This is a genomic window from Spiroplasma endosymbiont of Ammophila pubescens (genome assembly GCF_964020965.1).
Lineage (GTDB): Bacteria > Bacillota_I > Bacilli_A > Mycoplasmatales > Mycoplasmataceae > Spiroplasma.
In genome coordinates, this window is the sequence record NZ_OZ026611.1 from 173,015 (window position 1) to 230,685 (window position 57,671).

The following is a 57,671-nucleotide window of genomic DNA, read 5'->3' on the forward strand; positions in this document are numbered from 1 at the left end:
GCACCAAGTGTTATTGTTAATAATGAAAAAAGGATGCTACAAGAAGCTGTTGATGCTTTATTAGATAATGAACGTAAGGCACGACCAGTAACGGGAAAAGATAAGCGACCATTAAAATCATTAACAAGTATTTTAAAAGGAAAACAAGGTCGTTTCCGTCAAAACTTATTAGGAAAACGAGTTGACTATTCAGGACGGTCAGTTATTGCAATTGGACCTGACTTAAAAATGTATCAATGTGGGTTGCCACGTGATATGGCCATTACATTATTTAAACCGTTTGTTATTAGCAAATTAGTTAAAGATGGTTTAGCAGCAAATATTAAAGTTGCGGAAAAATTAATTTTAAATCAAGATGATAAAGTATGAGAAGTTTTAGAAGAAGTTATTAAGACTCGTCCAGTGTTATTAAACCGTGCGCCAACGTTACATCGATTAGGAATTCAAGCATTTGAACCAAAATTAGTCAAAGGAAAAGCAATTAGATTACATCCATTAGTAACAACTGCTTTTAATGCTGACTTTGATGGTGACCAAATGGCGGTTCATGTTCCAATTACAGAAGAAGCAGTTGCTGAAGCACGAAGTTTAATGTTAGGAAGTCAAAATATTTTAGGACCAAAAGATGGTAAACCAATTGTTACACCAACCCAAGATATGGTGTTAGGGAATTATTATTTAACATATGAAGAAAAAGGACAATTAGGGGAAGGAACAATCTTTAAAGATTTAAATGAAGCTGTTATTGCATATGAAACTGGAGCTGTTGTTTTACATGCTTTAGTTGCTATTCCTGTTGTTGGTTTTGTAAATAAAAAATTCAAGCCAGAACAAATGAAAGATTATATTATTACAACCCCAGGAAAAATTATTTTTAATCAGATTTTTAAAGAAGAGTTTCCATACTTAAATGAACCGAATGTTGAAAATTTAACAGCATTACCTGCTCGCTCATTAATTAAAGACAATGTTAATTTAGTCGAATATTTAGCGAGTTGAAAAGTTAATCCACCATTTAAGAAAAAAGATTTATCAAATATTATTGACCGCTACTTTAAACAATATGGAGCTAATAAGACTGCTGAAATGTTAGATAACATGAAAAATCTTGGTTTCAAATATTCAGGGAAATCAGGAGTAACAGTATCAGCAGGCGATGTTAAAGTTTACGATAAAAAACAAGAAAAATTTAAAGCGGCAGATCAAAAGGTAAAAGAAATTAATGATTACTTTAAAATGGGAATGTTGACCAGCCCTGAAAAACAACACCGCATTATTAGTGTATGATCAAAAGTTAAAGATAACATTCAAACTGAATTAGAACATGTTTTACGTGAAGACCCAAAAAATCCAATCTTTATGATGGCGGATTCAGGAGCACGGGGAAATGTTTCAAACTTTACCCAATTAGTTGGGATGCGGGGGTTAATGAATAATCCAAAAGGAGACATTATTGAATTACCAATTAAGTCTTCGTTCCGTGAAGGTTTAACAGTGTCAGAATTCTTTATTTCAACCCATGGGGCACGAAAAGGGATGGCTGATGTTGCTTTAAAAACAGCCGACTCGGGATATTTAACAAGACGATTAGTTGATGTTTCACAAGAAATTATTATTACAATGAAAGATTGTAATGCTCGTCGTGGTTTTGTTGTATCAGATATTATTGAGCAAAAACATGCTAACATTATTGTGCCATTATTTGACCGTTTAGTTGGTCGCTATAATTTAAAAGATATTAAATTAAAAAATGGTGAAGTTATTACTGCTAATACATTATTGACTGAAGAAGATAGTCGAAAAATTGTTGATAATGATATTAAGGAAGTTATTATCCGTTCTGTTTTAACTTGTGAAGCAGAAAAAGGTGTTTGCCAACGTTGTTATGGGAAAAACCTTGCTACAGGAATGGAAGTTGAAATTGGTGAGGCAGTTGGAACAATTGCTGCGCAATCAATTGGAGAACCAGGAACACAGTTAACAATGCGAACATTCCATACTGGTGGTGTTGCTGGGGGAGCTGATATTACCCAAGGGCTACCACGGATTAAAGAATTATTAGATGTAACCACACCAAAAGGATCAATTGCAGTTATTTCTGAAATTGATGGAAAAATTATTGATATTCGTGATGAAAGTGGAATTCATACAATTTATGTTAAATCAGATAGTGATGAACGAAAATATAAAACGCAATATAATGCTGTTTTAAGAGTTAAAATTGGTGACAAAGTTGCTCGTGGTCAAAAATTAACGGAAGGTTCAATTAATATTAAAGAATTATTAGAAGTTGCCAAAATTGAAGATGTTCATAATTATATTTTAAAAGAAGTACAACGAGTTTATCGTTTACAAGGAATTGAAATTTCTGATAAATATATTGAAATTATTATTAAACAAATGTTAAATAAAGTTAAAATTATTGATGCTGGTGATACTGAATTATTACCAGGAGAAATTGTAACAATTAAACGCTATCGTAATGAAACAATTAACGCTGTTCGTTCAATGAAAAAACCGCCAACAGCAAAACATGTTATTTTTGGAATTAAAAAAGCACCATTAGAATCTGAGTCATTCTTATCATCAGCGTCATTCCAAGATACAACACGAGTATTGGTTAAAGCGATTATTAAAGGTAAAGTTGATTGTTTAGAAGGTTTAAAAGAAAACATTATGTTAGGACATTTAATTCCGGCGGGAACAGGATTAAAAAATCCCAAAGATATTATTACGGCTGGAATTGCAGCAAAAGCTGAAGAATACTAAAAAGACCATTAGGTCTTTTTTCTTAGGAATATTTAGAATAAATCTTGACTTAATTTTTTGTTTTATGTAATATTATGTATGGATTGTATTCTTTGATACACTCGGATATGTGAAACAGAAAGGAGAAAGCTTAATGCCAACAATTAATCAATTAGTGCGTAAACCACGTAAAGATAAAGTGTGAAAAACAAAAGCTCCTGCTTTAAATAGAGGGCTAAACTCTTTACAAAAAAAACCTACTAATGTTACAGCACCACAAAAAAGAGGTGTTTGTACAAGGGTTGCAACAATGACACCAAAAAAACCGAACTCAGCGTTACGAAAATATGCTCGTGTTCGTTTAACAAACGGAATGGAAGTAACAGCATATATTCCTGGTGAAGGACATAACTTACAAGAACATAGTGTTGTATTAATCCGTGGTGGAAGGGTTAAAGACTTACCAGGGGTTCGTTACCATATTATTCGTGGTACTTTAGATACTGCTGGAGTTAATAACCGCCAACAAGGAAGATCACTATATGGAACAAAAAGACCAAAAGCTGCAAAAGCTTAATTAAACAAAAAGGAGGATTATTACGATGCGTAAACGCCAAGCAGAGAAAAGAGATGTTTTACCAGATCCAATTTATAGTTCAAAATTAGTAACACGTGCAATTAATAAAATTATGATTGATGGGAAAAGAGGAGTTGCTCAAACAATTTTATATGGAGCATTTAAGATTGTTAAAGAAAAAACAAAGACTGAACCGTTAGAAGTTTTTAATAAAGCAATTGAAAACATTACGCCACATTTAGAATTAAAAGTTCGCCGAATTGGGGGAGCTAATTACCAAGTTCCAATTGAAGTAAATGAAGATCGTAAAGTTACGTTAGAATTAAGATGATTAATTAATTATGCAAGATTACGTAATGAAAAAAGTATGATTGATCGTTTAGCAAATGAAATTATTGATGCTTCAAATGGAATTGGGGGAGCAGTTAAGAAAAAAGATGATACTCATAAAATGGCGGAAGCTAATAAGGTTTTTGCTCATTATCGTTGATAAAAAATAGAAAGGAAAAGAAAAATGGCAAGAGAATATTCTCTAGAAAATACGAGAAATATTGGAATTATGGCACATATTGATGCTGGAAAAACTACAACAACAGAACGCATTTTATTCCATACTGGGAAAATTCATAAAATTGGTGAAACCCATGATGGAGCTAGCCAAATGGATTGAATGGCTCAAGAACAAGAACGTGGAATTACAATTACTTCTGCGGCAACAACGGCGTTTTGAAAAAATATGCGCTTAAATATTATTGATACTCCAGGACACGTTGATTTTACTGTTGAAGTAGAAAGATCATTACGTGTGTTAGATGGAGCAGTAGCTGTTCTTGATGGACAATCAGGAGTTGAACCCCAAACAGAAACGGTTTGACGTCAAGCAACCACATATGGTGTACCACGGATTGTCTTTGTTAATAAAATGGATAAAATTGGAGCTGACTTTTTATACTCAGTAAAAACAATTCATGACCGTTTACAAGCAAATGCTCATCCAGTTCAAATTTCAATTGGAGCTGAAGACCAGTTTACAGGAATTATTGATATCGTTGAACGAAAAGCTTATCATTATGATGGAGCAGCAAACGAAGAAGCAAAAGAAATTCCAATCCCAGATGATTTAAAAGACTTAGTTGAAGAATACCGAATGAAATTAATTGAAGCAGCGGTTAACTTTGATGAAGAGTTAATGATGAAATACTTGGATGGTAATGATATTTCAATTCCAGAAATTAAAAGTGCAATTCGTACTGCAACATTAACTGGTGATTTTTTCCCAGTCTTTTGTGGAAGTGCTTTTAAAAACAAAGGAGTTAAATTAATGTTGGATGGGGTAATTGATTATTTACCTTCACCACTTGATATTCCATCAATTAAAGGTGTTCTAGAAGATGGGACTGAAGTTGAACGTCATGCTGATGATAGTGAACCATTTTCAGCATTAGCATTTAAAATTATGACAGACCCATTTGTTGGGAAATTAACATTCTTCCGGGTTTACTCTGGAGTGTTAAAAAAAGGAAATTCTGTATTAAACTCAACAAAAGATAAAACAGAACGTATTGGTCGTTTGTTAAAAATGCATGCTAATAATCGTGAAGAAACTGAAGTAGTGTATGCTGGTGATATTGCAGCAGCAGTTGGTTTGAAATTAACAACAACAGGAGATACGCTTTGTGATAAAAAAAATGAAGTAATCTTAGAATCAATGGTTTTTCCAGAACCAGTTATTAATTTAGCTTTAGAACCAAAAACAAAAGCTGACCAAGAAAAAATGAGTTTAGCATTACAAAAATTAGCAGAAGAAGATCCAACTTTCCGAACATGAACAGATGAAGAAACAGGACAAACAATTATTGCTGGAATGGGAGAACTCCACTTGGATATTTTAGTTGATCGAATGAAACGTGAATTTAAAGTGGAAACTAATGTTGGAGCACCACAAGTTTCATATCGTGAAACATTTAAAGATAGTGCTGAAGTAGAAGGAAAATACATTAAACAATCAGGAGGACGTGGACAATATGGACACGTATGAATTAAGTTTGAACCAAATCATGATAAAGGATTTGAGTTTGTTGACGCAATTGTTGGTGGAAAAATTCCAAAAGAATTCATTGGTTCAGTTAAAAAAGGTTTAGAAGAATCAATGCAAACAGGAAAATTAGCAGGATATCCAATGATTGATATTAAAGCAACATTATATGATGGGTCATACCATGATGTCGATTCATCACAAATGGCTTATGAGTTTGCCGCTAGTTTAGCTTTAAAAGAAGCCACTAAAAAATGTAAACCAGTTATTTTAGAACCAATTATGGCTGTTGAAGTTACTGTTCCAGAAGAATACTATGGGGATGTAATGGGAAACTTATCTTCACGTCGTGGTCAAATTGAAGGAAATGATCAACGTGGAAATGCCCAAGTTGTAAAGGTAAAAGTTCCATTATCAGAAATGTTTGGATATGCAACTGACTTACGAAGCTTTACCCAAGGACGGGGAACTTATACAATGTTGTTTTCACATTACCAAGAAGCACCAAAGTCAATTACCGAAGAAATTATTAAAAAAGCAGGAAAATCAACAGATTAATTATTACACAATGGTTTAATCTACCATTACTAAAAAAAGATTGCAAAGTAAAAAGAATTAATTTACAATAGTTATGGCATTTGTCTATTAATTAAAAATATAGGAGGAAAAGATTAAAATGGCAAAACAAAAATTTGATAGAAGTTTACCACACGTAAATGTTGGAACAATTGGCCACGTTGACCATGGTAAAACTACTTTAACAGCAGCTATTACAACTGTATTAGCTAAAAAAGGATTTGCAGAAGCCCAAAAATATGACAATATTGATAAAGCTCCTGAAGAAAAAGAACGTGGGATTACAATTAATACTTCACACGTTGAATATCGTACTGATAAAAGACACTATGCGCACGTAGACTGTCCTGGACATGCCGATTATGTTAAAAACATGATTACAGGTGCTGCACAAATGGATGGTGCGATTTTAGTTGTTGCAGCAACAGATGGGCCAATGCCTCAAACAAGAGAACATATCTTATTATCAAGACAAGTTGGTGTACCAAAAATGGTTGTTTTCTTAAACAAATGTGATATGATGGATGGCGATACTGAAATGATGGATTTAATCGAAATGGAAGTTAGAGATCTATTAAGCGAATATGGTTTTGATGGTGAAAAAACACCAGTTATTAGAGGATCAGCTTTAAAAGCTCTTGAAGGTGATGCTCAATGAGAAGAAAAAATTATGGAATTAATGAACGCAATTGATGAATGAATTCCAGAACCAGAAAGAGATACTGCTAAACCATTTATGATGCCAGTTGAAGATGTTTTCACAATTACAGGTCGTGGAACAGTGGCAACAGGTCGTGTTGAACGTGGAATTGTTAAAGTTAATGAAGAAGTTGAAATCGTTGGATTAAAAAATGAAACTAAAAAAGTTGTTGCAACAGGTTTAGAAATGTTTAGAAAATTATTAGATGATGCTAAAGCTGGAGATAATGTTGGGGTTTTATTACGTGGAGTTGATCGTAGTGATGTTGAACGTGGGCAAGTTATTGCTAAACCAGGTTCAGTTAAACCACATAAAGAATTTAAAGCACAAGTTTATGTTTTAACAAAAGAAGAAGGTGGACGTCATACACCATTCTTCGGAAACTACCGTCCACAATTTTACTTCCGTACAACGGATGTTACAGGTTCAATTAAATTACCAAGTGGTGTTGAAATGGTTATGCCAGGGGATAATGTTGAAATGACAGTTGAATTAATTGCCCCAGTTGCGATTGAAGAAGGAACAAAATTCTCAATTCGTGAAGGTGGACGTACAATTGGTGCCGGAACAGTTGTTTCAATTAGTAAATAATAACATTAAAAAATAACTCTCTTTGAGTTATTTTTTTATTAATTATAATTAATCTTGTTTTTATATTTTTTTTCTTATATAATATTAGATAAGTTCTGAAATGAGTAGTAACAATGGGATATAATCCAACAGTTAATAATGCGGAAGTTCCAGCAACAAGTAGTTTTTGAGGAAAATTCTTTGTATAATTAGTCCATCACAGTTTTTATATGAATCACCAGCCAAGGCTAATGTCTTAACTGGAGTTATTAATAAATTACAGCAAATTAGTGATACAGTCTCTGGAACATTAGATCAAATTGTTGAGTTTGTTAAAAATGCCAAAACAGTGACAGAGGCTGTTGCAAAAAAAGTTGCTACATCATTACAAACTTTTGTAAAAGGTGGTACAAAGCATTACAATCATAATGGTAAAACATTTACGAAAGAAGAAGTTTTAAAAACATTAACACCAAGTATTTTTCAAAATTCATCATTATTTACGATTAATGCTGATGGTTCAAAAATTACAGCTAATGTGTCAGAACATGAATAAACGGATAAAATGTTTGCAGCACCAATTGCACCAATTTTGGCAATAATTGGAAAAATTGCAAATGGAATTCAAGTTGTAAAAGCAATTTGAGATATGGGAAATTTGTTATCGCCATTAAAATATGTTACATTTTAAAATTTAAAATATGATGGCAAAATTTTGCATCCCATGTTTAAATTGTTCCATTTTTTTCAAATAATAATATTTCAAATGACCCAAAGCAAAAAGAATTGTTTTTAGTGTTAGGTAATTTGTTTACTGAACGTGAAAAGGCAATTAAATATTTAAAAGAATATATTATTAAAAATCCAAGCATTTTTATTAATACAAGATATTTTTATATTAATGTAATGGGTAAAAATGAAACTGATATTTTTGCCGTTAATATTGATGACCCATCTGATGGACAAAAAAATTTAGATAAATTTGTTAAAAAAGTTTTTGATAAATATTTTGCAACATTTGGTCTTGATTTATATTTTGATGAAATTGATGGATGATTTAATAATTCAATTGATGCTGTGAAAAGTATGCAAGAAAAAATTACAAATGATCAATTTATTATTAAATATAAATTTCGTGATATCAAAGGAATTGAGTGATAATATGATACTGTTGTAGAGTTGTTAGATGAACAACGAAGTTATATTCAAAATACATTATTAGAAAGAAAAACGATTTTATCAACTGATTTAATTAAAACAATTAATTATCATCAATTAAACGAACAATTAGATATAACTAATAATGTGTATGGGGTTTTATTTAATGGGAAATATTATTATTTTTATACTTTGAATGATGCGCTAACTTATTTTTACAACAATATTGATATTACCTTCCATTCTGATGTTGTAGCTAACTATTATGTCTATTTTGATGAACAAAAATTTAGTAATAAGTCAGATTTTTATAAATGAATTAATGATAATACCCAATTAGTAAAAGGAAATGGGGAGGTATATCAAAATGAGACCTAATATCTTAAAATTTATTTTACTAACAACAGTTGTAACATCAACATTTGTTAGTAGTATGGCACCAATGTTTGATAATGAAACAGAGCAAGTTATTTCGCCACGTGATGCATTATTTAAAACGATTAAAGCAACATCAACTATGGCAAGAACAAAAACAAAATATAGTTATGATAACCATACCTTTTATTCACAAAATGATTTAAATAATTATATTTTTCAGACTAATAAAATTGAAACAATTGAAACGGCATCTAATCCGGGCAAAATAATCCAAGATTATCAATATCGTACATTAGATGCAAGTAAAATTTATGATACTAATTTTGACAATTTTCAATTAGTATATCGTGATGCATTTGGTAATGTGGCATTAACACAACAAGTAGCCTTAAATACATATACACATGCTGGTTTAGTTAAACCACGTTATAGTTATGATGGCAAAGATTGATTTGATTCACCAGAAGAAGTAAAGAATGGTTTTGTTTATAAAGGTGGCTTACGAAAGTCATTATATTATGATATTGATGGGTATTATTATAATGTTTTTAATAAGGATGATCAGAATAAATTGTTAAATTCATTAACAACTGGATATCATTTAAAAGCATCAAAATTTACCAATTATTTAGATGTTTATGGAACAAAAGAAAGTTTAAAAAATATTATTCAAAATAGTTTTGAAACAACTTGAACAAGTTTTTCTGAAATATTTCCTATTAATTATAAAAATTATTTAGAAACAGTAGTATCACATAAGAATTATTTATCACCGGGAAGCAGAGACATGATATCTGTTACACATAATGGTAAAACAAACAATTATTATCATGGTGATACTTTTGTTCTTGATGATATTAAAAATGAAAAGTTGGTCGCATGTAAAAAAGAAGGATTTTAACAAATACATAGAAATTGAATAAGAATAATAATTAAACCATTTACTAAAATGGTTTTTTTATTTGTAAAACCAAAATTATTAATTGATTCAGAGAAAGGACAGCATTTTAAAATCTTAAAATAGAAAATTTTATTACAACTTTTTGATACCCTCTTTAAGTTGTTTACACATTTATTAAATATATTAGAAATCTTTACAAAGTGTACCTGTTTTTTCTCTAATTTTAAGGTGTTGTCCTTTCTCTGTTTCAGTTAATTAATTTGCTAATAAAAAAACTTAATAAAAGAAAGGAGTAAGTAATGAAAAATAAGCAACAACAAATTTGTGATATTGATAACTGCTATAAAACAATATCATTTATTACTGAAGAGTTTTCATCAAATAAGGTTTTATGAACTTGTGAAAAACATAAAGATTTATTAAATCGGACAAAAAATAAAAAACAAAAACGATTTTATAAACGCTTAGAAAATTCAAAAATTATTTTTGATTGAGAAACGGGTTTTTTAAAACTTAAATTTTATAAAACAATTTAATGCAGTGTGGTACTGTTATTTTAAATAACTAAGTGCTTTCATAAGAACATGAGTTTAAACTCATTCCCACCAGAGGCGGTCTAGCCCAACGGTAATCAGTCTGGAAATAATAGACGCTTTAACAAGCGATAGTCGTGATAAGTGCGAGGTCAACATCGAACGACAATAAAATAAAGAGGTGATCACATTATAAATAAATTTGCGATTAGCATTAGGCTCTTCAAGGTGCGAGTAGATTTATTTTAAAAACTAAACGCTTTGACCTGAAATGGTGCGGATGAAGAGGTGTATATACACGGCCTAACAAATTTACAAACAACTACAAAATGTAGAACATTGTAGTACTTTGTAGTTAATTGTCAACCTATTAATTGTCGTATTTCACATCATAAAAAGCATTATGATTTGCAATGTTTAGAATGAGCTAAAATGTACTTAAATTTATTTAAAGACAAGTGAGATGTTATTGCTTCTTATATGCAATATTAAAAAATTAACGATATTTTAGATTTAGCATCAGATGGTTGAAAAATATTACAAATCGACCAAAAAATAAAAGGAATAATTTAGGAGGTAAATATGAAAAAGTTAAATAAAATTTGTCTTAAACAAAAATATTGAGGTTATTGTTTTAAATGCGATCAAAAAAATAAATTACAAGAATTAATGCTTAAAAGTTATTCAGTATCATTTGAAGATATGACTGATGAACATTGAACATTAGGTAAACAACATTAGGAGGAATAATTATGGAAAAAAATACTTATTAGTAATGAAATATGAAAATGAAGTTCTAACTAAATCGTTTTATACATTAAAAGAAGCAAAACTTACTGCTAGTGTTGAAAATGAAAATGAATGATTAACAACAATTATTGATTTAGAAAATGAAAATATTAAATGACAAGGATGTGAATAATATGTATAAAGATGAAGATGGAAAAGTTTATACCGAAGAAGACTTATTTAATGAAGCATTAGAAGAATGTCATTCAGAAGAAAGTGCTTATTACTATATTGATAGTTTAATTGAAGAAAAGAATTTGGAGGAAATTTAATAATGAATAAATTTATTGGAATTGGTAGAACAACAAAAGATATTGAAATTAAGAAAACAAGTAATGGAAAAGAATATACTATTTTTAATTTAGCAATTACTCGTCCATATTCAAAACAAAAAGAAACTTATTTTATTCCTTGTCAAGTTTGAAATAAACAAGCAATTACTTTACAAAAATATTGTCAAAAGGGTAGTCAAATATCAATTACTGGTGTTTTACAATCTTTTAAAAATAAAGATAATAAAACTGAATGAATAGTTCAAGTATCTAATTATGAATTTTTACATACAAATAATGATTTAAAAAAATCTAATAAACCACAAGAAAAAATAGAATTTAATTCATCTGAGACAAAAGAATTATTTAATAATGATAATCAACATATTTGTAATGATGAAACAATTTTATGAGATTAGATTTAAAACCTTTATATATTTTTAATGATGAATTACATAATTATAGTATTTTAATACCTAGTGTAAGTAAAATTGTTAATATTTTAGTGCCAAAAAATTTTTCACAAATTGATGAGAATATTTTAAAATTAGCACAAACTCGTGTAATATGTTTACATAATATGATTGATGTTTGAATAAAAAATAATTTTGATGATGAATTCATTGAATTTATTGATTGTGAAATAAAATCACATCGTGAATTATTTAAAAATTTTACAAAACTATATCAAGAAACTTTTAAAGATATTAAATTTAAATATTATGAAACTGAAAAAACACTTTATAGTCCTTTAATGTGTGGGACAACTGATTTTATTGGAATAATAACTGATAATGAATATATAATATGTGATTGAAAAATTACTAGTTCTAATGAGAAAACAGATATTGAACGCTATATTTGACAATTAAAACTTTATTATTTATTAGAAAAAGACTTTTGTATAGAAAATAAAAAAATATTAATGATAATTATAAATCCAAAATTAAAAATAGTAATTAAAGAAAAAGTTTATATTACTAAACAAAATTTAGAACAAATTAAAGAAGCAATTTTAATATGACAAGAAAGAGAGGAATGAGAAAATGCCACAAGAAACTAAAAAAACATTAATAGCAAGTATTGGTGAAATACAACACGATTTATCATTATATTTAGAAAAAAATCAAACAATGCAAATGAATGGTAGAGTAATGTATAACTATTTTGGTGAAGCACAAGTATTAAAATTAGTTAAAAAAGAATTTAAAAAACATCATATTACATATATTTGAAGTTATGTAAAAGATACTTTAAAAGTAATTAATGATATCCCATATTTTGAAATGGAATTAACTTTATGTAAAGAAACAGAAGAAATTAAAACTTATTGACCTTTTACGGGTAAAAATACTGACCCCGCTAAAAGTATTGGGTCAGCATTAACTTATGGAGTTAAATATGTTTTAAGTAAATTATTAGGTTTACCAACCGAAGAATTAGATCCCGATAATAGTGAAATAAGTAAAATTAATTCTAAGCAAGAAAAAGAACAAACAGAAATTATTAACAATTCAAATCCAAATTGAATGAGTGAACAGCATTTTAATAATATTAAAAATTTTATTACAAATACAAAAATAGAACAAGATATTATTTCAAAAGGTAAAAATTGATTAAAAGAAGAATTAAATGTTGAAAAATTATCACCAGTTCTTATTAGAAAACAAAGCGAAGATTTTTATTATCAATTTAAAGAAAGATTTTTAAGATAATGATAAAAATAGGTATTAACCCATCAGGAACTGGTAATACGGCTATTGCTTTTTTGAAGATAATAAATTAATTGATAAATATGAATATACAAATCGTGATTGAATTGTACAAACCAATATTATTTTAGATGAGTTAAGAGCAGAAGCAATTATTAATATTGAAGATTATTTATATACATATGCTAATGCGAGTAAAGATAGAGATGATTTATTAAAATTTATAGGGGCAATTAAATATAAAACAGAAAAATTATTAAATATCAATTGAGTATCACCACGCCATACTAAATCAGTTCTTAAAAATATGGAAAATTTGAGCAAATATAATGATAGTTGTATATGAAAATTTGAAAAAGATGCTAATTTAACTTATCAATATGGTAAAGGTTGAAAATATAATAATGAAAATATAAGTAATCATTTACGCGATGCTATTATTATTGCTAATTATGAAAGATAATATTATAAAACATTCATTTAATTAAAAAACAAGAAAATATTATTCTAAATTAATTCGAAATGTTAATGTTTACTTAAATGAAAATGAAGAAAAAGTTTGAAATGAATTCAATGACTTTACTTATTCACAACGAATAGAACATCTTATTAATTTTTATATAAAACATAATAAAGGAAAAATAAAAAAATAACCAATTAAGGTTATTTTTTTTAAATACTATTTGTTAGTTGTCTAATAGCATCTTTTTGTTCTTGTTTTTTGTTGTTTACTTTAACTTGCTTTTTAACATTTTTAATTTGACCTGTTTTTAATGCTAATTCTGTTGCATATTCAGATCCTCGTAAATGTTTTTCGTGGGCAATAACAGTAGTTCTTAATTCTCTAATTTCTGCTTTATATTTTTTAATTTTTTTAGCAGATAATCCAAGAATACCAAGACTACCCATTCCACCAGCACCCGCTAATACAAGTAAAACAATCATTAATGTATCATTTAACATTTTTTACTTCCTTTCTCATCCTTACTTAAACAGTGGCCATCCATCCTTTCAGAACAAAATGGTCGCATGTAAAAGATTGGGGTTTTTGTTTTTAAATATTATTTAGTTCAATAAAATAAAGACATTTTTTTCTTGTTTTTATAAAAAACCCCAATTTTCTTTATACGACCAACAAAATAATTTATAAATTAAACTATATAACCACCCAAAAATATCAACCACCCCTATAAATATAGTCTATTTTAATAAAATTTAATTATTTGTTTATATTTAATTCTTGTTTATTTTCTTCTTGTTTTTGTTTTTTAATATTTTCATTTTGTATATTTTTTAATTTTTCTTCTGTTATGCCATCTAAATTATTTCATTGTTTAGTTATTCGTGGTTGAACGACACGCGGATTAATACGGCAGTCAAAACAATGTCTTAAATGATCTTTTTTTCATTTTGATTTATCAATTCAAATAATAATTAAAGAAATTATTAAAGTAATTAAAGGTAATATTGTAAATACTAATCCCATTTTAGATATTTTTAATCTTGGTATATCAATTTTCATATCTACTTTTGGTTTACTACTAGCAACAAATATACCTTGAATTCCGTGTGTAAATAAAGGTGTTATCAAAATAGCAATTCCATTACCTCAATATTGTCCATAATTATACCAATTAATTTGGTCTTTAATGCCATTAATCATACCATATTCTAATCAACAATTTAATGCTAAAAATATCAATGTATAAAAACTAACTACTCAACTACGAATTTTATATTTTCTTTCTCATTCTCTAATATCTTTATGAGTTCAATTATAAGTCGGAATAGGGTTTTTTTTAAATCAATTTCAAGGTAAGGCACCCTTTAATCAAGTCGTTTTATCTTGTTTCATTAATTAAACTCCTTTCTAACTTACTTTTTTTCTTTCAACATTTAATGCCATTAATTTATTATTTCCAGAAATTATTTCGCCATTTTTATTAATATCTATAGGGAGAAAACCAGCAGTTAAATTAAATTCATAATGATTTTTATATGTTTCAATCATAATATTAATAATTTCTTTATTATTTTCATTAATACCAATTCATATTTTGTATATATATTTTATAGAATCATAATTTTTAATTTTATATTTTTTGTTAGAAAAATATACAAAATCACTAGTATTAACAACTTCTCAATTATTATAACCACTACCTTTTAATTGATAATGTTCATTAATATATTTAGTAGTTGACAATGTATCATCAGTTGTTTTTAATTCTGATGTTGTACTTGTTTTAATAATTTCAAAATTAGCAGTTATATCATTATTTTTAAATGCTGGATCTCAAATTTCTAATTCATCCGTTTTTTGATTAAATGAAGCATTCGCTTTTCCACTTTCAGTATGTATTAATTTAATTCCAATTTGTCGTGTTTTCATATAATTAACAAATTCACCACCACTTGTTGGGTCATCAATTGCTAATTCATCATTATAACCATTTGTTACAGATATTTTACCTTTATTATTACTACCTTCAATAATAACAAAATCATTAAGATTTAATGTTTTCATTATAGACTATGGATTAATAATATTACCACCATTAGATTTTCATACTTTATTAATTTCATCATAATAAATACTATCATTGTCAAAAGGAACAATAAGTTTAATATATTCGTTGTAATCAATTTTAGAAAAATCATTAATAGTTGGATAAAAAATATTAATACTATTATCTGTTTGTAATCGTTCTTTTAATCAAAATAATAATGTTGAATAAAAAGTTTTTTTACTAATATGTTTATATTCTTCTTCTCATGAATGAGCATAATTATCTAAACTATAATTATAAGGTCTAGATACTGTTTTACTAGATATAATATTAATTATTTCACCTGCTAATTTTAAAGCATTTTTAACATCTCTGGTAATATTTTCATTTGCTTCAGGGTCATTAGTTTGTGAATAAGCAAAACAACCTTGTGAAAATGAAGCACTACCAGTTAAATCATTAACACCTTTTGGTAAATATCAATTCATAACTGCTAATAAACAAGCAGATTGAATATAACTTAATCATTTATCATATTCAATTAAACCAGTATTATCTTTTTTTATTCATGGAAATAATTCTTTTTTATTAATCTTATCGGAAATTGTTCCACCTGATAATCTATCCATTCATAAACTAGTTTTTAAAATAGCATTATAAATTAAATTATCATTATAAACAGATTGTTTTCTATCATTAATAGGTTGTCAAAGTTTACTTTCTTTAACATCTTCAACTGTTATAAATAACAAATTACTTAAATTATTTTCCATATAAAACACCTCTTAATTGATTACGATATTTATTTTTTAAATTACTTGGCTTATAACTATTAATTCTTGTTCTTGTTTTCTTAATTGTTTTAATAGTTTGATTAGTTTTGTAAAACATATTTTTAACTGGTGTTTTATATAAATTCTTAATATTTTTAACATCACTTCGGCGTTCACGATACCATTTTTTATTATTAATTTCACCAGCAAAATTAAAATTAAAATGTCCAATTTTTAATAAATTATTAATAAACTTTTTAATTTGATTTAATTTTTGAACTGTTGGTAATGTTAATTTAGTAGTTCTTTTTGGGTATTTTTCTTTTAATGCTTGCGGTAATCGTTTTTTAATATAATTTCTTAAATGACTAGGTAATCATTTTCTTAATCAATAACGTCAAAATAAAGTTCCTGCATTAGATACAGCATTACTTAATAATTTTCAAACTTCAACTGGAACACTAGGATAAACATAAGGTCCATAAAATTTTGGATGTTTTGCTGTTTTTGTATATATTAAAATAGTTAAATTACCTGTTAAAGTTAACTTATTTGTAATATTAAACATACCACTATCAAGTCAACTACTATTTAAAGGTTGTCAATTAGTATTTAAATAATTTTTATTTTTAAATTGTTCTCTATTTTTAATATTATTATCTTTTTCTAATTGACTTAATATTTGTTGTATTTCTTTTTTATGACCTTTTTTAATTAAATCTAAATAAGTAAATGGATTTAATCACTGATAAATATCTTCAACTTTATTTGTAATTTTATTATATTTATCACTAATATAATTAATTGGCTTTAATATTTTATTTTTAACTTGATTAACTCTATTAATTAAATTTACAAATTTACTTATTAAAGGTTTATTTTCTAAATTAGATACTAATAAAGTTAAAACACGTAATATTAGTAAATTCATTTTATATTAACCTTGATTATTTGGTTTTGATTCTGGTTTTGATGCTGAAATTAGATAATCAACTGGAACTCTAAAAGTTTTATTTAGATTACTTTTAGCGGCAGTAATTTCATCTTGGCTTGGTTGTTTTTCCAAAATAATTTTACATGTTTTTGGATATAAAATAGTTGGTGTTGTATATTGAACTTTACCAATTCATTTAGGGTTAGCAGTATCATTATCTAAAACTTGTTGAATAGTATCCATATTAATTGGATAAGCTCATACTTGTTTATTAATAATTAAACCATTTACATTAGTAAAATTATAACCTTTATCACGGTTAACTTGTCCTTTTGTATATGTTTTTTCTAAATGAAAGCTTTTTAATACAGGAATACCCATTACTGTATTTTCATATAATTCACCATTTACCATTGCTTTTAATTGTGCTTGTGAACCAATTACTTTTAAATAAGCAGGTGTTAATCCTAAATAGGCTCTTCGTCCTAAAACCATAAACATTTTATCAGTTGGCAAACCAAAATATAAATTACTAATTTGATTTGTTAATTCAATCAATGTTTCATTTAATGTAAAAAATGCTTTATTTGCATCATCAGCATTTTCTGTTGTATAACTACGAAATGGAATTACTTCATATTGACCATCTGCTAAACAATAATTATAGATAGCCTGAATTAATTCACATTCTAAATTAACAAATTTATTTTGTACAACACTAGAAATAGCATCAGCAATAACACTATTTTTAATATTTTGTTCTATTAATGATAAGTCAAAAGCCTCATTCATTAATTTTAAATTAAATCTTTTATTAATCGGAACCGGAATTCTTGTTAATCCCATTGTTTGAGTTGTCCCACCATTTGGTAATGAATAATCATCTTGTCATACTACACGATGAGTTAAATTATATAACGCTTGTCCTGCATTAGGTAATCAAGCAACTTGTTCTGCGGTTGCAGTAGCATACTGCATAATACTTGCATATTCATTATATAAAGGTCCACGCAATAAAGCATTAACCATATCAACATACGCTTTTTGATCTGTTGTATTACCTTGTAATGTAAAAGGTACTTATGGCAAATTAATTGTTGCCATAATTTCACTCCCTTATTATCTAAGGTTTTTAAGTGTATAATCAGTTATTTTTTTTAATTTCATCAGGAGTATATGCTCCTTTTTCTTTAATAGTTTCAATTTCATCAGTCATATTTTCACTAGATTTTTCAATCATTTCTTTAATAAAATTAGTTGGTGAAACTGATGGTTGCTCTTCAACAAACAAATCAGGTTTTAATTCTTTTAAAGTTTGCATTTTTTCAGATAAAGAACTACCACTAACTTTTTCTAAATTAGTTTTAATATCTTCAATTTTAGTAGATGGAACATCTTTAAATGTTTTTAATTCATCTAATTCATTAGCAACTTTTAAATAATCTTCTTTTGAAATAGTATCTTTTCGTTTTTGTATACCTTCAATAATTTGTTTTGTTTCATTATGAAATTCATTTAAAATATTATCTGCAATTTCTTCACTTAAACCTTGTTCGATTAATTGTTCTTTTGTAAGTGCCATTTTATAAACCTCTCTTTTTTTATTCTTGTTCGAATAACAAGTCAGCATAAGTCTTTTTAAGGCGGAAAGCATAAACCGTAAATTACTTTTTTGTTAAAAGGATAAATCGTTAACATTATTTTACACTATTATTTTAATAATACAACTATTAATATAGAGAAGAATAAAATATAATTTAATATATTTTACTGCTAATTTAGCCCTTAAAACGCGTAATTAAGAGTATTTTAAAAGATAAATTTATTAAAATAAGCGCTAATTTTGCTTATATATATATATATATAATGCAGGTAGATCTTGAGTAAGGTTTCAAGACTAAGAAAAGGAGAAAAACAAGTATGAAAAAATTACTTAGTTTATTAAGTGTATTAACAATTAGTGGAACTGCTGTACCAACAACAATTGCCGCTAGTCCTTATCAAAAAGAAGAAACTAAATTAGAAAATAATGAAATTAGTTATTTACAAACAAATAATTTAAAAAATTTAAATAGAGTTAAAAGACAAGAAATAACATATCCAATATTAGAAGATGTGTTAATTGATTTAAGAAAAACTAACATGAAAAAACCAATGCAATTTCAAATAACTAATTCATGATGTGTTATTGCAGTTTTAAAAAATATATTTGATAATAATATTCTTAATAATAAAGATCTTAAAGAAATAGAACAAGAAGAAATTGCAAGTTTTTTTCCAGAAATAAATGCAAATAATGGTGTTAAATTATCAGAAGTAATTGAACTATTAAAATCAAACGCGATAATTGAGAAAAATTTGGGATTTAATTTAAAGAATATTGATTTAAATAAATGATTTTGAAATAGATTAAATGATATAGAAAAAAGAATGTGGATAAGACATTTAATATAGGAAACTCTTTCTAGACAAGTTCCTGTTATGTTTGATGGTTTCTTTGATAAAGAATATTTTGGCGAAAGATATGATAGCAGCGGTTTTCATGCTGCATTAATTGTTGGAATCAAACCAAATAAAGAAAATATACTTGAAGATACTTATTATATTAGAGATCCATGAAGAGACAGTCAAGGTGAATTTATTCCAGATCAAACTACAGAAATTTCAATGACGGGGGAACAAATTTTTAATATTTTATTTAATCAAATAGAAAACGGTATCGTACTAATACATGAAAATGTTTTTCAATTATTTTGCGAAAAAGCTATTAGTATTTTTTCATCAATTTGAAAAATGGCAGAACCAGAATTATTGGCAGCTATATTATAAATAGAATTAAAATATGAAAAAAATATTAAGTCTTTTAGGCACAATCACTTTAATTGGAACAAGTGCAACAAGTTTAGTTGCTTGTAATAAACCACAATATAGCGAAGATGAATTAAAAAAACTAAAAGAAGAAAACAAAATAAATACTACTAACCAAGAAATTAGAGACAATTTAGAATGAATAACACCACAAGAAAAACCATTTAAAGAAGTAAACAATAAGTATTTTTTTGTTGTATGGTTTAATGATTAAAGTAATAAATGAAAATTAACTAAATTTAAATATGATGAAAAGTTAATTTTACAGGCACCACGCATAAAACTTGATAATTCAGGTGACTTTGTATTATATCTAACTTTTGATATTAATAGTGGATATATGTTAAGTATAAGAAATAATAAAGTTATACATTGATGATGAAGTAAAAAATATGACTATTTTAAATCAGTTTATCGTTGAAATTTAGATACTAATATATCTGATTTATTAGATATTGATGAAAATGGTAATATAAAAGTTAAGTAAAAATAGAAAAAAGAGATGTAAATCTCTTTTTTGTTTTTTATCTTGGTTTTATTGTAATTTTAACTGGATTATCACTTTTATTGCGAATACCTAAAACATTTGGGTTAGAAACATCTAATATTATATTTTTATCATTGCCTCAATACATTAATCCAACACCTAATTCTAATTGAGCAAGTATTGTTTTTGAAAATCTAATTTTTAATTTCATATCATTTGTATAATATGCTTGTAATTCTATTACTTTAATTTTATCATCAATTTTATTTTTTAATGATGTTATTTGAAGTAAAAAGTTAATAAATTTATTATTTTTTTCAGATACATAATTATTTTGATAATTGCCACTTGGTAAACCATTAGTATGTGCAATAGGTTCAAATGTTTGAATATCATTAGTTATTTCTTTTATATCTATTGTAAAATTATTTGGAAAATTAATTTTATCAACTTGTGAACAACCAGTTTTATATAAAGTTATATTGTTTAATGAGCCTAAATTTAATTCACATCCAGAAGAAGGCCCAGATAATAAATTAATATTTCTATTAGGAATAAAATACTCTATCTCACATGGCCCACATTAAACTTGTAAATTATTAAGATTACTTATTTCTATTGTTTTATAAGCATCTTGGAATTTACTGATACTTTGAATTGTGGGGTCAATTTGTTTTAAATAAATTTCTTCTTCATAATAAGCATCCTTAAATTCATCAGGAAATAAATTAAGATAACTATCAAAAGGATTTATTTTCTTACATTGTGCTGGTGCAATAATTTTAATTTTTAATGGTAGTACTACATCGGAAGGCATAATATCATTGGTATAAGGTTTATAGTTATATGGAACTGGTGGTAATACATATTGTGGATAATTAAAGGTTGGTATTTCATAATCGTGTGGTAATAAAAAACTAGTTTTATAATTAGTTGTCATATCGCGTAAATAATTATTTAAAACACTTTTTGTTTTACCTCTGAAACTCCATACAGATAAGCGTAAATAATCTTCTTCATTATTAGTATATGGGTTATCAGCATAAAAGATAATTTCAAAATTACCTTTATATAATGCTTGAATAGAAAACATATCAATTATATAACTACAATTTGTACCATCTGGTGTTTGTAAGAATTCGCAATCATTATCTTTTTCACTATCACTAACTGGTGTTTGTGAATCTACTGCTTTGGTTTGTTCATTAATTAAATAAACTCGGTTAGTTTTATAATTTAATTGTTTTAAATTATAAGTTGAATAAATTAATTCTTCAGTTGGTTTACCATCATTAGTTAAAACAGTACCTTTGCATTTATCAGTTAATAAAGTAGTAAAATCTAAACTAGTGACATTTGCCCCAAAAATAGCACCAACCTTATCATTACCTTGTTCTCTAAATATTTCAAATGGTAGATAACCTTTACCTTTTGAGTTGTCAGATCAAAAAGCATCATTATAAAAACTATAAACATTAGCACTCATAAAGCCATTAAGTCATTGAAAATTAGGCCATGATTTTTCATCTTGATTAATTAATCAACCTCATGGAATACCAAATGAAATAAAGTTTAAGAACTTACCAACCCCACCTGGTATCGTAAAAGGGTTAAAAACTAATTTTTGCGTATAGTTTAAGGGTAATACTGTAATTTGGCGATTAATAAAATTATTCATATTTAAAATATCTCAAACATTACATTTACCCATTTTATTATATTCAATTTGAACTTGACCAACAGTATTACCAAATTCATCTTTTCTTCTAAAATATGAAGATGCTTGAGTACTAATGATATTATCAACTGTGCCGCCGTTTGTTTTTAATTTTGCTGGTGGTGTTATTTTTCAATCTTTTGATCAATAAAATTTAGAATCTTCATCTTCTTTATGAATATTTCTACCAATAGTAGAATTGGTTGCTGATGTAGTGCTAGGATCAGTTATAACAATACCTTCACTATTTTTTGTTTTTAAAAGTCATATCTACTTTCCATATCTTTTTTTCAATCTTTATATCCAGTAATAATAGTTGGTTGAATACCTTGAATGTTATATCAACTTACTTCGGGTGAAGCATAAGTATTTATTTTATCAGGTAGTGCAGGAAACATGTTATACATTAATAAATCACGAGAATTCATTACTTTTTTATTAAATTGACCTTTAATAATTGGTCGACCAATTACTGGTATATCAAAAAAGATAGGATTACCATAAAATTTAACTGCCATTGCTCTAACCCCTGGGTATTTTAATAAAATCTCATCTAATTCAACAATACCTTTATTTAGTTTTTCATCATAAGTTATTTTAGGAAAACAATAACCTTCACCTGGGGCACTTGTTTGAATAAATTGTTTTACTGATAAACCACTATGACTAATTTTGTCATTAATATTTGAAAAGATAATTTCTTGTCATAAAAAACTACCATCATAAGGTGAATAATAATTAATAACATTTGATGGATATAATCATTGTCTATCTTTGGGAGCATAATTAATATCACCACCACCAATATTTAAACCACGGTCATTAAATACAGTATAAAAATTATAATAATCATTAATATTTAATTTAGTAATATCTTCATCTAAAATTAATAAAGTATATTGTCGTTCTGTTGATTGTTGAGTAAATACTTGTTCAAATTTAGCATCACCAAATTTAATAGAACTTACATCATCAACCATATAAGCATCTCAATATTTACCAACTTTAACCTCTTTTGTATAAAAGTTATCAGCTTTATTATCATTATTAATAAAATAACTTAATTTATATTGGTTTAAGTATTCTAACATTCTATTAATATCATAAATATTTTCACCATCAATTAATTTTCAATAAAGATTATTATTTTCATCTTTTAATTTTATCGCAAAAGGTGTTTCATTATTGGTTCATATTGTTGAGTTAATTGGTTGATTTTTAAAATCATCAATTGTTAATATATTAATTTCTTCACCTTTATATTTTTGGACTATTTTTAAACTACCTTGTCATTGAGCAATCGTACTTTCCATATTATCAAATATTCTTGAATAACTACCATAATCACTTGGTTTAGCATTATTAGGTTTTTAACCTGTTTCAGTATCAGGAATATATGAACTATAAACATTAAAAGGAAATACCATTCAATGTCTATGTTCTTTTATACTTTCTCTTATATCTATTGCAGTAGCACCTGCTCCCGTTCTTAATCATTGCATAGCTGCTGGACTAATTTTTTGCATTTGTTAATTCTCCTTAATTTCTGTTCTACCTTGTAAGGCATTTTGATTATTACCAGTTTCATTATATTCCATTAATTTATTATTATGTTCTATCTCTTGAGCATGCCTTTTATCTCAGTATTTTTCAATTTTTTCATAATATTTGATTGCTTCTAATTCACCAACATTATCATATTCAGTTATTGCTCTTATTGGCTCCATTGTTCAATTATCTAATCTAGTAGTAATTAATTCATTTTGTCGCATTTGGTCTACTAAACTAGCACTAACAAAATCAAATCCATAAGGGCGTTCACCATTTCCATCTCATAAACCATAATATTTTAAAACAGTATCAAACATTTTGGTATAATATTGTTTACGATATGCTTGTAAATATGCTTGTTTTTCTAAGTCTTTTGTTTTTTTTATTAATGATTGGGTTTTATTTTCTTCACTATCTGAGGCATCACCAAAAGGATTAGAAAAATTACATGCTATATATACTTGTTCAATAATTGCTTTTTGGTCTTGTGTATATGTTTATAAGGTTGGTGTCCCTTGTACTACTTGTAAAGATTGGGATAATTGACCATCTACGGCTGATTGACCTGATTGAATAAAAATATCATCAAAAGCATATTGTAATACTTTTTTATTGCCTTTGTTATAAGCAGTCATTAAATCATCATCTAATACCCCATATCAATGAGTACGATTTGCTCATCGTTCTTTTGATTTAATATTAAAACTATCTTCTAAATCAAATTGTAATTTATAACAATTTGTCATTGTAGGTCATGGATTTAAAGTTGTTGATGTTGATAAAAATAAAGAATTAGGTTCATTTATCATTTCTCAAAAAGGTACTATACCTAATTTATTTTTAAATTCTTGAACTAAAACAGGTCTAACATCATCTTTAATTTGTGTTTTACTTTGACCAACAACTACTTCATTATTTTTGGGTCAACCTTTAATAATTATTTTATCTTTGGTACAAATTAAATTTAAAATAAAACCACTATCTGATTGATGATAATTTAATCAAATATCAGCACCTTGTTCAATTTCATTTATTTTACTTACGCGTGATGTAAAGTTAAATGGGTTAATTCATAAATCAATATTACCGTCTGATGTTTCTAATAAACCAAAAATAGTTTTACCCATTAAACTTGCTGTTAATTCATTTTTATCTAATTTTTCTTTTATTTTATAAGTTTCATATCATCAATTTAATTTTTCTAAAATGTCTTTACGATGCGACTTAAATAAAATATCTTTACCATTTACTAATCGCATTTGATGGCGAGCAATAATATTTGCTAAATTAATAGTTCAATCATAATTATAAAATTTTAAAACACTATTAATATCATTTAAGTTTGGTAAAGATGGATAGGTATTATTTATGGTTATTTTGCTCCTTTAAATTTAAGATAAGTGCATAATTAATTATATTTACTGTTAATAAACTAGGTTCATTTGCTAAAACTTGTACACATACTTTAACTTTTTGATACTTTTTAATATATTCGTTATATAAATTTAATTTACACATTGCGATATTATCTTTTTTTTAATTCTTGACAAAGTCTTTTTTTAACTTGTCCACAAACAGACATATAAGGTCTTTTTGCATTTATTACACACTCATCATGTATTACATAAATATCTTTTTTCATTAATTTATTCACTCCCCTTCTTGTCATAATTTATAATCTGCTGAACTATTATGCTTAACCATTGGTATTAATTCAAAATGTAAAGCATAAAAATCACTATCAAATGTATCATCATATAAGTCTAATACTTTTTTTCTCTTGCTTCAGGCTTATCTTCTCATTGTATTAATTCATATTGGGTTTTACTTATAGGACATTTTTCTCATAATCATTTTAATTGATTAGTATTTATTAATATTGTGAATGCCTCTACACGATGTCTTACTTTAAATTTTTGTTTTTGTGCTGGTTTAAATATCATATATTGACCAAAAGAATAATTATATTTTTCTCGGTTTAAACTTTGCAATGTTGAATAAGCACTATCATCAACATTAATCGATATACCTTGCTGAATTAAATTAAAATATTGATTTAATTGATTGTTATAAAACTCTAAAATATCTTTAACTTGTTCTAATTCAGTTTTAAATTGTTGTGTAGCATTTGAATGAGTATATTCAGCAACTTTATAGGCTTTTTTATCAAATGAGTTATATATTCAAAAACTAGCCGCTGTTGTATGTCCTTTAGGACTAGTAGCATTAGCAATATCAACACCACCTAATAATTTAGTTGGTTGAATAATATCTGTTGCTCGCATAATATCAATATATCTTGCAAATATTGATCCACAAGTATTGCCAGGCAATCCTCAACTCCAAACTCTTGCTCTTTCAATATCTAATTGTTCTAATCTTAATTGTTCATTAACTTTATCTTGTGGTAATTCATAATTTAATCTTCAACTAGAATAATGAATAATAATTTTCATATTTCATTTTTCAATATACTTAATTTGCTCATATTTACTACGCATTATTTCTTCATTAAAAGGTAATAATTCATTACAATAACCAACAATATATCTTTTTAAACTTTCAGGGTTACATGTATTAATTGTTATTTTATTTTGATAACCAAGAATAGCAAATTCTAAATCACTTAAATCTTTTTGTTGAAATTGATCACATTCTTCTTTTCAATCAATTACTAATTTATATTTATTTAAATCAGCAAAAGCTTTTAATTTTTCTTTTCTGCTAGGTGAATGTAAACCTTTACAATATATTTTGCTACCATTTGATAAAGTAAAAGTAAAATTTGATAAATTAATAGTATAAGGAATATGATTTTCATCTAACATATTTCATATATTTTGAAATACACTATCTTTTAAATCTTTACTCCAATACATACTAGCAATGATACAAATTGGTTCTTTAATTAATAAACTAATTTTTAATAATTCACCAAACATTTTAATATTTGATATAGTTTTACCACTATATCGTGTTCCAATTTGATTAATTTCATTAACTAACTCAAACTTTTTAGCAAATGGATATTTATTAACAATAGTACTATTTTGTAATAACCAATAAGGTGTTTCTAACAAATAAGTAAAATGATTAAGCATTATTATCACTTTCTTTTTTAATATCTCTAATCTCTGTTTGTAAATTAACAATTATTGGTTGTTGATTATTTAAGTTTAATTCTTTTTCAAGTTCTTTTTCTTGTAGTGAATATTTATAAAATTAAATGCTCGTTGTCAATATAATTTAGCACCATCAGGTGATTTCATCATAAAATTAATTATTTCACTTTCAATTCTATCAACTTGTTTTTCAAGTAAAGGAACTATCTTCTCGCTCGCATAAGTATCACATCTTCACTTGCGAGAAAGATTGAATTCATTAGTTAAATCGTTCAAAGTATATGGTTTATTAGGTGATTTATTTTGCCAAAATTCATCTATTTTACGATAGAATGTTCGTAAACTTGCTGTTTTTGGATTAAATTCTTTCATTTTTTACTCCTTTATATGGTTAAATATAAGTAGAGAAAAACATGTACAGAAGAACTTGACACGGTTATTTTTTTATTATCTATATTTTACATCAAAATAAAAAAAGTAAATTACTTTACTTTTTTCAGTTAAATTAATTTGCTAATAATTAACAATTAAATTATAACACAATAAATAAAAAATAATATCTTTTTTGCATTTTTATTATTTTTGTGTTAATGTGTAGAACTAAGAAAAGAGGGTAAAAAAATGATAAATATTGATAACAACTTTTTTAAGAATTTTAATAATTTGTTATATATACAAAGTATTGAAATTATTCAACAAAATTTAGAAGATTGTGATGAATGAATTTTTAAAAATTATAAAATTGATGAAACTTTAAAAGAATTTAAAGATTATAAAGTAAAAGAAATAAAACCAAGAACATTAACTATTTTAAATGGGAAAATAACTTTTAAAAGAAGAAAATATTATAAAATTAATCCAGAAACAGGTAAAGAAGAATATATTTTTCCTTTGGATAAACTTTTAGGAATTGAAAAATGACAAAGAATAGATAATTCTATTAAAGAAAAAATATTATCATTTATTGGCAAGAAAAAAACATATCAAGATATTTTAGATACTATGGAACATGTAAAAATTTGTATAAAAACAATTTCAAATATTATGAAAAATGCAAAAACTGATAAAGAATATTATCTTAATAAAACTGATAAAAAAATAAAGATACCTCATACTTTATATATTCAAATTGATGGAACTTATTTAAAAATGTGAAATGAAAAGAAAAAAGGAAAAGAAAAAATAAAAAAACATAGTATATTTTCAACTGTTCATACTGGTTTTGATAAGGTAAAATCAACGAAAAAAAGACCTGTAATTGCAAATAAATTAGGTGTTATAGAACTTGATAATATTCCAGAATATATTAAAAAAAATAGTAAATTAACTAATTTTGTTAATAAATTATTTACATTAATTACCAGTTATTATGATATTAATGACAATATTGAATTTATGGTATTAGGCGATGGCGCACCTTGAATTAAAAATATTGTAAAATTTATTCAAGAATATTTTCCTAAAAATAAAGTACATTACACGATAGATAAATTCCACCCTACAAGTAGATTTAAAAAATTATATCCTTATCAAAGTAAAAACAAAGAAAACAGAGAAACGTACCATAAAGCAATCGATTATTTTTTTAATGCTAAATATGAAGAATTATTAGAATGTTTAGAAAACAGCGCTTCTCTTATAAAAGAATCAAAAATGAAATTCTTAAAAAAGACAATTAAATTAATTAAAAATAATAAAGAAAGTGTTAGAAATCAAACATTATGAAATAATATTGGTTGTCATATTGAGGGTGATATATCACATTACTGTAAAGGTGTTTTGGTTAAAAAAGCAATTTATCATGAAAAAACTCTTAAAAATAAATTAAATACTAGTATGATGAATTTTAAAAATAAAATTAATTTATTTAATACTAATGAACCATTAGAAGAAAATAGAATTAATTATTCAGTTAATAATTTTGTAAATAATAATTTACAACCAAACTTATATTTTTATTAATTTTATCTAATAAATTAAATAACTTTAATAAACATGTATTTTTGTCATGGAAAAATTTAAAAAATGTTAAAATATTGTTGACAATAAAATTAAAAATAATATAATTTAGATAAGTAAGTGGTATTTTTATTCCACAATTTCTAAGATATTAATTAAAACCCTTAAATAATACATACAACCAATAAGTTTATTAGAATTAAATTCAAATAGTAATTGAGAGCAAATAAGAGAATGCTATGGTCTTTTATGTTCAACGTCAAAATATGCGTATTGAAAAGTAATTAATGTAAATAATGAAAAATATCATATTACTTTTAAACCTGTTAGCGGAAGGCATAATTGAAAAATTGCTGATGTTGATTGAAATAGTTTAACTTCATCACAAGATTATAAAGCAAATTTATTTTTATACAATAAGCAGAAGAATGAAAAATCAAGAAAATTAATTTATCGTTGAGATAATATTGAAATTAACATTACTAATCCCGGCGAAATTCCAACAGTTTATGTTCGACAAACTTATAATGTTTGATTTAATAATTTTTATTATCGTGATTTTTTAACATTAGATAAAAGAACAACTGACGGAATTGCTTATAATGATTACCTTGTTTATGCTGATACTTTATATGACATTAATTGCAATCGTGGTGAGAAATATTCTGTTACTGAAAGTGTCAAATATTATAATAATTTTTTAAAACCGCAGTTATTACAAGGTCCAACTATTATAGAGGATGGAATTGTTAAGTATAAATTGCGCGAAGATTTTTATGTTTCACAAGATGACTTAGATAATTATTTATTTTTACTAGGTGATGTTAAAACAACCTTAATGTATACTTACTTAGATGTAGAAAATATTTCATCAATTGATGGGTTAGCATTAGCTTTAACACAAGCACAAGAGAAATTATTTCAATTAGAAGCAGGAATTTTATTAAAACAATATTTTGCTTATGATGTATTTGGAAATTATAAAATTTCTGGTGATAGTGCGGAAGATGCTATTAACCAGTTACGTCAAAACTTAATTTTAACAGCACGTTATGTTAATAAGACAGAAATTATGACATGAAGTAATCGGTTAGTAACATTTGATAATATAATTGAAGATGGTATTTATAAAGTTTATCGAATCTTTAGTCATATTCGTCAACAGCAAGGATTAGATCCGTACCTTTATTTTGAAAATTATACGGCAGCATTAATGGCAATTAAAGCAGGAGTTAATCAACAAGTTGAAATTAATACCTTAACAATCAATGTTTATGTCTATCTTTATGTTGATGCAAATAATGTTGAACATCATTTTTCATATACAACTGATGATGAAATTGAACAAATTATTAATGAAATTTTACAGTTAAAATAATAAGAATACTAATCTTTAGATAAGAATAATAAACTTCTTTTTAAGGAATGGACAAAATATTTTTATAATTAAAAAACAAATCTTATAGTATATTTTGGATGCTAATAGTTAAAACATACTTTTTGGTATAGGTTATATTGATATCTATATAAAATTATTACTTACATAAAATTAATAATGAGATGATATATATGAAAAAAATTCAAAAGGAGTTAAATACAAAATTATCACGAAAGAAAAGAATAAAAGAAAAAATATTTAAAAGAAAAAATATTTTTTATTCAATGATAATGATAAAATAATGATATGTTAAATAAAGATTTAGAAGTTATTTTAGAATCAATAATAATTAATCATTACTCAGGTTTTAAATTACCATCAGAAGCAGAAATGATGCGAAAATATAAGGTTAGTCGAACCACTATTCGTAATACCTTAAGAAAACTAATTACAAAAAATATGATTTATGTATTGCAAGGGAAAGGATACTTTACTTTAAATTGCAATTTTTGAAGCAAACCTTTATCTTTTAAAGAAAAACATAAAAAAGGTATTAATAAATTGAAAGTTGTTAATATTCCACTTGATAATTACTTTATTGATAATTGACAATGTTTAGGAAAAGATTTTCAAAGTTTAATTAAAGTTCGTTATTATGATGAAAAAAATATACAAAAATATTCTATTATATGAGTTAATAAAACAATTCTAAAAAATCTTAATTATAAAGCTTGTGAAGATAGTTTGCTAGAATATATTTCATCTCGTAAAATTAAATTAATTAATAATTATAATTATTTGCTATTAGAATTACCGAATTCTATTGATTACAAATATTTAAGATTAGATTTTAAAACTTATCTACCAAAAAATATTCAATTTCTTTTTCTGAATATGATGAAGTAATTGAATGTAGTAAGGAAACATACCAACCAGAAAAATTTGAATTTTATAAAAAAAATTATTTTTAAAAAAGAACTTGTTGTAACAAGTTCTTTTTTAATTTAGGGTAATTAAAATGAAAAAAAGAGGTGAAAAAATGTCAAAGTCTGGAAATGTAAAAGTAAAAGAAAATTATTTTATGAAATTAAAAAATAAAAAGCACCTTTGAAGGAGAAAAAATTCACGTTTTAAGATTGCAATTAATAAATTTACAAAAGCAATTTTAACAATGATTGCTATTTTACCTGTTGCTGGATTATTTATTTTTGTTGGAAAAATTATTGGTCCATTAGGATTTGGTCAAATTGCGGCAATTGCAAAGGTAGTAAATCATATTGGAGCAATTATTGAAACAATTAGTTGAATGCCATTTCGTCATATTGGTTTATTATTTGCAATTGCAATTAGTGGTTCATGAGCAAAAAAATAAAGCTGGTGGTTGTTTTGCCCGGGCTGTTGCTTATTTAACTTTATTAAGTGTTGGAGCAACTTTTTTTCTAACACGGAATGGTCCTGATGGTTCAGAATTTATGAATTACATTTTAGGAGGAAAATGAACGAATCAAAAAGATTATTTTAGTAATCAAGAGGGAGTATATTCGTTACGTTTTGATGCTTTTGGAGGCATTATAACTGGATTTATTGGCGCTAGTGTCTATAATAAATTTTTTGCTTTTAATCGGTTACCAAATGCTTTGTCATTTTTTAATGGTCCTAGGTTTGTTCCATTAATTGTTATTGTTATTACTTTACCAATAGTATTATGTTTATCGTTGCTTTGACCATTAATTCAAACGGGAATTAATGTTATTGGGAAGAGTATTGCGCTAAATAATAAAATTCCATTTATTATACCCTTTGGTTATGGTTTTTTAGAACGATTATTGTTACCATTTGGTTTACACCATATGATTACAATTCCAATGAATTATACTTCATTCGGAGGAGTTTTAAATTATATGAATGTTAATACTTATTCTGATAACTTATTTATTAATCAACAAATTACGAAAGAAGAATTAGTTGTTTTTTTTACTTATGTTACGAATAATAATTTAGTTGATGCAAAAAGTTTAATATCAGAAGGGCAAGAACAAATGTGATATACATGGGTTAGCGCGTTAAATGTTGTTAAAAATCATTGAACAGATTACGCTAGTAATATTATTAGTAGTCAAGTTGGAGTTAATGATGTTTATCAAATTACTATGAATGCTTTTGAACCGGTTCGCTTTAAAGTTGGACAAATGATTACTTCAACGAGATCATTAATTGGTGCTGTAATGGGGATGATGTATGCTATTAGTAAAACTAATCAGATTAAATACAAGTCAATTTACATTTCAGGGGCTTGCTTGTTTATTAACCGGAGTAACTGAGCCAATTGAATTTATTTTTATGTATACAGCACCATTACTATATTTAGTACATGTGATTATGACTGGATTGGCTTTTGGAATGGCGGATTTAATTCCAATGCGTATTCATGCTTTTGGTGCAATTGAAATTATAATGAAATATTTTCTCGTATTAAGACCAACATCATTAACTACAGATAGTATTAAAACTAATTTATGATTAGATGGTTGTTGATTTTTATTGGTAAGTGTTCTTTTCTTTGCTCTTTATTTTATGCTTTTTTATGGGTTAACTAAAAAATTAAAACCAAATATTCCTGGGGTTGGTGAACAAGTTCCATTAGATAGCTCTTCCTTAACGGAAAAAAACCAAGCAGGAGATATTTCAGAGCAAATTATTCACAAAATTGTTAGTTTATTAGGAACAGCACAAAACATTGAAGAAGTTGATTGTTGCATGACTCGTTTACGTGTTGTTGTTAAAGATGATAAAAAAGTTTCTAATAAGTTTAAAGAGGAAACAAAAGCACTTGGTGTTATAAAACAAGGAAATTATTATCAAATTGTTTATGGACCAAAAGTAATTATTTTAAAGGAAAAGATTGATGAATATTTAGATAAACAAATTGAAGAAGGACATAACCGATAATGATTAAGGATAAAAAGTTACTTGGATATTCTTTTCCCCAAAAACAACGAATTTTTGATATTAATTATGATTATATTATTGCAATAAAAATTAGTGATTTTTGGTATCAAGATGATATTTTGTACTTATAAGTTACATTAAGTAATTTACAAAAATCAACATTGTAAATAACATTGTTTGCAAATGGAATTATTAATTTACAATATTATCAAAAAAAACCTAATAACCGTTTTTCTGAGCACTTAAAAGGTTTAGCAAAAAAAACAGGTTATTGCAATTGAAAATACTACTTATTTTAAAATTAAATTATTACACGGAGAACAATTAATAATTTATAAAGAACCATTTGAAATGGTATTACTTAATGCTAATAATGAAATTAAATTTAGCACTAATACCCGAAAGGGATACCAAGTATTTGAAAATTATTCAACCCCACCATTAGGATGAAAAATTATTAAGGATGATTATTGACAACCATTTGTTTCTTTTTGATTAATGAATGATGAAAAAATATATGGTTTAGGAGAAAAGTTTCGACCATTAGTTAAAAATGGCGTTGAAACAACGATTTGGAATAGTGATAATTCTTGTGTTGCTAACCATGACTTAGCTTATAATGGCTTACCATTATTTTATTTTACAAAAAAGTGAGGTTTATTAGTTAATACTGGTGAACAAACTAGTTTTTAAATTGGTTCACCAGTAACAGATGCAATTAGTTTGTTATCTTTTAAACCAATGCTATATTTATTTCTTTTCACGGAACAAAATATGAAGGATTTAATTAGGCAATATATTAATTTAACAGGAAAACCAACAGCAATTCCAGCTTTAAGTTATGGTATTTGATGCAATCGGTTGTATTATCATAATCAAGCAGAATTGTGAGCAGAAATTAACAAAAGTGAAATCGCACAGTTTCCATTAGATGTTATTTGCTTAGATCCAAAGTGGTTAGAAAATCGCTATACAAAAAGTTGTAATTTTGAATATAATGAAAATGCATTTGGTAATTTTAAAACCTTATTTACAAAATTAAAGCAAAAAAATATTGCGGTGTGTTTTTGAATTAACCCATATTTACAAGCTGATGATAGTTATAATTGATAAGTAGTGTATCAAAATGGTTATTTAGTAAAAACAATTAATTATAATGATTATACTCATCCATTAACGGGAATAGAAACATATCAAACCAATTGTGGTATTCTTGATTTTACTAACCCGAAAGCAACAATTTTATATCAAGGTGAATTTAAAAAAATTATTTAAATTGGGGCTCCGATTTGTGAAGCCAGATTATGGGGATGGGATACCCCCTAATGCTTCCTTTAGTAATGGTTTAACTGGTAACCAATTTCGCCAATATTATTTATTTCTTTATTGCCAAGCAGTTTATAATGCTAGTAAAGCATACTTTGGACCAAACGAAACATCAACCTTTTGTCGTCCAGGGTACATTAGGATACAACAATTTTCTGGTAAATGATCAGGAGATAGTTACTCAAATTTTACATAATTAAAAATTCATTTAAATGTAGTGTTATCGTTAGCAATGGCAGGTGAAATGGCATGGGGAACTGATATTGGTGGTTTTTATAGTACAGAACCTTTTAATGAAGATTTATATATGCGTTGAACACAAGTTGGAATGTTATTACCTTTATCCCGCTTTCATGGGATTGGACCACGAGAACCATGAAACTTTTCAGCAATTGTTTTAGCTAATGCGATAAAATATGCGAAATTAAAACGCAAATTATTACCATATTTTAAAATGTGTGAATTATAAGCAGTCAATACAGGAATTCCAATTTTACGAGCAATGGTTTTAGAAAATGAAAATGATCATATTGCCCAACTAATTGATGATCAATTTTATCTTGGTAGTAACTTATTAATTGCTCCAATTTTAACATCAAATACAACACAACGCCAAGTTTATTTACCAAGAGGTGAATGGTTTTTATTAGGTCAAAAAAATAAAAGTTTTAGGGGAATGTTGTTATCAGTTTGCATGTGCGATTGATGAAATATTAATTTTTGTCAAAGCAAACACTGTTATTCCTTTAATTCAAAATAATAGTTATTGTTTTGACAAATTAGAACAAGTTACTTTTGAATTAGATGTGTATGGGAAATTAAAACATGGTTATCAAGTAAGTTTTATGCTTCAACAAGAATTAGTTACTATTACATATCAAAATAACAATTTTCATATTTCATCAGATCATAAATATATAATAAAATAAGGATTTTAACTTATTTAAATAATTTACTAATGGAAAAGTTCATATAATTAATAATGAACTTCTTTTTATTTTTTTTTTTTTTTTGCATCTAATGAAAGGAAAAAACATTATGATTATGAAATTAAAGTTGCTTAATTTGGTACAGCAAATAATTTTATTAAATATTGTTATGGGGGAATTTAATTGTTAAAGGTATGGGTTTTTTTATTCAATATAATGATAAGTATCAATCAAAAGGAAGGTGACATATTGATGAAACGGTTATTAACCATTTTTAGTGCTTTTGTGTTAGGCAGTGGTAGTGTGTTTAGGCTGGCTAGTTGTACCGGGCAAGGAAAGTATGAACGCGATGATAAAAATGAATTAGATCATAATCAAGATCTTGGTATTTTAAATGATATAAAACAGGAAGTAAAGCAAACTTTTGAAGCGTGGTGGGATACAAAGGCAACAATTGATATTAATGATTATCCGGATCAAATACCATTTTTTGCAGAGTTAGTAGGAGAGTTAAAAACAAGGGATGATGGCTTAACTTTAATAGGTGAAACAATTAGTAAATATCGTTTTTTAACACAGTTACTTACTGGTTTTAAAGTAAACTTTGCTAATTTGAATCAAAGTTTACGAGATCGCTATTCAAATTATTATGTTGATACAATGCTGTTGTTTTTAAATGAGGATAATATTTTATTTACTTTGTATAATATTAATTTTGATAGCATCGTAAGATTATTAAAAGATATCCCACAAGAGGCATTGGAAATTAGAGTGGAAGTTAATATTGGTTATGAAGTGAGATTTAAAGGATTGCAAGCGAGAGATGAGATTAATGCTCTAGTAGTTATAACTAATAATCTAGATGTTTTAGGTAATATGCAAGATAAGATTGAGGAGTATTTTATTAGTTTTGTTAATAATATCTTTCAAAAAGAAAATTGAAAAATTGTAGTAAATGAATATTTAAGTGAATTTAATTTTAAGTGAACTATTTGGCCCATTATTTAGTAAGGAGTTACAGGATAAAAATATTTTATTTTCTATGCGTGATCTAAATAGTTCAGACTATGTTAATATATTTTCAAACCAGCACTTTTTTTTCAAAGAGGATTCTGTGTTAGGATGGGCAGGAGAGGAGTATTCTGAAAAAAATGACGCCGGAAAACTTCTTAAAGTTTTATAAAAAAAGATGGTCGTATAAAGAAAATTGGGGTTTTTTATAAAAACAAGAAAAAAATGTCTTTATTTTATTGAACTAAATAATATTTAAAAACAAAAACCCCAATCTTTTACATGCGACCAAAAAGATTTATTTTAAATAAAGTAAAAAAAATGAAAATTATTATATTGTTTATGATTTTACGTACTTTAATGTCTTTAATTTTAGTATTGAAAATTTACCATTTAAAAATCGTTGAACTAAGATAAAATTAGAATCACATTTTAACATACTAATGGCAAAAAATCTCTTTGATTTGCAGCTTGAGAAATTTGCAAAAATAGTAATGGGGTTTTGACATTATTTTAAATTAGAAACATATTATTATAATTATCGTCTTGTTTTTAAACTAGACCAAACTATTTTTGATGATGTAGTTAAAACGGTTGGTAGTTTAAAACAAACATCAGAATTAAAAACTCTTGCTTGAATTTTTAATTCTATTTTTAAAAATTTTAATTCAAAATTTAATGTTCATCTAAAACTATTTGAGTACGTTTGGACCCCGAGTATCAACTTTAAAATTAGTTGAACTAAAAATGAAAAATCCTTTATTGTAAAAGCATTATATGAAACTACTGATTTTAATACAATCCTGCGTTTAATTAATTTTTATGATAATAGTTTTATATATAGTTTCTTTATTAATCCAAGTAGCAAAGACCTTAAGATTGATAATGATAAATATTCATTTTTACATATAATAGAATTTGAGGTTGGTTAATGAATATTGAAAAAAATTGGAATAAAATAATTTAAACTAAAATTAATAACAATCACCAAAAAAAAGACTGAAAATCAGTCTTTTTTTGGCTAAGAATATATATTCATAATTTTTACAATTAATTAAAGTTTTTTATAATTAATGATTTTTACTTGTCATAATTTTATTATAAAACTTAAAATAGCAAAAAGATTTAACAAACAACAAATTTTAATTAGTAATCTTTTTTATTGTTATTAAAGGTATTAAGATCTAATAAATAAAATGTCATTATTTGCATAATTCATGTTAAGAACAGAAGCATCAAAAAATGATATAAAATAATGTGAACATAATTATATGATGTAAAAAATACTAAAATTAATTTTTTATTTATTGGATTAATTATCTCATTAGTAGGATAATTATATAGATAAAGTAGTGTTTGATAAGATATAAAACAATGTAAGCAATTAATCCGAAAATACTTAAATAAAGTGGAATAAAATTTATAATTTTATTAAGAACATATTTATTTTTTGTTTTTATTTTAATAAAATTTTTACTCGTTTCCTGTTTCTTGTTTAATTCTTCATTATATTTTAAGATAATGTGTTGATTATTATAACTTACTTTGTATAAATTTAATAATAAATAGAAAATAAAAATAAGAATCATTAACATTAGTTTAGTAATTAAAGATAAATTATTTAATGATATTAATAATAAAGGCATAATAAGAATAAAATAAACACTTAAAACTGAACAATAATAAATTCACTCTCTTTTTAAATTAACTACAATACTAGTTTGTTCTGTCAATGAACTAAAATTTTGGGAATAGGTACGGTTTTTCATTATTTTAAATAAAAATTTTTGTTTATCATTTTTAATTATATATAGTTGTAAATATCAATCCATAACATTAACAATTACACTGATACTTATTAATATTAAAATGTTAATAATAAATCAATGCCAATTAATCTTTCAACTATAATGAATTAAAAGTGAAAAAAATAAAATTATTAATATTGTTGTAATTAGACGCGATAATAAATTATTTTTAAAGTTATTTTTATTAATAATCATCAAAATCTTGTTGATTTCAACAACCAGTTATAATTGGTGGAAATCATAGCATTATAAAAATTACCCCATTTTTTAATCAAAATTGACGCCCCTTAGTAAACAACCTGCAACTTGAACTCCTCGTGTGTTGTTTATACATTAAAATAATTAATATTCTTTTCATTATTAACTTTCCTTTCTTTTTGAATTTAGCATTATTTTTAAAAATTATTATGTTAGTAAAGTGAAAAATCATAACTTTCTCTTAAGTTTATTATAACAAATACAAGTCGTTTATATAGGGAAAGATATCTTAAAAAAGAACTGAAATATGATGTAACACTTTATTTTTATTCTATCTTTCCTAATTTATCTTCTTAATTTTGTTGTATTTTTATTAATAAGGTATTATAATAATAAAGTAATTAAAATAGGTCAAGAAAGAGCACAACCGTGCTCTTTCTTTAATGCCATAAATTTAGTTATGTTTGATTAAGAAAGGATGGTGTTGAATGGAACATTTTATACAACAAGAAACAAAATTGAAATCAGCTTTGGAAAATTATTTAGCAAAGCAAAATTTAACTTTGTTTGCAATTAATTATTTACAAGAGTTTGACACAAATGTTGTACAAGTGTTAATTGAAGATAAAACAACTGTGCTTGATTTAGATCACCTAACAGTTATTAGTGAAGAAATTAATGAATTGGTTGATAGTCTTGATTTATTTTCAGAAGAATACTTGTTAGAGGTTTCAACACCAGGTGCTGAGCGACCATTACGAAATTGAAATGAACTACAACAACATGTTAAGGAGTATGTTTATTTAGAATTTAACGAAAAAGTCAATAATTTAGTTGAAGTTACTGGTGAATTATCAATGGTTGATCAGCAACAAAATCTTACTATTACTTATTTTTTTAAAGGTGCTCACAAAACATTACAAACAAATTATCAAAATATTAAATTTGCGCGTTGTGTGGTTAAATTTTAAGAAAGGAATGTTATATAGCATGATTGATGGTGCAAAATTATTGGCAACAATTGATGAAATTGTTAGTGAAAAACAAATTAGCCGTGATTTAATTTTAGATTCAATTAAAGAAGGAATTAGGAAGGCTTATGAAAAACATTTTGATCCAGAAGCAACAATTATTGTTGAGATTGATCAAAAAACAGGACAAATTAAAGTTGAAAAAGAATTAACTGTTGTTAAAAAAGTAGAAGATGATTTATTAGAAATTGGTCTAAATGAAGCCAAAGAAAAATATGGTGAGCAAATTACAATTGATGATAAAGTTTATGAACCAGTTAATTCAGAAGAATTTTCACGATTAGCAATTTTCCAAGTTGGCCAAATTATTAAACAACAAATTAAAGAAGCAGAAAAGGATTCAATTTTTGATGAATATATTATCCAAAAAAGGCACTTAATAACAGGTGTTGTTATTGCTGCTGAAGAAAAATACTTATTAGTTGAAGTCGAACGAACATTTGCTTATATTCCTCGAAAAAATTTGATCTTTTCTGACTATTTTGAAGTTGGCCAACCAATTACTTTTTTAGCAGAAGATGTTGTTAAATCAAAAAATGCAGGACAAATTACTGGTTCACGAACAAGCAATGATTTTTTATATCGTTTATTAGAACGTGAGATTCCAGAAATTTTTGAGCAAGTAATTGAAATAAAAGCAATTGCTCGTGATCCTGGGCGTCGTAGTAAGATTGCTGTTTATAGTACAAATGAAAATATTGATCCAATTGGTGCTTGTGTTGGTAGCAAGGGCAGTCGAATTAATAAAGTAACAGCTGAATTACAAGATGAAAAAATTGATATTTGTATTTATAATGATAATAGTCAACAATTTATTATTAACTCATTATCACCCGTAAAAGTAATTTCAATTACAACTAATGATGAAGGAAAAGAAGCTGACGTTGTTGTTCCTGATGAGCAATTATCATTAGCAATTGGAAAAGGAGGAAGTGCCGCAAAATTAGTTGCAAAGTTAACAAAATGAAAACTAAACATTATGAGTTATAGTGAAGCGTTAACGAAACAAGTTGAAATTTTATGAAATGGAAATTTAACAACTGATGAACTTAGTGCATTACAAGTTAAATTAAAAGATAAAATTAAACCAAAAGCCACTATTGAAACAAATACTGTTGATATAACAGCCAGTTTACCAGTTGAAGAATTTGAAATTATTGAAGAACAAATGGCTGAAGAAACAATGATTTTAGATGAAGAAAATTATCATGTTGATGATTTAACAGAATCAACTCCTAAAGTATTAGAAAATGAAATTCAAGAAATTGAAGACAATCTTTCTTATTTTGAGAGTGAACAATTTGAAAATCAAGATGATGATGACGATGAAATTAATTATGACGACTATGATAATTATTATGATCAAGATAAGTAATTAACTAGGAGGGATATCGATGACAAATCATAAAAAAATCCCCTTACGAAAATGTGTTGTTTCACAACAAATGTTACCAAAAAAAGAATTGGTACGAATTGTTAAGACACCAAACGGGGAAATTATTATTGATCCAACCGGAAAGGCCAATGGGCGCGGTGCTTATTTACGACCAACATTAGAGATTTATGAAAAAGCAAAAAAGAGTCACGCGTTAGAACGTGCTTTAAAAACAAAGTTAACCGATCAATTTTACGAAATGTTATATTGTGAAATTAGCGAAGATTGAGATTAACAATGATAGATCAAAAAGGATATAGTTATCTTGGTCTAGCCAAACGAGGGGGTAAACTAATCACAGGGGCTTGTTTGTTAACTGCCATTCAACAAAAAACTGTTTATTTAGTATTAACAAGCAGTGATGTTGGTGCTACGCAAGCAAAAAAATATCAACAAAAATGTTTTTATTATAAGATCCCTTATTTTAGTTGCCTTGATTTTAATTTAACCCAACAAGCCTTAGGAACAAATAATGTTAAAATGATTGGTATTAGTGACCAACATCTTGCCCAACGGTTGCTGAAATTATTAAATAATTCTTAAAATTCAAAAAGGAGGAGGGACAGATGAGTAGTCAAAATAACAAACAAAATAAAAAAACATTAGCTAAAAAACAACGAAATCGGATTCAATCACAATTAAAAACGGTTGAAGCACATGTTACCGAAGGAGTTTTTGTTTATGATGAGGCATTAACTATTGCTGAGTTTGCCCAAAAAATTAATAAACCCGTTAGTGAAATTATTAAATACTTTTTTAGTAAGGGGATAATGTTAAATCAAAATACTTTTTTAACTGAAGATAAATTGGGAGAGTTATGTTTAGAATTCGGGTTAGATTTTAAACGTGAAAAATCAGTAACACATGAAAACTTAATTGAAAGTTTTGAAGTTAATGATGACCCTGCTTCGTTAGAAAAACGACCACCAATTGTCACAATTATGGGCCATGTTGATCACGGGAAAACAACCCTATTAGATACCATTCGTAATACTAATGTGGTAAGTACAGAACATGGGGGAATTACACAACATATTGGGGCTTATCAAATTAAAACGAAACATGGTGAAAAGATTACCTTTGTTGATACTCCTGGACATGAAGCTTTTACACAAATGCGCGCACGAGGGAGTGCAGTAACAGATATTGTTATCCTAGTTGTTGCCGCTGATGATGGTGTAATGTTGCAAACTAAAGAAGCCATTGATCATGCCAAAGCAGCTGGCGTACCAATTATTGTTTTTGTTAATAAAATGGATAAAGTTGGAGTAAATTTAGATAATATTTTAATGCAATTATCACAAGAAGAATTAACTCCAGAAGAGTGAGGAGGAACAACTCCTTATGTTAAAGGAAGTGCTAAACAAAAACAAGGAATTGATGAATTATTAGATACAATTTTATTAATGGCTGATTTAATAGAATTAAAAGCAAATCCAAATCGTTTTGCGTTAGGAACAGTGCTTGAATCACACTTAAATCGTGGTTTAGGACCAGTTGCAACACTATTGGTGCAATCAGGAACATTGAATATTAAAGATGCCTTAGTTGTTGGTTATACTTTTGGTTATGTTCGTGATTTATCTGATGAGAGTGGTAAAAAAATTAAATCAGCAGGACCATCAACTCCAGTTATGATTCATGGTTTAAATGAAGTACCAAATGCTGGTGACCGTTTTATGGTTTTTCGAGATGAAAAATTAGCACGTGAAATTGCTTTAAAACGAAAAACAATTGATACAATGAATAAACGTTATAAAAATCAAAATTTCTCGTTAGAAAGTTTATCAGCCCAAATTAAAGATGGACAATTAAAACAAATTAATATTATTTTAAAAGCTGATACTCAAGGAACAGTTGAAGCAGTAAAAGCAAATCTATTAAAAATTAATATTCCAGGTGTAAGAATTAATGTTTTACGAGCAACTGTTGGGGCAATTTCTGAAAGTGATGTAACATTGGGTTTAGCTAGTCAAGCATTTATTGTTGGTTTTAATGTTCGTCCAACAGCTCATGTTCGGAAAAAATCCGAAGATGAAGGTGTTGCAATTCGTTTGCATACAATTATTTATAAATTAACTGAAGAAATAGTTGCCGCAGCGGAAGGAATGTTAGATCCAGAAATAGTTGAAGAAGTGTTAGGACAAGCGGAAGTACGTCAAATTTTCCGTCATTCTGATATTGGAACTATTGCTGGTTGTTATGTTACTGATGGTATTATTCCACGAAAATCACGAGTTCGAGTTTTACGTGATGGAGTTATTGTCTATAGTGGTGAATTGGCATCATTAAAACATGTTAAAGATGATATTAAAGAAGCTAAAACAGGGGCTGAATGTGGGTTAACAATTAAAAACTATAATGATTTAAAAGAGCAAGATGTTATTGAAGTTTATACTGAGAAAGCCGTTACAAAGTAATGGTTTTTTTTGGTTGTTTTATGTTATTTTTGGTTGTTTTTGGTTAAAAATAAGATATAATTACAATTGGTGAGAAGATATTGCAGTTATTACCAACAACATTACGCCGTGATTTAACGGAAATGGAGCAACAAGGATTATTAAAACCCATGGTGGTGTTAAATTACAAAAGAGTTATGAGGTTCGGATAGAAGAACAATTAAATGAAAAAATCCAACAGCATGCAGAAGAAAAATATTTAATTGCTCGCCATGCGGTTAAAAAAATTAAATCAAAAATGTATCTTTATTTGGATGCTGGTTCATCAACCTTAGCATTAATTAAGTTATTACAACCAGCAGATGATTTAGTAATTATTATTAATTCAATCTTCCATGTAGAACTATTAGCTTTAGGAGGATTTAATAATGTTTATGTCTTGGGAGGAAAATATAAACACCAAACAGGAGCATTAATTGGTTGAGAAGCCATTACGACTTTACAAAAATATCAAATTGATTGTGCTTTTTTAGGCGTGAATGGGATTAATGGTCAGGATTTATATACGACCGACCCAGATGAAGCAATGATTAAAGCAGAGGTTAATAAACGAGCAACAAAAAGTTATATTCTTGCTGATTAATCAAAATTTAACATTAAATCATTAGTAAAATTCGCTTCTCGTTCGGAAGTTGAAATTATTACAAGTTCATAGAAAGGATTAAAGGATAAAAAAATATGAAAGTAATTGATTATTTTACTGAAGCAACAACCTTTTTAAAAACTTCTGCGACAGATAAAGCTGAAGTCTTTGCAAGATTAGCAACAGCATTAGTTAACAATGAAACAGTTACTGATTCAGCAAAGCTAATTAAAGCTTTAGAAAAACGTGAAACAGAAGGTCCAACGGGTGTTGGTGATGGTTTAGCAATTCCCCACTGTTCAAGTAGTAGTGTTACTAAACCATCAATTGCAATTATGACATTAGAAAAGGCAGTTGATTGACAAAGTTTAGATAACAAACCAGTTGATATCATTTTTATGATTACTACGCCAGAACAAGGAGGAGAGCAACATTTACAAGCACTAGCAAAATTAGCTGGTTTTTTAGGAAAAAGTGAAGTTGTAACCCAAATTCGTGCGGCAAAAACTTTTGCTGATATTCTTAAAGCATTTATTGAACCAGTTACTGACCACGATAAAGTGAAAACCGATGGTCACTATGATGTTATTGGTATTACAGCTTGTCCAACTGGAATTGCCCATACTTATATGGCAAAAGAAAAAATGGAAGAAGCAGCAAAGGCAATGGGCTTAACAATTAAAGTTGAAACGCAAGGGCGTAGCGGTAATGAAAATGTCTTAACAGCAACCGACATTGCTAATGCAAAAGCAATTATTCTTGGGATTGATAAAAAAATTACGGGAATGGATCGTTTTAAGGGTGTTTCATATTTAGAAACAAGTACAAAAGATGTTATTTACCATGCCCCTAATGTTATTCAAGATGCTTTGAATGGTAAACGTTTAACAATTGGCAAAGGTGGCAAAGGTGGTAACGATGAAGTTGGTGAATTAAGTTTAAAAAACTTTAAAGATGTAACAAAAAACCTCTTAGGAGGAGTTTCACGAATGTTACCATTTGTGGTTGCTGGAGGAATTATTTTAGGAATTGGTTTCTTATTAGATTCAGGTAAAACAGGAAAAGATTTTGGGGTAACTCGTGATATTGCTGCATGATTTTCAGGATTAGGAAAAGTAATCTTTGGTATGATGGTTCCAATTTTAGGTGCTTATGTATGTTACTCGATTGTGGGATCACAAGGATTATTACCCGGGATGATAGTAGGATTAATTGCTAATGCTCCTGGAATGTTATATGATGCAGAAAATAAAACGGGATGAGCAAATACATGAGGGCGATTATTCCCTGATTCAATTTCAAACTTTAACTCAGGATTTTTTGGAGCCTTAATTGGTGGTTATCTTGTTGCCTTTGCTGTATATGGATGCCAAAAAGGATTTGCTCGGTTCCATCCATCACTACGAGGAGTTAGTGATATTGTATTAATCCCTGTTCTAACAGCTTTAGCAGCAGGAGTGTTAATGTTTGGATTAAATATCCCACTAGGATATTTAAACTACGGTTTAAGTTTAGGTTTAAAAGAAATTGCTGATTATAATTTAAATGCTTTAATTGGAATTATTATTGGTTTAATGATGGCTGCTGATATGGGTGGACCAATTAATAAAGCTGCCTATGTCTTTGGAACCTTAACAATTGATGCCACACAAACATCTTATGAAGGAATTCGTTCAACGAATGGGGGAACAGTCTTTATGGCTTGTGCAATGTTAGCAGGAATGGTACCACCATTAGCATTAGCTCTATGTACAAGAATGTTTAAAAAATATTGATCAAAAAAAGATGTTGAGCAAGGAAATACTAACTATTTCTTAGCCGCATGTTTTATTACCGAAGGGGCAATTCCATTTGCTGCTACTGACCCAAAACGAACAATTCCATCAATTATAGCCGGAAGTGCTATTACTGGCGTAATTGTTAGTGGTTTTGGTGTAACCTTAGCAGCACCGCACGGAGGGGTTTTTGTCTTTCCGCTATTGCAAATTCAAGATAATGGTAAAAATTGATTTAGTATTGCTAATCATGGTGCTTCAATTGGAGTAGCAGTCTTAATTTCAGTTATTGCACTAATTATTGGAAGCTTTATTAGTGCCTTGATTCTTGGATTTTGAAGAATGCATGATGTTAAAAACAATAAAATTACTTTAGCAATTTAATTTAAAAAGTAAAAACCCAACTCATTGGGTTTTTATAATACTAAAATAAAAAGGGAAGGAGTACGAAAAAATGATTTATACATTAACATTAAATCCCGCAATTGACCAAGTTATTGAAGTCCCTAATTTCCAGGTAGGAGAAACTAATAAAGCGATTAGTGAGTATGAGGTAATTGGTGGCAAAGGAATTAATGTTGCCGTAATGTTGCAACATTTAGGATATTCAACTACAGCATTAGGCTTTTTGGGGCGTGATAATAAGGAAATGTTTGAACATTATTTGATAGAGCAAAAGGTTGGTGCTTGTTTTCATGAAGTTAATGGTAAAAACCGAACTAATATAAAAATTAAAAGTTTAGAAATAAAACAAGAAACAGAATTAAATGGTCTTGCTTTTTCTGTTAGTGCTGATGATGTTATGGCACTGTTAACAATTCTTAAAACAGAATTAACCAAAAATGATTGTTTAATTATTTCTGGTTCATTACCACGCAATTGTCTATCTGATTTATATCAAACAATTAGTACTTATTGTGATGAAAATGAAATCTTATTTGTTGTTGATGCAACAAAGGATGTTTTATTATCAACTTTATCAGCTAAACCATTCTTAATTAAACCAAATTTAGCGGAATTAAATGAACTATTTGAAACAAATTACCAATTTACTCAAAAAACAGAAATTGTTGCTTTAGGAAAAAGATTGCAAGAACAAGGGGCACAGAATGTTTTAATTAGTAGTGGCAAGGATGGGAGCATCTTAATTACTCCAACAAATGTTTATGTTGGTAATACTGCAACAGGACAATTAATTAATTCAGTTGGCGCTGGTGATTCAATGGTTGCTGGATTTGTTGGAGCATATTTAGCAACAGATGATTATCAAGAAGCAATGTTAACTGGTATTTGTGCTGGATCAGCGACAGCATTTAGTCAAGGGATTGCTGACAAATTGTTAGTGGAAAGTTTAAAACAACAAATCAAAATTAGTACTTTTAAATAAAAAAATGTAGTATACCACACACATTTTGGAGATTGCAAGAAAATAATAAAAAATATAATTAAAATATAAAAATATTATTAAAACTGATAAATATATATAAATAAAAATTATAAAATTGACACACTAAAAATAGTTTAAATAAAACTTTATAAATTTAAAATTATTTAGTTAAATTAGTTAAAAATTCAAATGGTGTCTGAAAATTCAAAGATTTATTCACTCTTTCAAAATTATAAAAATAATAATAATCATTTATTTTATTTTGTAAACCAACTATATTCAATATTTTTTCATCAAATACAAATAACTTAGTATAATTTTGATGAAATCTTTCAATTTTACCGTTTGACTGCGGAGAACTAACGGGTGTTGTTTGATGTAAAATATTTTTATCTGTTAAAAATTGAGTAAAAGTAGTTTCTTTAACGCTACTTTTTTGATTATTCCGATGACTATTAATAAATTCAGAACCGTTATCAGTTCTAATTCGTGTTATTTTAATACCAAATATTTTTTTAAAATCACTGATTGCTCTTTTAACAGCATCAATAGCATTCTCAGTGCATAATTTATCATAAATATAACCGAATACTCCTCTCATTCTTTCATCAATAAAATCATAAACATAATACTTTTTATCAACTGGAAATTTACTTGGCATAAAATATTTAGCATCCATTTGTAATAATCCTAATTCTTTAACTTCATATCTTGGATGTTGTCTTTTAATTTCTTTAATTTTATTTTTTATTTTTAATCATCGTTTATCTTTTTTAATTCAACGAAAAAATGTTTTTAAATTTTTGGGTGCTTTATTTTTTAATTCTTCGCCATGAATTCCTTTTTTAAATTATAAAACAATGATAAAACACCACCAACACGTTTATCACAATATTCAAAATATAAATCACAGATATTTTTACGAACATCATTATTATATTGATAATTAATATTATTAGGAACTGTTGATTTTAATAATAAATCTTCAAAATTATTATTTGCATATGCAACTAAAATTTTATTCGCTCAATAATAAAAAGTTGAAAATTTATTTTTAAAATATTTTTTAATTAAGTCTTTTAATAACAACTTATTTTCAAAAAAACTCCTTACATAAATTAATATATGCAAATATTTTCTTTTTTATTCTTTTATAATATTTATTTTGATAGTTTTTACTTAAAAGATCTTGCAATTTTGCTTGTAAATCGCTTAAATTAGAATCATTAATAATATATTTCATTAATTCACCTCATTTTTTTAAAAAAATAATATAGTATAGTTATATCATTTAAATTAATTTTTATAAAACTTCAAACTTTTTTAAACAATCACAATAATAAGTAAAATATCGTTTCTAAAATATATTTAAAAATGCTTGTATATATAATGTCAATAGAATTTGATAAAAAAGGAGTAAAATATGAAAAAATGACTTAGTATTTTAGGAGCAATTGGATTAACTGCAACAAGCACAACAACATTAATTAGTTGTGAAAAACTAAATAATAATGAAAACGGCGGAGGTAATAAACCAGAACCTTGAAATCAACAACAAACACCCAAAAATAGTAATTGAAAATTAATTGAAAATAATAATAGAGAAAGTGAGTTTTCAAAACCAAATAATAAATGATATTTTTATGTTCGAATTATTGATAAATATATCTGCGAAAAAGTTTATTTTGATAGTAATTTTATAAAAAATCACAATACATACTAACAACATTTAAGATATGGAATTAATTTTCCTGTTTATCGTTGGGATGATGTTGGAGAACCACGAACACCAATAATTAATCCTAATACTAGTGAAATTACAGATTGAAAAGGTTAAAAAGGAATTTAAAAATAGTTCCTTTTTATATTAATCTTACAAATTTCATAAATATAATTAATAAGAATAAATTAGTTATTGTACTATATAATGCAGGACTAAATTTTCATACTTCGAATGTTTGATTAAAAAAATTATAAATTGTTTGAAATATTTTTCCAACACCACTCGCTAATTCGTTTACTTGTTTTATACCAGGAATATTATTAACGATTCAAATTGCCGTATTTCTGATATGACACGCTAAATTATATCAACTACAACTTTCATATTGTACTTGTCATTATTGACTATCGGGGAATAATCCATCATTATTAATTTCTTGTCAATTATAAATACCAAAATTAAAATCATAATAACGATACATATCATTATCTTTTTGTGCTTGTAATTCAAAGACATTATAACCGATTTTTTGTTCTTCCATTTTTTTATATTTTAAACCATATTTGTTTTTTAAAGTGCCTTCAAAAACATAACCCTCATTTTGATTAATATTATAATTATTTGCAACGGAAAAATCATAATTAAATACATCTCCATAATTTGTATTATAAAATCGATTTTTATAAGCAGAATACATCTTAAAATCTAATGATTTATATTTATCAGAAAAATAAAAATATCGTGGATAAATTTTAAAACCATTATTTGCTAATAAACCATATTTTTTATTATATCCTTGTGCATAAGTATTATTTTCTAAATCAAAAATTGTTCGTAAATAATCTTTATAAAAATTTTTCGAAACTGTAAACATACTATTTAATAATTTTTCAAATTGATTTTTATTAATATTATTTTCATCAATTAAAACATCTTTAAAATTAATTAATTTTAAACCAAAAAAGTTAATCAAAACAGTATCATATTGTAAATTATCAATATAACCAATTTCTATAAAATTACTCCGATTTTGAAACACCGGCACCAAAGCATACGCAAAAAATGCTTTTAAAAATTTATTAATATCAATTTGTTCTTTCATTTTTTCATAATATTTAATATTTCCATTTTCTAAATATGAATTAGTATTTCCATCAAAATTAAATATGTTATCTTTATCTTGCATAAAAGTAAACAAAAAACCTAATTTATCCTTTTGATTTTTAACAGGTTCATCTGCATATTTTCAATTATGAAATAATTCTAAACTGCCAGCAATAATGTTATTATTTTTATCAATCGTTGAAATCATCTGATAAATTGATTTAAAACTATTTTTTCATAAACTTTCATCAACAATTTCAAAATCAAAAATTATTCTTTGTGTTCCAACAATAGAACTTTCATAATCAGGGTTACCACCTTGCTGAACTCTAATATTTTCTTGAATAATAACATCTAAATTTAATAAAATCAGTTTCATTAATACCAGTTTCTACACTCCGCTTTGTTCTTGCTTTTTCTTCTGTTTGTTGTGATTGATGGTTTTGTTGTAATGTCATTGCCCCTAACGAGAAAAAAGAAATCAATAAAATTGGTATAAACGAAAATAATACTAAAAACTTACGCATTATTTTTTACCAACTTATTTTTATGATTTTCTTTTATTAATTTGATAATTTCATTAAATAAATAACCATAAAAATAATGAATTATTAAGATATATCACAATATATCAAATCATAAACCATAAATTATATAAAAATTTATACCAGCATATTTCTCTTTTAATTCTTCAATCGTTGAAACTGTATCTAAAATACATACAAGCGTTAACGAAAAACTTATAATAAGATATAAAATTAAATCAACCCAAGAAATAAATAAACCATTTTGTTTCTTTTCTTTTTTATTTTCTACATTACTTTTCATAAATTTAACTCCTAACTATAGAATGTTTTTGAAACAATAAACCCAATAATATATAAACTTGATATTGTTAACATTAACGGATGACTAAATAAAATCGCCATTTTATCAAAAATAGATAATAACCAAGTATCAGAATTATATAAATCCATAATAATATTTTTTGCTGATGTCAACTGATTAATAATAACTGTAATAAAACCAGTACCAAATATAGCGATTGCCGCAACTAATAAAACTAACTTAATCATATAAAATCAACTCCTTACTTATTTTTTTATTCTTTTAGTGCTATGAATTCTTTTAAATCCCTGTTCTATTGTTTTTACTTGTCTTGCTAAACTTGATAACTGTTGTTTATTGCGACTAACTTTAAATTGTTTTCGTTCTTTAATATGTTTTTGTAAACCTTGTTTAGTACTAGAAACACCCCGAACAGTAGCACCGTATAGTTTAGAACTATTAATAATACCGCTTTTAACTGTTGAACCTAAATCGTTATAATTAGTTGATGTTCCGTGAATTGCATAAATAGATAATTTAATAACCATAAAAAAGATTAAAAAATAAGCAATTGTTATATTTGACATTGGTAATTTAGTATTTCAAATAACATCAAAAACAAATAAAAAAGTATCAAAAATAAAACTAAAAATCTTATTTCAATTATCGTTATTAACGCTTTCACTTAATAAATTACTCATTTTTTATTTTTCCTTTCTCTTTTCTTGCTTTTAAATTTTCTTTCAAAATATCAATATCAAACAATTCTAAGCGTTGTTTATTGTTTAATTTTGATATATCTTTTCAAAAGTATTCTTTTTTATTAATAACTTCATCATTTTTTAAATCACGAACAAATGATAATCAATGACTATCATATTTATTGGCAAATTCAAGCGGAATAATTATCTTAAAAAACCGAATTCCTAATCCAACATCCAACTTATGTTTTGCTCTTTTACCTTCTGCTGTTCGTTCTACTGATTTTGTTTTTCAAATTTCATAATCTGTAATATCTTGGAAAATACCAATTCGCATAACAAAACTACGATTAAAAATATTACCTAATTTTGACTTAACGGATTTTTTCAATGAAATAGGAATAATAATACCACTTGCTAAATGACGAATATTATTTCACATCATACCTTCACGCTGTACAGTAAAAATCGATCTATTTTTAAAATGTCTTGCTAAAACAATTCACACACTTTTACCACCATGAACTTTTTTAACTTCGTGAGGACTAGTTCCATCAATATATAAAAAACTCTCATCAAACAAAAATAAACTATCATCAGGTGGGACTAATTTAGTTCTATCAGTAAAATCTAAATTATTAAAAGTTAAAAGTTTTATTGCATCATCTTCAATTGGATAATTACTATAAATTTTATTCGTTAAAAGTTTCATAACTTGTGATAGAAAAGTTAAAAGCAATGTTTTACCAGTTCCTAATTTACCAATAATTACGGATAATGGATTATCTCAAATAAAGTAAACTAAACGAAAGACATTTAACTGATAAAAAACATTTTTTTAAACTCACCAAACAAAATATACACATTGTAAAACAAATAATAATCAAAATACTAAACCAGTAAAATTTAAAGAAATTATTCAAAGTAATAAATCAATTAAACTAAACAAAACCATTGAACCACTAATATAACAAAAATTTATTAGAAAAAATACAAATTTTTTCATTATTTAAAATACCCAACTATTTTAAAAATCATTCACAATAAGAACCAAGTTAAAAACAAAATTACAATTCAAACACCAATCATCAAAGTTAAATATTCATTTTGTGTTAAATTCCACATTGTAATACTTTCAACATTTGTTTTATTTATAAATAAAAAGACATGAATAAAAAACTCTTTTAATTTTTCTCAATCATTTTGCATCTTTAAAAACTCCACATTTTCTGAATAAGTTTAAAAAACATTCCAAAAAATAAAATGAAAATAACACAAACGATATAACATATAAAAATTCTGGGGCATTAGAACCAATTATATAACTAACAAATTGAACTCAATAATTATATAAACTCATTATCTAATTCTTCCAAATCGCGAATTAATTGTTCTACTTTTTCGTCATTTCAATTTATTAAATTATTGCTGTTATTTGTTTTTACTTTTTTAGGTTCATTTTGAAATAATGCTTTATGCATAAGCGTAAAATAGTTATGTTTATATTGACTATACAAATCAATTATTTCTGTTCCAGTTAAAAATTTTCAATCGTGTTGTTTTAAATTTTCATCATATTTTACAATACGATAAGAATTATCATAAATTAAACCGATTGCTACTTGATCTGAATGTTTTTCACTAGGATAAATAAATTTATTACTCAATCAAAAACCAATATGGCGATTATGATTAGGTAAATTTATAAAACTTGCTTTATCTGTTTCAAAAGGAATAAGTTCCTTGCTAATAAAATAATTTTCTATATTTTGATTTTTCTTAACAAAACTACTCAATTTTTTCAACTTCTTTATAACAATTTAAACAATAAAATTCATCAAATCGTAATCTTTTCATATCATTAAAACAAGTTTCACATTTATATTCAAAATAATTAATCATTACTTATCATCTCCTAACTAAATGTTTGTTTAATAAACAATGTTATATTTAATGTTTATATATTGTTTATTTATTGATAAAAACATTGATTATTAACAATGTTATACATAATGCTAATATATTGCTTATTTAATGTTTAATAAACAATGTTATTAACAATATTAAATATATAAAATAGTAAAAATTGGCACACTGAAAAATACTATTAAGTTTTAAAATAATAGTTATATAAAATAAATTAATAAAAAATAAATAAAATAGTGTGCCTTAATTTTGTTTAAAATAACTTAAAATATAGTGTTATATTCTATTAAAATCCTTTAACCATATGACGGAAAAAGTTTAATATCTTAATAATAATAAATAATCCAAATGGAATTAAAATAATTCACGCATCACCTAAAAAGATCATTAACTGCGGTAAAATACCATATACAGCATCTTTAACTTTCATCATTGCTTGTCCCAAACCGCTTCAAATAGAATCCATTCCAGTCCTAAAAGTAACTGCATCTGCTAAAAAATTAATTATTTTCTATCCTCCTTGTCTTCAATTTCTTTTTTTCTTTTTTCTTACCTTGAATTTGTCTAACTTTTTGATAAATTGATAAACCAATTCACGCAAAAATACCTAACAAAATCAAAATACTAAATATTCATGTTAATCATACTGGCATGATATAACTCCTTTCAATAAATTAAAAAATTGAAATTTGCAAACTCGCTCCGCTCGTTGTCGCTTTGCTCCACTTAAAAAACATTATTGAATAAATTATCCGCTAATAAATTACGCGGAATAATTTATTCTTTTACTTTTTAATTTCAATATCTTTTGCAATCTTATTGACAATATTAATAACAATATCTTTTCCATACTTTTTCACTAACGACCGCAAAATAAAATATTGTTTTGTTTGCATAATTTCAACTCCTTATTTAAAATATTAATAAAATTTATTTCTAAAACTGTAAATACCACAAAAGTACAAAATGTATGTGGTTTCTATAATTTTTTTATTTTATGTCATATTGTTCATTGCTGTTACAATTATGGTTTATGCCTAAAATATATATTTTTAAATCTTGTTAATGAATATTTATGATATCAAAAATTGTTGGAATTGAGAATTTTACTTTCCTAAGATCAATTATAATACTTCTTTGGAGAGTATAAAATGGAATCTTTTTTCTTGAAAATTGTATAGTTTGGCAAATTACGCTTTATTTACGATAAAGTTAAAATGAAAATCTTTTCCTTAATGGTAAAATAAAGAAAAATTTACTTTAAAGTAGGAGGATTTTATGGCAATTATTTTAGAAGTCAAAGCTATTAGAAAAAAATACCATCAAAAATTTGTTTTAAAAGATGTTAATTTAATAATCCATCAACATGAAAAAATTGGTTTAATTGGTGCTAATGAAAGTGGTAAAACAACATTAAGCGAGATTATTGCTGGTGTGCGAAAGCCTAATAATGGTGAAATTATTTATCAACCAAATTTAACCATTGGAATGCAGTTTCAAAATTCCCAATATCCACCTGGGTTAATAATAATGGATATGATTAAATATTATTGTAAAGTATTTCAGTTATCTTTCTAGCAGGATGAAATTAAACAATTAATTATCACTTATCAGTTAACAGAAGTTGCTAAAAAAAAGATTGTTAAATTATCAGGAGGTCAGCAACAGCGATTAAACATTTTATTGTCAGTTATTTATCATCCACAATTAGTAATTTTGGATGAAGTTTCAACTGGCTTAGATATTGCAGTTAAAGAAACTATTTTTCAATTTTTAGAACAAAATATTATTATTAATCAACGAGCAATGTTGCTCGTATCACACAATATGGAAGAAATTGAACGTTTTTGTGAGCGGGTTATCTATTTATCAGCAGGAAAAATTAAAGCTGATTTAGCAGTAACTTATATTCTTCAAAAGTATGGTAGTGTTTTTAACTATACAAAAGAGATGTTTGAAAATGAACAAAATAAAGACTCTTTTAATTAAAAGAGTCTTTATTTTTATTAGCACTTTGATTGTAGTCTTCGGTAATTGCGTTAGCCGCCTTAATCTTATTTTCTAAATTTGGATGAATTTTTAATAAATTTCGAAAAATGATATCAGATATTAAAATTTGAACAATTTTAGAAGATAATGCTGTAAAATGCTCATTTTCTTTTGTATGAATTTCAAATAAAATTTTATGTTTAATTTTATATAATTGATCAATGTTAGGAATATTAGTAACTAAAGCCACATCAATGTTCAGCTTATTTGCTAAATTAATAATATTAACAACTTCATTTGTCTTTCCTGATTTACTAAAAATAATAATTAAATCATCGGGTTCGGCATTTGAAAGAGTAACCATTAACGAATGAATGTTTTCTGTTGTATAACAGTTATAACCAATCATATTAAGGTTACTATGTAAAACCCGGCAAGAAAGAAAAGATGCACCAATGCCAAAGGCGAAAATTCGCTTTTTAATAACAATATCATTAATTAGGTGGTCTAAGACTTCTAAATCAATATTGTCAATTGTTTCATGGATACTATAAGAATAATAGACACGCATATTGTTAGCGATATCTTTTAAATTCATGGTTTCATTAGTTTCGTAATTTTTGTTTAGAAAATTTAATCGTTCATAAATATGCATTTATAATTCTTTAATATTTTTAAATCATAAGTGTTTTGCCATTCGGGTAATAGTTGATTCACTAACATAGTAAGCTTTTGCTAATTCAGTTATTGTTTTACTAGTAAATAACACAGGATTTTGAATAATTTGTTCAATAACTGATAGTTCAGTATCAGTCAAAGTATTTTTATCATATGTTAACAGAGACAACATAGAAACTCCTTTCATCAACCGCACCATGAAAATTATTTTCATAATATCAACTAATTCTATTTTACAACATATTATGCGAATAATAAAGTGGAAAATAATTTGTTAATTTAATAAAAAATGCAAATTATGAATATTTTTCAATAAAATTATTCTATAATGTAATTATAAAATAATGAAAATTTATATAAAAATCCAAATGTAAGCAAGTTATTTTAATAGAAAGAGTAAAAAAAGACAATGATGTTAAGTTTATCGCCACAACATATTACCTATTTATCAATTTTAATTTTTGGAATTATCGTGGGGACAATATTGTTAATTATTTGAATTTTCCAAAAGAAACGATTAGCTAATAGCGAATATTATTATGCTAAAAATAATAAAAATTTAGATTTATGAAATTATATTAAACGTAATATTGCGTTATATAGTTCTTTTTTTGTTATGTTATTAGTATTTCCGTTCTTTTTTATTGGTTTTATAAAATTATCATTATTTTAAAAAAATGAAAAAACTTTGCTTTGTAGTAATTAACCTAACTTTAAGTTAGTTAAATTCTATAATTATTTAGGAAATATTAATTTATTATTTTAAAAGGAGAAATCAAAAATGAGTGAGAAAGCCAAGCTTAAACCTTTTATGTCAAAGGCTTGATGAAAACAATCAAATCAAAGGACAATGGGACTTTAAGTAAATTAAGTAAAGCATTTCTATTACCAATTGCTGGAATCTTCTTAGGAGTTGGTGCGACTATTTCATCAAAAGTTGATTCTGCTTCAGCAGCTTGATACTTTGGAAATTTTTTAAATAAAATGGGAGATATTGCCTTTGGCAATTTGCCAGTATTATTTTGTATTTCTGTTGCAATGGCCTATACGGATGATGCTGGAGTAGCAGCATTGACTTCAGTGGTCGGGTTTTTAGTTTTTAATGCAATTCAGTTGTCATTATTAAATGAGGCATATGCTCATATTCAATATGTTGTTAATATTGAGGGGGTGCTTCACCAATTATGGAATTAACTGTTGATGGTGTAACATCAGCCAGTCCAACTTTACTAACGGGTGAACAATTATTGGAATGAATGAGAACCAGTGATATTTATAAAGAATTAGTGAAAGGGAATGTTACTGTCACAATTGTTAGTTCAGCACGAGTAACTGATCAATTTAACTTGTTATTTTACACTTGTCAAATATGAGCAGTTCAAAATAAATTATTAACTTCTAATTTAGGAATTAATTCATTAAATACTGGTATTTTTGTTGGAGCGATTGCGGCTTTCGCTTATAATCGTTTTCATAAAACACAATTACCTTCAGCGTTAAGTTTTTTTAGTGGGACAAAATTAGTTCCAATTATTATGTTTATAGCAGTAATTCCATTAGCTTTTATTTTTATGATTATTTGA

Annotated in this window: 77 protein-coding genes and 4 pseudogenes (2 of these 81 running past the window's edge); 50 read left to right on the plus strand and 31 right to left on the minus strand. The window is 26.2% G+C overall.

Features of this window, described 5'->3' with window-relative positions; genetic code table 4:
- The 18 genes from rpoC to ABNT63_RS01095 form a co-directional block, all read left to right on the plus strand.
- Positions 1-2,769 carry the 3' portion of a DNA-directed RNA polymerase subunit beta' gene (rpoC, locus tag ABNT63_RS01010; RefSeq protein WP_348736037.1) on the plus strand. The gene continues 984 nt to the left of window position 1, outside the view, so 2,769 of the gene's 3,753 nt are visible here — the last part of the coding sequence; its start codon lies off the left edge, out of view; the stop codon is at positions 2,767-2,769.
- A 133-nt stretch (positions 2,770-2,902) separates the two neighbouring features.
- Complete coding sequence (gene rpsL / locus ABNT63_RS01015) at positions 2,903-3,325, plus strand: 30S ribosomal protein S12 (RefSeq protein ID WP_126820749.1); 423 nt, start codon at positions 2,903-2,905, stop codon at positions 3,323-3,325.
- A gap of 25 nt (positions 3,326-3,350) precedes the next feature.
- Positions 3,351-3,818, plus strand: coding sequence for a 30S ribosomal protein S7 (rpsG, locus tag ABNT63_RS01020; protein ID WP_348736038.1), 468 nt, complete (start codon positions 3,351-3,353; stop codon positions 3,816-3,818).
- A gap of 21 nt (positions 3,819-3,839) precedes the next feature.
- On the plus strand, positions 3,840-5,918 hold the full coding sequence (gene fusA / locus ABNT63_RS01025; protein WP_348736039.1) for an elongation factor G: 2,079 nt from the start codon (positions 3,840-3,842) through the stop codon (positions 5,916-5,918).
- Positions 5,919-6,036: 118 nt separating this feature from the next.
- Positions 6,037-7,227 (plus strand): elongation factor Tu, encoded by a 1,191-nt coding sequence (tuf, locus tag ABNT63_RS01030; protein ID WP_348736040.1) that lies wholly within the window; start codon positions 6,037-6,039, stop codon positions 7,225-7,227.
- 166 nt (positions 7,228-7,393) lie between these two features.
- Positions 7,394-7,762 (plus strand): hypothetical protein, encoded by a 369-nt coding sequence (locus tag ABNT63_RS01035; protein ID WP_348736041.1) that lies wholly within the window; start codon positions 7,394-7,396, stop codon positions 7,760-7,762.
- 9 nt (positions 7,763-7,771) lie between these two features.
- Entirely contained in the window at positions 7,772-7,897 is a 126-nt protein-coding gene (locus ABNT63_RS01040; protein ID WP_348736042.1) for a hypothetical protein, read from the plus strand.
- Positions 7,898-8,001: 104 nt separating this feature from the next.
- A complete protein-coding gene (locus tag ABNT63_RS01045; RefSeq protein ID WP_348736043.1) occupies positions 8,002-8,367 on the plus strand; it encodes a hypothetical protein in 366 nt (121 codons plus the stop codon).
- Between the two features lie 18 nt (positions 8,368-8,385).
- On the plus strand, positions 8,386-8,742 hold the full coding sequence (locus ABNT63_RS01050) for a hypothetical protein (RefSeq protein WP_348736044.1): 357 nt from the start codon (positions 8,386-8,388) through the stop codon (positions 8,740-8,742).
- A complete protein-coding gene (locus ABNT63_RS01055) occupies positions 8,732-9,643 on the plus strand; it encodes a hypothetical protein (protein ID WP_348736045.1) in 912 nt (303 codons plus the stop codon). The genes ABNT63_RS01050 and ABNT63_RS01055 overlap by 11 nt, the downstream gene beginning before the upstream one ends.
- A gap of 299 nt (positions 9,644-9,942) precedes the next feature.
- Complete coding sequence (locus tag ABNT63_RS01060) at positions 9,943-10,179, plus strand: hypothetical protein (protein WP_348734954.1); 237 nt, start codon at positions 9,943-9,945, stop codon at positions 10,177-10,179.
- Between the two features lie 579 nt (positions 10,180-10,758).
- Positions 10,759-10,917 (plus strand): hypothetical protein, encoded by a 159-nt coding sequence (locus ABNT63_RS01065; protein ID WP_348736046.1) that lies wholly within the window; start codon positions 10,759-10,761, stop codon positions 10,915-10,917.
- Between the two features lie 34 nt (positions 10,918-10,951).
- A complete protein-coding gene (locus ABNT63_RS01070; protein ID WP_348735108.1) occupies positions 10,952-11,098 on the plus strand; it encodes a hypothetical protein in 147 nt (48 codons plus the stop codon).
- 1 nt (position 11,099) lies between these two features.
- The gene (locus tag ABNT63_RS01075) at positions 11,100-11,237 is read left to right on the plus strand and encodes a hypothetical protein (RefSeq protein WP_348736047.1); all 138 of its coding nucleotides are present in this window, start codon (positions 11,100-11,102) and stop codon (positions 11,235-11,237) included.
- A 2-nt stretch (positions 11,238-11,239) separates the two neighbouring features.
- On the plus strand, positions 11,240-11,656 hold the full coding sequence (locus ABNT63_RS01080) for a single-stranded DNA-binding protein (protein ID WP_348736048.1): 417 nt from the start codon (positions 11,240-11,242) through the stop codon (positions 11,654-11,656).
- Positions 11,647-12,300 carry a hypothetical protein gene (locus tag ABNT63_RS01085; protein ID WP_348736049.1) on the plus strand — a complete coding sequence of 218 codons (654 nt, stop codon included), beginning with the start codon at positions 11,647-11,649 and terminating at the stop codon, positions 12,298-12,300. The genes ABNT63_RS01080 and ABNT63_RS01085 overlap by 10 nt, the downstream gene beginning before the upstream one ends.
- Entirely contained in the window at positions 12,284-12,952 is a 669-nt protein-coding gene (locus ABNT63_RS01090; RefSeq protein ID WP_348736050.1) for an ERF family protein, read from the plus strand. The genes ABNT63_RS01085 and ABNT63_RS01090 overlap by 17 nt, the downstream gene beginning before the upstream one ends.
- Before the next feature lie 304 nt (positions 12,953-13,256).
- Positions 13,257-13,412: a hypothetical protein gene (locus ABNT63_RS01095; protein ID WP_348736051.1), complete on the plus strand. Its 156-nt coding sequence runs from the start codon at positions 13,257-13,259 to the stop codon at positions 13,410-13,412.
- A gap of 209 nt (positions 13,413-13,621) precedes the next feature.
- Here ABNT63_RS01095 and ABNT63_RS01100 read toward each other — a convergent pair whose 3' ends face one another.
- The 7 genes from ABNT63_RS01100 to ABNT63_RS01130 form a co-directional block, all read right to left on the minus strand.
- Positions 13,622-13,912 carry a hypothetical protein gene (locus ABNT63_RS01100; RefSeq protein WP_348736052.1) on the minus strand — a complete coding sequence of 97 codons (291 nt, stop codon included), beginning with the start codon at positions 13,910-13,912 and terminating at the stop codon, positions 13,622-13,624.
- A 256-nt stretch (positions 13,913-14,168) separates the two neighbouring features.
- Positions 14,169-14,804 (minus strand): hypothetical protein, encoded by a 636-nt coding sequence (locus ABNT63_RS01105; protein WP_348736053.1) that lies wholly within the window; start codon positions 14,802-14,804, stop codon positions 14,169-14,171.
- Between the two features lie 15 nt (positions 14,805-14,819).
- Positions 14,820-15,476, minus strand: coding sequence for a hypothetical protein (locus tag ABNT63_RS01110; RefSeq protein WP_348736054.1), 657 nt, complete (start codon positions 15,474-15,476; stop codon positions 14,820-14,822).
- Positions 15,477-15,482: 6 nt separating this feature from the next.
- Positions 15,483-16,232: a hypothetical protein gene (locus ABNT63_RS01115; RefSeq protein ID WP_348736055.1), complete on the minus strand. Its 750-nt coding sequence runs from the start codon at positions 16,230-16,232 to the stop codon at positions 15,483-15,485.
- The gene (locus ABNT63_RS01120; RefSeq protein ID WP_348736056.1) at positions 16,222-17,163 is read right to left on the minus strand and encodes a hypothetical protein; all 942 of its coding nucleotides are present in this window, start codon (positions 17,161-17,163) and stop codon (positions 16,222-16,224) included. The genes ABNT63_RS01115 and ABNT63_RS01120 overlap by 11 nt, the downstream gene beginning before the upstream one ends.
- A gap of 6 nt (positions 17,164-17,169) precedes the next feature.
- Entirely contained in the window at positions 17,170-18,195 is a 1,026-nt protein-coding gene (locus ABNT63_RS01125; RefSeq protein WP_348736057.1) for a hypothetical protein, read from the minus strand.
- Positions 18,196-18,298: 103 nt separating this feature from the next.
- On the minus strand, positions 18,299-18,748 hold the full coding sequence (locus ABNT63_RS01130) for a hypothetical protein (RefSeq protein ID WP_348736058.1): 450 nt from the start codon (positions 18,746-18,748) through the stop codon (positions 18,299-18,301).
- Between the two features lie 338 nt (positions 18,749-19,086).
- On the opposite strand from ABNT63_RS01130, the gene ABNT63_RS01135 reads away from it, so the two are divergent.
- The 4 genes from ABNT63_RS01135 (at position 19,087) to ABNT63_RS01150 (ending at position 20,521) form a co-directional block, all read left to right on the plus strand.
- Entirely contained in the window at positions 19,087-19,620 is a 534-nt protein-coding gene (locus tag ABNT63_RS01135; protein ID WP_348736059.1) for a hypothetical protein, read from the plus strand.
- Positions 19,621-19,647: 27 nt separating this feature from the next.
- Positions 19,648-19,995 (plus strand): hypothetical protein, encoded by a 348-nt coding sequence (locus ABNT63_RS01140; protein WP_348736060.1) that lies wholly within the window; start codon positions 19,648-19,650, stop codon positions 19,993-19,995.
- A gap of 13 nt (positions 19,996-20,008) precedes the next feature.
- Positions 20,009-20,248, plus strand: coding sequence for a lipoprotein (locus ABNT63_RS01145; protein ID WP_348736061.1), 240 nt, complete (start codon positions 20,009-20,011; stop codon positions 20,246-20,248).
- A gap of 126 nt (positions 20,249-20,374) precedes the next feature.
- Positions 20,375-20,521, plus strand: a complete 147-nt coding sequence (locus ABNT63_RS01150) for a hypothetical protein (protein WP_348736062.1) — start codon at positions 20,375-20,377, stop codon at positions 20,519-20,521.
- A 37-nt stretch (positions 20,522-20,558) separates the two neighbouring features.
- Here ABNT63_RS01150 and ABNT63_RS01155 read toward each other — a convergent pair whose 3' ends face one another.
- The 9 genes from ABNT63_RS01155 to ABNT63_RS01195 form a co-directional block, all read right to left on the minus strand.
- Positions 20,559-20,732 (minus strand): hypothetical protein, encoded by a 174-nt coding sequence (locus ABNT63_RS01155; protein WP_348736063.1) that lies wholly within the window; start codon positions 20,730-20,732, stop codon positions 20,559-20,561.
- Positions 20,733-21,104: 372 nt separating this feature from the next.
- A complete protein-coding gene (locus tag ABNT63_RS01160; protein WP_348736064.1) occupies positions 21,105-22,232 on the minus strand; it encodes a hypothetical protein in 1,128 nt (375 codons plus the stop codon).
- 263 nt (positions 22,233-22,495) lie between these two features.
- On the minus strand, positions 22,496-23,551 hold the full coding sequence (locus ABNT63_RS01165; RefSeq protein ID WP_348736065.1) for a hypothetical protein: 1,056 nt from the start codon (positions 23,549-23,551) through the stop codon (positions 22,496-22,498).
- A gap of 57 nt (positions 23,552-23,608) precedes the next feature.
- Positions 23,609-23,764 (minus strand): hypothetical protein, encoded by a 156-nt coding sequence (locus ABNT63_RS01170; RefSeq protein WP_348736066.1) that lies wholly within the window; start codon positions 23,762-23,764, stop codon positions 23,609-23,611.
- A gap of 3 nt (positions 23,765-23,767) precedes the next feature.
- Positions 23,768-24,106: a hypothetical protein gene (locus ABNT63_RS01175; protein ID WP_348736067.1), complete on the minus strand. Its 339-nt coding sequence runs from the start codon at positions 24,104-24,106 to the stop codon at positions 23,768-23,770.
- A gap of 180 nt (positions 24,107-24,286) precedes the next feature.
- On the minus strand, positions 24,287-25,048 hold the full coding sequence (locus tag ABNT63_RS01180; protein ID WP_348736068.1) for a hypothetical protein: 762 nt from the start codon (positions 25,046-25,048) through the stop codon (positions 24,287-24,289).
- A 103-nt stretch (positions 25,049-25,151) separates the two neighbouring features.
- Entirely contained in the window at positions 25,152-25,307 is a 156-nt protein-coding gene (locus tag ABNT63_RS01185) for a hypothetical protein (RefSeq protein ID WP_348736069.1), read from the minus strand.
- A 245-nt stretch (positions 25,308-25,552) separates the two neighbouring features.
- On the minus strand, positions 25,553-26,890 hold the full coding sequence (locus tag ABNT63_RS01190) for a PBSX family phage terminase large subunit (RefSeq protein WP_348736070.1): 1,338 nt from the start codon (positions 26,888-26,890) through the stop codon (positions 25,553-25,555).
- A gap of 75 nt (positions 26,891-26,965) precedes the next feature.
- Positions 26,966-27,283, minus strand: a complete 318-nt coding sequence (locus ABNT63_RS01195) for a hypothetical protein (protein WP_348736071.1) — start codon at positions 27,281-27,283, stop codon at positions 26,966-26,968.
- A 249-nt stretch (positions 27,284-27,532) separates the two neighbouring features.
- On the opposite strand from ABNT63_RS01195, the gene ABNT63_RS01200 reads away from it, so the two are divergent.
- The 23 genes from ABNT63_RS01200 to pfkB all read left to right on the plus strand — a co-directional run bounded on the left by ABNT63_RS01200 (position 27,533) and on the right by pfkB (position 47,139).
- The gene (locus ABNT63_RS01200) at positions 27,533-28,873 is read left to right on the plus strand and encodes an Mbov_0401 family ICE element transposase-like protein (RefSeq protein WP_348736072.1); all 1,341 of its coding nucleotides are present in this window, start codon (positions 27,533-27,535) and stop codon (positions 28,871-28,873) included.
- Positions 28,874-29,630: 757 nt separating this feature from the next.
- Positions 29,631-30,248 carry a hypothetical protein gene (locus tag ABNT63_RS01205; protein ID WP_348736073.1) on the plus strand — a complete coding sequence of 206 codons (618 nt, stop codon included), beginning with the start codon at positions 29,631-29,633 and terminating at the stop codon, positions 30,246-30,248.
- A gap of 306 nt (positions 30,249-30,554) precedes the next feature.
- Positions 30,555-31,154, plus strand: coding sequence for a GntR family transcriptional regulator (locus tag ABNT63_RS01210; RefSeq protein WP_348736074.1), 600 nt, complete (start codon positions 30,555-30,557; stop codon positions 31,152-31,154).
- A 133-nt stretch (positions 31,155-31,287) separates the two neighbouring features.
- Positions 31,288-31,620, plus strand: a complete 333-nt coding sequence (locus ABNT63_RS01215) for a hypothetical protein (protein ID WP_348736075.1) — start codon at positions 31,288-31,290, stop codon at positions 31,618-31,620.
- Positions 31,598-32,749 (plus strand): PTS transporter subunit EIIC, encoded by a 1,152-nt coding sequence (locus tag ABNT63_RS01220; RefSeq protein ID WP_348736076.1) that lies wholly within the window; start codon positions 31,598-31,600, stop codon positions 32,747-32,749. The genes ABNT63_RS01215 and ABNT63_RS01220 overlap by 23 nt, the downstream gene beginning before the upstream one ends.
- Complete coding sequence (locus ABNT63_RS01225; protein ID WP_348736077.1) at positions 32,703-33,197, plus strand: PTS glucose/sucrose transporter subunit IIB; 495 nt, start codon at positions 32,703-32,705, stop codon at positions 33,195-33,197. The genes ABNT63_RS01220 and ABNT63_RS01225 overlap by 47 nt, the downstream gene beginning before the upstream one ends.
- Positions 33,197-33,328 (plus strand): hypothetical protein, encoded by a 132-nt coding sequence (locus ABNT63_RS01230; protein ID WP_348736078.1) that lies wholly within the window; start codon positions 33,197-33,199, stop codon positions 33,326-33,328. The genes ABNT63_RS01225 and ABNT63_RS01230 overlap by 1 nt, the downstream gene beginning before the upstream one ends.
- Before the next feature lie 220 nt (positions 33,329-33,548).
- On the plus strand, positions 33,549-33,890 hold the full coding sequence (locus ABNT63_RS01235) for a hypothetical protein (RefSeq protein WP_348736079.1): 342 nt from the start codon (positions 33,549-33,551) through the stop codon (positions 33,888-33,890).
- 81 nt (positions 33,891-33,971) lie between these two features.
- Positions 33,972-34,310 (plus strand): TIM-barrel domain-containing protein, encoded by a 339-nt coding sequence (locus ABNT63_RS01240; protein ID WP_348736080.1) that lies wholly within the window; start codon positions 33,972-33,974, stop codon positions 34,308-34,310.
- A 3-nt stretch (positions 34,311-34,313) separates the two neighbouring features.
- Positions 34,314-34,472, plus strand: a complete 159-nt coding sequence (locus tag ABNT63_RS01245) for a hypothetical protein (RefSeq protein WP_348736081.1) — start codon at positions 34,314-34,316, stop codon at positions 34,470-34,472.
- Positions 34,473-34,488: 16 nt separating this feature from the next.
- On the plus strand, positions 34,489-34,719 hold the full coding sequence (locus ABNT63_RS01250) for a TIM-barrel domain-containing protein (protein ID WP_348736082.1): 231 nt from the start codon (positions 34,489-34,491) through the stop codon (positions 34,717-34,719).
- Positions 34,720-34,755: 36 nt separating this feature from the next.
- A complete protein-coding gene (locus ABNT63_RS01255) occupies positions 34,756-34,992 on the plus strand; it encodes a TIM-barrel domain-containing protein (protein WP_348736083.1) in 237 nt (78 codons plus the stop codon).
- A 33-nt stretch (positions 34,993-35,025) separates the two neighbouring features.
- Positions 35,026-35,283 carry a hypothetical protein gene (locus tag ABNT63_RS01260; protein ID WP_348736084.1) on the plus strand — a complete coding sequence of 86 codons (258 nt, stop codon included), beginning with the start codon at positions 35,026-35,028 and terminating at the stop codon, positions 35,281-35,283.
- Positions 35,284-35,704: 421 nt separating this feature from the next.
- Positions 35,705-36,460 carry a hypothetical protein gene (locus tag ABNT63_RS01265; RefSeq protein WP_348736085.1) on the plus strand — a complete coding sequence of 252 codons (756 nt, stop codon included), beginning with the start codon at positions 35,705-35,707 and terminating at the stop codon, positions 36,458-36,460.
- A gap of 446 nt (positions 36,461-36,906) precedes the next feature.
- The gene (locus ABNT63_RS01270; protein ID WP_348736086.1) at positions 36,907-37,395 is read left to right on the plus strand and encodes a hypothetical protein; all 489 of its coding nucleotides are present in this window, start codon (positions 36,907-36,909) and stop codon (positions 37,393-37,395) included.
- Positions 37,396-38,957: 1,562 nt separating this feature from the next.
- Positions 38,958-39,440: a ribosome maturation factor RimP gene (locus ABNT63_RS01275; protein WP_348736087.1), complete on the plus strand. Its 483-nt coding sequence runs from the start codon at positions 38,958-38,960 to the stop codon at positions 39,438-39,440.
- Positions 39,441-39,459: 19 nt separating this feature from the next.
- Positions 39,460-40,875 carry a transcription termination factor NusA gene (gene nusA, locus ABNT63_RS01280; RefSeq protein WP_348736088.1) on the plus strand — a complete coding sequence of 472 codons (1,416 nt, stop codon included), beginning with the start codon at positions 39,460-39,462 and terminating at the stop codon, positions 40,873-40,875.
- A gap of 19 nt (positions 40,876-40,894) precedes the next feature.
- Entirely contained in the window at positions 40,895-41,170 is a 276-nt protein-coding gene (rnpM, locus tag ABNT63_RS01285) for an RNase P modulator RnpM (protein ID WP_348736089.1), read from the plus strand.
- Between the two features lie 2 nt (positions 41,171-41,172).
- Complete coding sequence (locus tag ABNT63_RS01290) at positions 41,173-41,478, plus strand: L7Ae/L30e/S12e/Gadd45 family ribosomal protein (protein ID WP_348736090.1); 306 nt, start codon at positions 41,173-41,175, stop codon at positions 41,476-41,478.
- Between the two features lie 23 nt (positions 41,479-41,501).
- On the plus strand, positions 41,502-43,355 hold the full coding sequence (gene infB, locus ABNT63_RS01295; RefSeq protein ID WP_348736091.1) for a translation initiation factor IF-2: 1,854 nt from the start codon (positions 41,502-41,504) through the stop codon (positions 43,353-43,355).
- Positions 43,321-43,977, plus strand: coding sequence for a DeoR/GlpR family DNA-binding transcription regulator (locus ABNT63_RS01300; RefSeq protein ID WP_348736092.1), 657 nt, complete (start codon positions 43,321-43,323; stop codon positions 43,975-43,977). The genes infB and ABNT63_RS01300 overlap by 35 nt, the downstream gene beginning before the upstream one ends.
- 95 nt (positions 43,978-44,072) lie before the next feature.
- The gene (locus ABNT63_RS01305; protein ID WP_348736093.1) at positions 44,073-46,136 is read left to right on the plus strand and encodes a fructose-specific PTS transporter subunit EIIC; all 2,064 of its coding nucleotides are present in this window, start codon (positions 44,073-44,075) and stop codon (positions 46,134-46,136) included.
- Between the two features lie 70 nt (positions 46,137-46,206).
- Positions 46,207-47,139 (plus strand): 1-phosphofructokinase, encoded by a 933-nt coding sequence (gene pfkB / locus ABNT63_RS01310; RefSeq protein WP_348736094.1) that lies wholly within the window; start codon positions 46,207-46,209, stop codon positions 47,137-47,139.
- Between the two features lie 160 nt (positions 47,140-47,299).
- Here pfkB and ABNT63_RS01315 read toward each other — a convergent pair whose 3' ends face one another.
- From ABNT63_RS01315 to ABNT63_RS01325, 3 genes are all read right to left on the minus strand, one after another.
- Positions 47,300-47,818, minus strand: a complete 519-nt coding sequence (locus ABNT63_RS01315) for a DDE-type integrase/transposase/recombinase (protein ID WP_348736095.1) — start codon at positions 47,816-47,818, stop codon at positions 47,300-47,302.
- A 140-nt stretch (positions 47,819-47,958) separates the two neighbouring features.
- Entirely contained in the window at positions 47,959-48,228 is a 270-nt protein-coding gene (locus tag ABNT63_RS01320; protein ID WP_348736096.1) for a hypothetical protein, read from the minus strand.
- A gap of 1 nt (position 48,229) precedes the next feature.
- Entirely contained in the window at positions 48,230-48,382 is a 153-nt protein-coding gene (locus ABNT63_RS01325; RefSeq protein ID WP_348736097.1) for a hypothetical protein, read from the minus strand.
- A 180-nt stretch (positions 48,383-48,562) separates the two neighbouring features.
- Here ABNT63_RS01325 and ABNT63_RS01330 point away from each other — a divergent pair, with 180 nt between their 5' ends.
- Positions 48,563-48,862 carry a lipoprotein gene (locus ABNT63_RS01330; protein ID WP_348736098.1) on the plus strand — a complete coding sequence of 100 codons (300 nt, stop codon included), beginning with the start codon at positions 48,563-48,565 and terminating at the stop codon, positions 48,860-48,862.
- A gap of 139 nt (positions 48,863-49,001) precedes the next feature.
- Here ABNT63_RS01330 and ABNT63_RS01335 read toward each other — a convergent pair.
- The 10 genes and pseudogenes from ABNT63_RS01335 to ABNT63_RS01380 form a co-directional block, all read right to left on the minus strand.
- Positions 49,002-50,315, minus strand: a pseudogene (locus ABNT63_RS01335) (spiroplasma phage ORF1-like family protein); the annotation flags it as partial.
- Complete coding sequence (locus tag ABNT63_RS01340; protein ID WP_348736099.1) at positions 50,296-50,493, minus strand: hypothetical protein; 198 nt, start codon at positions 50,491-50,493, stop codon at positions 50,296-50,298. The gene ABNT63_RS01340 and the pseudogene ABNT63_RS01335, both read right to left, overlap by 20 nt.
- A complete protein-coding gene (locus tag ABNT63_RS01345; protein ID WP_348735630.1) occupies positions 50,486-50,794 on the minus strand; it encodes a hypothetical protein in 309 nt (102 codons plus the stop codon). Before ABNT63_RS01345 ends, ABNT63_RS01340 begins: the two co-directional genes overlap by 8 nt.
- Positions 50,795-50,805: 11 nt before the next feature.
- Complete coding sequence (locus ABNT63_RS01350; protein ID WP_348736100.1) at positions 50,806-51,042, minus strand: hypothetical protein; 237 nt, start codon at positions 51,040-51,042, stop codon at positions 50,806-50,808.
- Positions 51,043-51,060: 18 nt separating this feature from the next.
- Entirely contained in the window at positions 51,061-51,495 is a 435-nt protein-coding gene (locus tag ABNT63_RS01355; RefSeq protein WP_348736101.1) for a hypothetical protein, read from the minus strand.
- Positions 51,488-52,501: pseudogene (locus tag ABNT63_RS01360) on the minus strand (hypothetical protein). Before ABNT63_RS01360 ends, ABNT63_RS01355 begins: the two are co-directional and overlap by 8 nt.
- A complete protein-coding gene (locus tag ABNT63_RS01365) occupies positions 52,501-52,704 on the minus strand; it encodes a DUF2649 family protein (RefSeq protein WP_348735627.1) in 204 nt (67 codons plus the stop codon). Before ABNT63_RS01365 ends, ABNT63_RS01360 begins: the two are co-directional and overlap by 1 nt.
- 137 nt (positions 52,705-52,841) lie before the next feature.
- The gene (locus ABNT63_RS01370) at positions 52,842-53,291 is read right to left on the minus strand and encodes a DUF3627 domain-containing protein (protein ID WP_348736102.1); all 450 of its coding nucleotides are present in this window, start codon (positions 53,289-53,291) and stop codon (positions 52,842-52,844) included.
- 416 nt (positions 53,292-53,707) lie between these two features.
- Positions 53,708-53,887, minus strand: a complete 180-nt coding sequence (locus tag ABNT63_RS01375) for a hypothetical protein (protein WP_348736103.1) — start codon at positions 53,885-53,887, stop codon at positions 53,708-53,710.
- A gap of 34 nt (positions 53,888-53,921) precedes the next feature.
- Positions 53,922-54,074, minus strand: coding sequence for a hypothetical protein (locus ABNT63_RS01380; RefSeq protein WP_348736104.1), 153 nt, complete (start codon positions 54,072-54,074; stop codon positions 53,922-53,924).
- Between the two features lie 625 nt (positions 54,075-54,699).
- Between ABNT63_RS01380 and ABNT63_RS01385 the strand changes: the two are divergent.
- Together ABNT63_RS01385 and ABNT63_RS01390 are read left to right on the plus strand one after the other, a co-directional pair.
- A pseudogene (locus tag ABNT63_RS01385) lies at positions 54,700-55,089 on the plus strand (ATP-binding cassette domain-containing protein); the annotation flags it as partial.
- A gap of 15 nt (positions 55,090-55,104) precedes the next feature.
- Positions 55,105-55,410, plus strand: a complete 306-nt coding sequence (locus ABNT63_RS01390; RefSeq protein WP_348737208.1) for a hypothetical protein — start codon at positions 55,105-55,107, stop codon at positions 55,408-55,410.
- Here ABNT63_RS01390 and ABNT63_RS01395 read toward each other — a convergent pair.
- Both ABNT63_RS01395 and ABNT63_RS01400 read right to left on the minus strand, forming a co-directional pair.
- Positions 55,403-56,008: a MurR/RpiR family transcriptional regulator gene (locus ABNT63_RS01395; RefSeq protein WP_348736105.1), complete on the minus strand. Its 606-nt coding sequence runs from the start codon at positions 56,006-56,008 to the stop codon at positions 55,403-55,405. The genes ABNT63_RS01390 and ABNT63_RS01395 overlap by 8 nt on opposite strands.
- Positions 56,009-56,065: 57 nt before the next feature.
- Positions 56,066-56,257: a hypothetical protein gene (locus ABNT63_RS01400; RefSeq protein WP_348736106.1), complete on the minus strand. Its 192-nt coding sequence runs from the start codon at positions 56,255-56,257 to the stop codon at positions 56,066-56,068.
- 240 nt (positions 56,258-56,497) lie between these two features.
- Between ABNT63_RS01400 and ABNT63_RS01405 the strand changes: the two genes are divergently transcribed.
- Both ABNT63_RS01405 and ABNT63_RS01415 read left to right on the plus strand, forming a co-directional pair.
- The gene (locus tag ABNT63_RS01405; RefSeq protein WP_348736107.1) at positions 56,498-56,761 is read left to right on the plus strand and encodes a hypothetical protein; all 264 of its coding nucleotides are present in this window, start codon (positions 56,498-56,500) and stop codon (positions 56,759-56,761) included.
- Between the two features lie 108 nt (positions 56,762-56,869).
- Positions 56,870-57,671 (plus strand): annotated as a pseudogene (locus ABNT63_RS01415) (PTS transporter subunit EIIC); it runs 1,254 nt beyond the window's last position.